At 65.5% G+C, this 56,529-nt stretch carries 52 protein-coding genes and 1 pseudogene (1 of these 53 only partly in view); 19 read left to right on the forward strand and 34 right to left on the reverse strand.

All coding sequences use genetic code 11. The annotated features are described in order from the left end of the window. The 10 genes and pseudogenes from WG921_RS17425 to WG921_RS17470 form a co-directional block, all read right to left on the reverse strand. Positions 1-268: pseudogene (locus tag WG921_RS17425) on the reverse strand (MotA/TolQ/ExbB proton channel family protein); the annotation flags it as partial. 24 nt (positions 269-292) lie between these two features. Further along, positions 293-601 carry an antibiotic biosynthesis monooxygenase family protein gene (locus WG921_RS17430; protein ID WP_340110539.1) on the reverse strand — a complete coding sequence of 103 codons (309 nt, stop codon included), beginning with the start codon at positions 599-601 and terminating at the stop codon, positions 293-295. Continuing rightward, positions 586-1,392 carry an ATP-binding cassette domain-containing protein gene (locus tag WG921_RS17435; protein ID WP_340110540.1) on the reverse strand — a complete coding sequence of 269 codons (807 nt, stop codon included), beginning with the start codon at positions 1,390-1,392 and terminating at the stop codon, positions 586-588. The genes WG921_RS17430 and WG921_RS17435 overlap by 16 nt, the downstream gene beginning before the upstream one ends. Continuing rightward, positions 1,385-2,431: a FecCD family ABC transporter permease gene (locus WG921_RS17440; protein ID WP_340110541.1), complete on the reverse strand. Its 1,047-nt coding sequence runs from the start codon at positions 2,429-2,431 to the stop codon at positions 1,385-1,387. Before WG921_RS17440 ends, WG921_RS17435 begins: the two co-directional genes overlap by 8 nt. A gap of 3 nt (positions 2,432-2,434) precedes the next feature. Further along, positions 2,435-3,280 carry a heme/hemin ABC transporter substrate-binding protein gene (locus WG921_RS17445; protein ID WP_340110542.1) on the reverse strand — a complete coding sequence of 282 codons (846 nt, stop codon included), beginning with the start codon at positions 3,278-3,280 and terminating at the stop codon, positions 2,435-2,437. Further along, positions 3,277-4,335 carry a hemin-degrading factor gene (locus WG921_RS17450; protein ID WP_340110543.1) on the reverse strand — a complete coding sequence of 353 codons (1,059 nt, stop codon included), beginning with the start codon at positions 4,333-4,335 and terminating at the stop codon, positions 3,277-3,279. The genes WG921_RS17445 and WG921_RS17450 overlap by 4 nt, the downstream gene beginning before the upstream one ends. Positions 4,336-4,346: 11 nt before the next feature. Continuing rightward, complete coding sequence (locus tag WG921_RS17455) at positions 4,347-6,437, reverse strand: TonB-dependent receptor domain-containing protein (protein ID WP_340110544.1); 2,091 nt, start codon at positions 6,435-6,437, stop codon at positions 4,347-4,349. A 706-nt stretch (positions 6,438-7,143) separates the two neighbouring features. Beyond that, the gene (locus tag WG921_RS17460; protein ID WP_340110545.1) at positions 7,144-9,000 is read right to left on the reverse strand and encodes a TniQ family protein; all 1,857 of its coding nucleotides are present in this window, start codon (positions 8,998-9,000) and stop codon (positions 7,144-7,146) included. Between the two features lie 31 nt (positions 9,001-9,031). Further along, entirely contained in the window at positions 9,032-9,172 is a 141-nt protein-coding gene (locus WG921_RS17465) for a hypothetical protein (protein WP_340110546.1), read from the reverse strand. 33 nt (positions 9,173-9,205) lie between these two features. Beyond that, positions 9,206-9,985, reverse strand: a complete 780-nt coding sequence (locus WG921_RS17470; RefSeq protein ID WP_340110547.1) for a TniB family NTP-binding protein — start codon at positions 9,983-9,985, stop codon at positions 9,206-9,208. 588 nt (positions 9,986-10,573) lie between these two features. Between WG921_RS17470 and WG921_RS17475 the strand changes: the two genes are divergently transcribed. Beyond that, complete coding sequence (locus WG921_RS17475; RefSeq protein ID WP_340110548.1) at positions 10,574-10,732, forward strand: hypothetical protein; 159 nt, start codon at positions 10,574-10,576, stop codon at positions 10,730-10,732. Between the two features lie 469 nt (positions 10,733-11,201). On the opposite strand, the gene WG921_RS17480 is transcribed toward WG921_RS17475, so the two are convergent. The 6 genes from WG921_RS17480 to WG921_RS17505 form a co-directional block, all read right to left on the reverse strand. After that, positions 11,202-11,456: a hypothetical protein gene (locus WG921_RS17480; protein ID WP_413788606.1), complete on the reverse strand. Its 255-nt coding sequence runs from the start codon at positions 11,454-11,456 to the stop codon at positions 11,202-11,204. A 236-nt stretch (positions 11,457-11,692) separates the two neighbouring features. Further along, the gene (locus WG921_RS17485; RefSeq protein ID WP_340110549.1) at positions 11,693-13,015 is read right to left on the reverse strand and encodes an APC family permease; all 1,323 of its coding nucleotides are present in this window, start codon (positions 13,013-13,015) and stop codon (positions 11,693-11,695) included. Between the two features lie 327 nt (positions 13,016-13,342). Continuing rightward, positions 13,343-14,050 carry a TVP38/TMEM64 family protein gene (locus WG921_RS17490; protein WP_340110550.1) on the reverse strand — a complete coding sequence of 236 codons (708 nt, stop codon included), beginning with the start codon at positions 14,048-14,050 and terminating at the stop codon, positions 13,343-13,345. 232 nt (positions 14,051-14,282) lie between these two features. After that, complete coding sequence (locus tag WG921_RS17495; RefSeq protein ID WP_340110551.1) at positions 14,283-15,809, reverse strand: multicopper oxidase domain-containing protein; 1,527 nt, start codon at positions 15,807-15,809, stop codon at positions 14,283-14,285. Between the two features lie 11 nt (positions 15,810-15,820). Then, positions 15,821-16,207, reverse strand: coding sequence for a DUF302 domain-containing protein (locus tag WG921_RS17500; RefSeq protein WP_340110552.1), 387 nt, complete (start codon positions 16,205-16,207; stop codon positions 15,821-15,823). 172 nt (positions 16,208-16,379) lie between these two features. Further along, positions 16,380-16,853 (reverse strand): EF-hand domain-containing protein, encoded by a 474-nt coding sequence (locus WG921_RS17505; RefSeq protein WP_340110553.1) that lies wholly within the window; start codon positions 16,851-16,853, stop codon positions 16,380-16,382. 297 nt (positions 16,854-17,150) lie between these two features. Between WG921_RS17505 and WG921_RS17510 the strand changes: the two genes are divergently transcribed. The 3 genes from WG921_RS17510 to WG921_RS17520 are packed head-to-tail and all read left to right on the forward strand — an operon-like array spanning position 17,151 to position 20,082. Then, positions 17,151-17,873 (forward strand): response regulator, encoded by a 723-nt coding sequence (locus tag WG921_RS17510; protein ID WP_340110554.1) that lies wholly within the window; start codon positions 17,151-17,153, stop codon positions 17,871-17,873. Continuing rightward, the gene (locus WG921_RS17515; protein WP_340110555.1) at positions 17,873-19,285 is read left to right on the forward strand and encodes an ATP-binding protein; all 1,413 of its coding nucleotides are present in this window, start codon (positions 17,873-17,875) and stop codon (positions 19,283-19,285) included. The genes WG921_RS17510 and WG921_RS17515 overlap by 1 nt, the downstream gene beginning before the upstream one ends. After that, positions 19,282-20,082, forward strand: coding sequence for a hypothetical protein (locus WG921_RS17520; RefSeq protein WP_340110556.1), 801 nt, complete (start codon positions 19,282-19,284; stop codon positions 20,080-20,082). The genes WG921_RS17515 and WG921_RS17520 overlap by 4 nt, the downstream gene beginning before the upstream one ends. 157 nt (positions 20,083-20,239) lie before the next feature. Here WG921_RS17520 and WG921_RS17525 read toward each other — a convergent pair whose 3' ends face one another. Further along, entirely contained in the window at positions 20,240-21,178 is a 939-nt protein-coding gene (locus WG921_RS17525) for an IS1595 family transposase (RefSeq protein WP_340110557.1), read from the reverse strand. Between the two features lie 345 nt (positions 21,179-21,523). Here WG921_RS17525 and WG921_RS17530 point away from each other — a divergent pair, with 345 nt between their 5' ends. Beyond that, a complete protein-coding gene (locus tag WG921_RS17530; RefSeq protein WP_340110558.1) occupies positions 21,524-21,847 on the forward strand; it encodes an SHOCT domain-containing protein in 324 nt (107 codons plus the stop codon). Positions 21,848-22,167: 320 nt separating this feature from the next. Here the strand turns inward: WG921_RS17530 and WG921_RS17535 are convergent, their stop codons facing one another. The 3 genes from WG921_RS17535 to WG921_RS17545 all read right to left on the reverse strand — a co-directional run bounded on the left by WG921_RS17535 (position 22,168) and on the right by WG921_RS17545 (position 25,399). Then, entirely contained in the window at positions 22,168-24,306 is a 2,139-nt protein-coding gene (locus tag WG921_RS17535) for a protein-disulfide reductase DsbD family protein (protein WP_340110559.1), read from the reverse strand. Further along, positions 24,303-25,031, reverse strand: a complete 729-nt coding sequence (locus WG921_RS17540; protein ID WP_340110560.1) for a DsbA family protein — start codon at positions 25,029-25,031, stop codon at positions 24,303-24,305. The genes WG921_RS17535 and WG921_RS17540 overlap by 4 nt, the downstream gene beginning before the upstream one ends. A gap of 98 nt (positions 25,032-25,129) precedes the next feature. Further along, positions 25,130-25,399: a hypothetical protein gene (locus tag WG921_RS17545; RefSeq protein ID WP_340110561.1), complete on the reverse strand. Its 270-nt coding sequence runs from the start codon at positions 25,397-25,399 to the stop codon at positions 25,130-25,132. 379 nt (positions 25,400-25,778) lie between these two features. Here WG921_RS17545 and WG921_RS17550 point away from each other — a divergent pair, with 379 nt between their 5' ends. The 4 genes from WG921_RS17550 to WG921_RS17565 all read left to right on the forward strand — a co-directional run bounded on the left by WG921_RS17550 (position 25,779) and on the right by WG921_RS17565 (position 27,929). Continuing rightward, entirely contained in the window at positions 25,779-26,171 is a 393-nt protein-coding gene (locus tag WG921_RS17550; protein ID WP_461786848.1) for a c-type cytochrome, read from the forward strand. A 167-nt stretch (positions 26,172-26,338) separates the two neighbouring features. Continuing rightward, positions 26,339-26,740: a multicopper oxidase domain-containing protein gene (locus WG921_RS17555; protein WP_340110595.1), complete on the forward strand. Its 402-nt coding sequence runs from the start codon at positions 26,339-26,341 to the stop codon at positions 26,738-26,740. Continuing rightward, positions 26,737-27,216 (forward strand): c-type cytochrome, encoded by a 480-nt coding sequence (locus tag WG921_RS17560; RefSeq protein WP_340110563.1) that lies wholly within the window; start codon positions 26,737-26,739, stop codon positions 27,214-27,216. The genes WG921_RS17555 and WG921_RS17560 overlap by 4 nt, the downstream gene beginning before the upstream one ends. Before the next feature lie 137 nt (positions 27,217-27,353). Beyond that, positions 27,354-27,929, forward strand: coding sequence for a DsbA family protein (locus WG921_RS17565; protein ID WP_461786849.1), 576 nt, complete (start codon positions 27,354-27,356; stop codon positions 27,927-27,929). A gap of 79 nt (positions 27,930-28,008) precedes the next feature. Here WG921_RS17565 and WG921_RS17570 read toward each other — a convergent pair whose 3' ends face one another. Beyond that, positions 28,009-28,215 carry a heavy-metal-associated domain-containing protein gene (locus WG921_RS17570; protein ID WP_340110564.1) on the reverse strand — a complete coding sequence of 69 codons (207 nt, stop codon included), beginning with the start codon at positions 28,213-28,215 and terminating at the stop codon, positions 28,009-28,011. A 267-nt stretch (positions 28,216-28,482) separates the two neighbouring features. On the opposite strand from WG921_RS17570, the gene WG921_RS17575 reads away from it, so the two are divergent. The 6 genes from WG921_RS17575 (at position 28,483) to WG921_RS17600 (ending at position 33,735) form a co-directional block, all read left to right on the forward strand. Further along, positions 28,483-29,373 carry a cation diffusion facilitator family transporter gene (locus tag WG921_RS17575; protein WP_340110565.1) on the forward strand — a complete coding sequence of 297 codons (891 nt, stop codon included), beginning with the start codon at positions 28,483-28,485 and terminating at the stop codon, positions 29,371-29,373. Between the two features lie 364 nt (positions 29,374-29,737). Continuing rightward, positions 29,738-30,070: a hypothetical protein gene (locus WG921_RS17580; RefSeq protein WP_340110566.1), complete on the forward strand. Its 333-nt coding sequence runs from the start codon at positions 29,738-29,740 to the stop codon at positions 30,068-30,070. A gap of 140 nt (positions 30,071-30,210) precedes the next feature. Beyond that, positions 30,211-30,573, forward strand: coding sequence for a hypothetical protein (locus tag WG921_RS17585; RefSeq protein WP_340110567.1), 363 nt, complete (start codon positions 30,211-30,213; stop codon positions 30,571-30,573). 84 nt (positions 30,574-30,657) lie between these two features. After that, positions 30,658-31,203 carry a cupredoxin domain-containing protein gene (locus WG921_RS17590; protein WP_340110568.1) on the forward strand — a complete coding sequence of 182 codons (546 nt, stop codon included), beginning with the start codon at positions 30,658-30,660 and terminating at the stop codon, positions 31,201-31,203. 62 nt (positions 31,204-31,265) lie between these two features. Next, the gene (locus tag WG921_RS17595) at positions 31,266-33,017 is read left to right on the forward strand and encodes a copper resistance system multicopper oxidase (RefSeq protein WP_340110569.1); all 1,752 of its coding nucleotides are present in this window, start codon (positions 31,266-31,268) and stop codon (positions 33,015-33,017) included. A 4-nt stretch (positions 33,018-33,021) separates the two neighbouring features. Continuing rightward, a complete protein-coding gene (locus WG921_RS17600) occupies positions 33,022-33,735 on the forward strand; it encodes a copper resistance protein B (RefSeq protein ID WP_340110570.1) in 714 nt (237 codons plus the stop codon). A 758-nt stretch (positions 33,736-34,493) separates the two neighbouring features. Here WG921_RS17600 and WG921_RS17605 read toward each other — a convergent pair. Next, on the reverse strand, positions 34,494-35,960 hold the full coding sequence (locus WG921_RS17605; RefSeq protein ID WP_340110571.1) for a Mu transposase C-terminal domain-containing protein: 1,467 nt from the start codon (positions 35,958-35,960) through the stop codon (positions 34,494-34,496). Positions 35,961-36,015: 55 nt separating this feature from the next. Here WG921_RS17605 and WG921_RS17610 point away from each other — a divergent pair, with 55 nt between their 5' ends. Further along, the gene (locus WG921_RS17610; protein ID WP_340110572.1) at positions 36,016-36,366 is read left to right on the forward strand and encodes a hypothetical protein; all 351 of its coding nucleotides are present in this window, start codon (positions 36,016-36,018) and stop codon (positions 36,364-36,366) included. Between the two features lie 767 nt (positions 36,367-37,133). Here WG921_RS17610 and WG921_RS17615 read toward each other — a convergent pair. Further along, positions 37,134-39,425 carry an adenosylcobalamin-dependent ribonucleoside-diphosphate reductase gene (locus WG921_RS17615; RefSeq protein ID WP_340110573.1) on the reverse strand — a complete coding sequence of 764 codons (2,292 nt, stop codon included), beginning with the start codon at positions 39,423-39,425 and terminating at the stop codon, positions 37,134-37,136. Positions 39,426-39,506: 81 nt separating this feature from the next. Here WG921_RS17615 and WG921_RS17620 point away from each other — a divergent pair, with 81 nt between their 5' ends. Further along, entirely contained in the window at positions 39,507-39,926 is a 420-nt protein-coding gene (locus WG921_RS17620; protein ID WP_340110574.1) for a DUF1489 family protein, read from the forward strand. Positions 39,927-39,938: 12 nt separating this feature from the next. On the opposite strand, the gene WG921_RS17625 is transcribed toward WG921_RS17620, so the two are convergent. Both WG921_RS17625 and hemB read right to left on the reverse strand, forming a co-directional pair. Next, a complete protein-coding gene (locus WG921_RS17625) occupies positions 39,939-40,703 on the reverse strand; it encodes a 2-keto-4-pentenoate hydratase (protein WP_340110575.1) in 765 nt (254 codons plus the stop codon). A gap of 140 nt (positions 40,704-40,843) precedes the next feature. Continuing rightward, a complete protein-coding gene (gene hemB / locus WG921_RS17630; protein WP_340110576.1) occupies positions 40,844-41,857 on the reverse strand; it encodes a porphobilinogen synthase in 1,014 nt (337 codons plus the stop codon). 204 nt (positions 41,858-42,061) lie between these two features. Between hemB and mfd the strand changes: the two genes are divergently transcribed. Next, on the forward strand, positions 42,062-45,535 hold the full coding sequence (gene mfd, locus WG921_RS17635; RefSeq protein ID WP_340110577.1) for a transcription-repair coupling factor: 3,474 nt from the start codon (positions 42,062-42,064) through the stop codon (positions 45,533-45,535). 46 nt (positions 45,536-45,581) lie between these two features. On the opposite strand, the gene hutU is transcribed toward mfd, so the two are convergent. The 4 genes from hutU to hutI are packed head-to-tail and all read right to left on the reverse strand — an operon-like array spanning position 45,582 to position 50,784. Beyond that, positions 45,582-47,261, reverse strand: coding sequence for a urocanate hydratase (gene hutU, locus WG921_RS17640; protein WP_340110578.1), 1,680 nt, complete (start codon positions 47,259-47,261; stop codon positions 45,582-45,584). Then, a complete protein-coding gene (hutG, locus tag WG921_RS17645; RefSeq protein ID WP_340110579.1) occupies positions 47,258-48,064 on the reverse strand; it encodes an N-formylglutamate deformylase in 807 nt (268 codons plus the stop codon). Before hutG ends, hutU begins: the two co-directional genes overlap by 4 nt. After that, positions 48,061-49,593, reverse strand: a complete 1,533-nt coding sequence (gene hutH, locus WG921_RS17650; RefSeq protein WP_340110580.1) for a histidine ammonia-lyase — start codon at positions 49,591-49,593, stop codon at positions 48,061-48,063. The genes hutG and hutH overlap by 4 nt, the downstream gene beginning before the upstream one ends. A gap of 3 nt (positions 49,594-49,596) precedes the next feature. Beyond that, positions 49,597-50,784, reverse strand: a complete 1,188-nt coding sequence (gene hutI, locus WG921_RS17655; protein ID WP_340110581.1) for an imidazolonepropionase — start codon at positions 50,782-50,784, stop codon at positions 49,597-49,599. Between the two features lie 77 nt (positions 50,785-50,861). On the opposite strand from hutI, the gene WG921_RS17660 reads away from it, so the two are divergent. Beyond that, positions 50,862-52,226, forward strand: a complete 1,365-nt coding sequence (locus WG921_RS17660) for a formimidoylglutamate deiminase (RefSeq protein ID WP_340110582.1) — start codon at positions 50,862-50,864, stop codon at positions 52,224-52,226. A 7-nt stretch (positions 52,227-52,233) separates the two neighbouring features. On the opposite strand, the gene WG921_RS17665 is transcribed toward WG921_RS17660, so the two are convergent. From WG921_RS17665 to WG921_RS17685, 5 genes are all read right to left on the reverse strand, one after another. Further along, positions 52,234-52,971, reverse strand: a complete 738-nt coding sequence (locus WG921_RS17665) for a UTRA domain-containing protein (RefSeq protein WP_340110583.1) — start codon at positions 52,969-52,971, stop codon at positions 52,234-52,236. A gap of 125 nt (positions 52,972-53,096) precedes the next feature. Then, positions 53,097-53,996 (reverse strand): F0F1 ATP synthase subunit gamma, encoded by a 900-nt coding sequence (locus tag WG921_RS17670; protein WP_340110584.1) that lies wholly within the window; start codon positions 53,994-53,996, stop codon positions 53,097-53,099. Continuing rightward, on the reverse strand, positions 53,980-55,515 hold the full coding sequence (locus WG921_RS17675) for a F0F1 ATP synthase subunit alpha (RefSeq protein ID WP_340110585.1): 1,536 nt from the start codon (positions 55,513-55,515) through the stop codon (positions 53,980-53,982). The genes WG921_RS17670 and WG921_RS17675 overlap by 17 nt, the downstream gene beginning before the upstream one ends. Further along, a complete protein-coding gene (locus tag WG921_RS17680; protein ID WP_340110586.1) occupies positions 55,505-56,275 on the reverse strand; it encodes a F0F1 ATP synthase subunit B family protein in 771 nt (256 codons plus the stop codon). The genes WG921_RS17675 and WG921_RS17680 overlap by 11 nt, the downstream gene beginning before the upstream one ends. Positions 56,276-56,277: 2 nt before the next feature. Next, positions 56,278-56,529 carry the 3' portion of a F0F1 ATP synthase subunit C gene (locus tag WG921_RS17685; protein ID WP_340110587.1) on the reverse strand. The gene runs 39 nt beyond the window's last position, so 252 of the gene's 291 nt are visible here — the last part of the coding sequence; the start codon falls outside the window, past its right edge — the gene reads right to left on this strand; it ends in the stop codon at positions 56,278-56,280.

Consider the following 56,529-nt stretch of genomic DNA (forward strand, 5'->3'; position numbering starts at 1 on the left):
CGCCGTCCCCCGCCAGCGCCGCGTCCACCGCGAGGCGCGCCCAGCGCCGCGACCACGCCCCCATCAGAAAAAGACGCCACGCCTTCCAGAGCGCAAGAGCCGCCGTCGCGACCGAAAGAGCCCCGATCGCCCAGATCGCGGGGCCGCCAAGATGGAGAAAATCCACCGTCCGCGTGAGAAGATCGCCGCCCTGGGCGACGATCGACGGATCCGCGCCAAGCGGATCCGGCATCCGCCCCGGCGGCGAAGTGTCGATTGTTTCATCCATCGGCGGATCTCCGGCGCTTCAGGCTCACGCGCCCGGCACGGCTTCGAAACCTTCGAATTTCGGATGCCCGCGACAGAGAGAGCCGGCGTCGCCCGCCTTCGCATGCGCGAGGCGGAATTGCTCGGAGTCCCGCCACGCGATGAAGTCCGCCTCGTTCGCCCACACCGTGTGCGACGCGTAGAGCGTTTCATCCTCGGTCTCGGCGCCGCGGAGAAGATGAAAGGTCCTGAAGCCGGGCATTTCATTCAGCCGGCCCTTGCGGTTCCGCCAGACCTCCTCGAACGCGGCCTCGCGGCCCTTGACGACGCGGAAGCGATTCATCGCGATATACATGAGCAGTCTCCTTCTTTTCCTGCATGGAGCGGGGTGATTGAAAGCGCGCCCATGACGGGCGCGACGTGAACGGGAAGGCCGTAAACCGCGGAAAGCCGCTCCGCGGTCAGCGTCTCGGCGGTCGGCCCGATGAAGAGAAGGCGCCCCTGGACCATCAGGGCCACCCTGTCGGCGAGGGCGGCGGCGAGGTTGAGGTCGTGAAGAACCGCGAGCACGCCGGCGCCGCCGCGCGCCGCCGCGCGGGCGGCCCTGAGGACCGCGCCCTGATGCGCGAGATCGAGGCTCGCCGTCGGCTCGTCGAGGAGGAGCCAGCCGCCGGCGCCGAGGGCGCGCCCGGCGTGATGCTGCGCGAGCGCCCGCGCCATGTGGCCGCGATGGCGCTCGCCGCCGGAAAGCCGGTCGAGAGGCCGGGAGCCGAGCGCGGCGAGCCCGACCGCGCCGAGCGCCTCCTCGACGATCCTGCGCTTCGCCGCCTCGTCGATCTCCGGCGGGATGGCCAGCGCCACGAGATCCGCGAGCGGGAATGGCGCGGCGCTTTCCGGCGCCTGCTCCAGAACCGCGCGGCGCCGGGCGAGCGCGCCCGGGGTCAGGCGGGCGGGATCGACGCCATCGATCTCGACAAAGCCGGAGGTCGGGCGGAGCGCGCCGGACAGGCAGGCGAGAAGGCTGGACTTTCCGGCCCCGTTCGGCCCGATCAGCGCCAGGACCTCCCCCGGCCTGACCGAGAGATCGACAGCGTCAAGCGCCTGCGCGCCGCCGAGGGTCAATGAGAGAGACCGCGCTTCAAGCAAGGATCCGTCTCCGCGCCCTGAGCAACAGCCAGAGGAAAAACGGCCCGCCGATCAGGCTGGTCGCAAGGCCGATCGGCGGCTCCGCCGGCGGCGCGACGAGGCGAACGCCAAGATCGGCGACAAGCACCAGCGCCACGCCGTAAAGCGCCGCCACAGGAAGCATCGCGCGATGCGACGGGCCGACGGTGAGCCGCGCGAGATGCGGCGCGACAAGACCGACGAACCCGATCGGGCCGGCCGCCGCCGTCGCCGCGCCGACGCCGAGCGCGGTGGCGAGCGCGGCGCGGCGCTTCAGCCGCTCGACATCCACGCCGACATGGAACGCGGCGCGCTCCCCGAGCTGCATCAGGTCGAGAGAGCGCGCCATCTGAAAGAACAGGGGCGCGGCGGCGAGCGCGAGAATGAGCGTCACTCCGGCGACGGTCCAGTCCGCGGCGCCCAACCCGCCCATGCTCCAGAACGTCAGCTCGCGCAATTGGCGGTCGTCGGAGACATAGATCAGGAGCCCGATCACGGCGCCGGCGATCGCGTTGATCGCGACGCCGGCGAGGATCAACGTCGCGACGGAGGTCTCGCCCGCGCGCCGGGCCAGCGCGAAGAGCAGCGCGATGACCAGACCCGCGCCAAGGAAAGCCGCCGCCGGCAGGAGATAGGGGCGAAGCGCCTCGGGCGTCTGCAGGGAAAGCGCGCCGCCAAGCACGATGACCGACACCGCGCCGACGGCGCCGCCCGCCGTGACGCCGATCAGCCCCGGATCGGCGAGCGGATTCCGCAATATTCCCTGCAACGCGGCGCCGGAAAGCGCCAACGCCCCGCCGACCACGACGCCAAGCGCGAGACGGGGCGCCCGGATCTGCTGAACGATCGCCGCATCCATCGGCGCGCCGCCGCCAAAAGCCGCCGCGACCACCCGGTCGGGCGCGATCGTCACCGGGCCGAGCGCGAGCGCCGCCAGAGCCAGCGCGCCGACCAGCGCGATCAGCAACGCCGTCGCGGACGGGCGCGCGACGCATGTGCGAAAAAGGACGCCGGCGGACATGCCTCAAAGCCCTCCGAGGGCCGCGCCGGGATGCAGCGCGCGCGCCAGCGCCGCGATCGCCGCCGGGGTGCGGGGGCCGAAGCCGAGCAGCAGCATGTCGTCCATCTCGACGCCGCGTCCCGCGCGGCCGGCGGGGGTGAGGGCGAGATCCGGCCGCGCCAGCACCGCATCGAGCCCGCCTGACGCCTCCGCCCGCCCGGCCATCATCAGAACCACATCCGGCGCGGCTGCGATCAGCGCCTCCCGGCTCATCGGCTTGTAACCGCTGAAGGCGGCGGCGGCGTTGCGCCCCCCCGCGAGACGGATCATCTCGTCCGCGCTGGTCTCCGCGCCGCCGACAAGGGGCGCGCCGCCCTGAAGCTGCAGGATGAAAAGCACGCGCGGGCGCGCGCTCAGCCCGGCGATCTCGGCCGCGACGGCCGCGATCTTCGCCTCCACCTCGGCGGCGAGCGCCTCGGCCCGGGCGCTCTGGCCGAGCGCCCGGCCCATGAACCGGATCTTCTCCGGGACGCCAGGGGCGCCTGGCGTGTCGGGCGCATGGGCGATGTCGACGCCCGCCGCCTCGATCTGCTTCAGCGCGACGGCCGGGCCCGCATCGGCGGCGACAAGAAGGAGATCGGGCGAAAGCGACAGCACCCCTTCCGCCGAAAGGCTGCGGAGATAGCCGATCTGGGGCAGGTCGGTCGCCGCCTCCGGATAGGTGGATGTCGTGTCGACGCCGACGATGCGGTCGCCCGCGCCGAGCGTGAAGGCGATCTCGGTCAGATCGCCGCCGGCGACGACCACGCGGCTCTCCGCCGCGGCTGACGACGCAAGAAGCGCCAGCGCAAGAGCGAGCGCGCGCCTCACGCCCGCCCCTCCGCGGCCCGGTGCGCGAGGGCGCGCCACTCCTCCCGCTCGGTCGCCCCCGGCGCGCGGGCGCCGAAGAACTGGCAAACCATCTCGCCGTCGGCGTCGAACAGCTCAAGCGAGGTGATCGGCCCGCGGAGCTTCGTCGGCTTCGTCACCAGCCAGGTGGAGGCGACCCGATCGCGCCGCAGATGCAGGTTGAAATCAGGGTCCAACACATTGAGCCACGGCCCCATCTCGACGATGCGGCGGACCGGACCGGAAAAGATCTGGACGCAGCCCCGGTTGCCGACGAAGCACATGATCGCGAGCTCCGCCGCCGCCGCCTCTTCCAGCATCGTCTGCGCCGCGCCCTCATCGGCGCGGCGCGCGAATTCCGGGCCGGCGAGACGGAGCGCCTGTTCCCGCGCCGCGCCCGTCTTCGACAGCAGTTTGTGAAAATCATGGGAATGTTCGAGCGCGGACCATCCCGCGCGGAGCGCGGCGAGGTCGATCTCGTCATCCGCGCGCGCCTTGGCAGGAGCGCGGGAGGAAAAGACGGCGGGCGGCGCGGCGCGGCCGGCGCCCATCTCCGCCGCGAGCCGCGCCCAGGCCGACATGTCGGTCTCGTCCATCGCATAGATTTTCAGGACGGCGCCGCCCGCGTCATCGAAGATCTGGAAGGACCGGCGCAGACCCGAGCGGGTCTCCTCCTCAAGGAGGTAGCCGGCGCGCCAATTGCGATAGAACAGCCGGAGATCCAGCGGCCCCGTGACTTGCCCGATCGCGCCCGCGCCCGCGACTTCCCCCGCGGTCCCCTTGGTCTCGTGCACCGCGGCGTCATTCCGCGTCAGGGTCATCACCCGCCCCAGATCGGGGAGCGCCGCCATCAGGCGCGCGAAGTCCGGGCCCGATGGGGCGAGCCGATGGACGCCGGCCCCGACACGCGCGTCGACCAGCGCCCCTTCGGAGACGCCGAGCTCTTCGGCCACATCGCGCGCGCGCGCGGCCGGGTTTTCGGATTTTATGGCCCGCCACGTTTCCGCGAGCGTTGAGTGGGCGTCGGTTCGGGTCATGATGCTCCCTCTCAGAATCGCAGGGTCGCGGACAGTTTCGCGGCGATCCCGAGGCTGTTCAGGCCGGAGGGATGCACGCGATACTTCTTGTCGGTGACGTTATCGACGCCGGCGTGGAACACCGCTCCCTTGAACGGGCCTTCGGCCGGCGCGTAGGTCGCGAAGACGTCGAACACCGCCGCGCCGTCCACCGGCGCCACGCCGACGGGAAGATCGCCGGGACCGAGCTTTCGCAGGAGGGTCGCGCGGGCGCCGATCTCGAGCCCGTCCATCGGCCGGAATCCGCCGGTCGCCACCAGCCGGTCCTGCGGCAGGGAGGCGAGCTCGCCGCCATTCCGGTCGGACCCGCGCGGAAGGGTCAGGCCGAGGCCGAGGAACCAGTCGCCCGCGTCATAGGCGGCTTGCGCCTCGAGCCCGAAAAGCTCCGCATCCACATTTCGGCTCGTCGTCGTCCCGCCGACCTCGAACTGGCCGGAGACCGGATTGAAGACGCCGGCGCCGAAATCCATGAAGGTGACGGTCTGCTCGATGAAGTCGTCAACCCGCGCGTAATACGCGTTCGCGGAAAACGTCAGCCGGTCGGAAGGTTGAGCGACGCCGAATGTCTCGTAGCGGCCGCCAAATTCGAAGGCGAGAGACTTTTCCGGCTTCAGGTCCGGGTTCGCCACGAACTGGTTGACCCCGGTGAATGTCGCCCCCGGCCCGAGGGGGAAACCCGGCTGCGAAAAATGAACGCCCTGCGGATAGAGCTCCGTGAGCGAGGGCGACCGGAATGAGCGGGAGGCCGAGGCGAAAAATTGCATTCCCTCCGCCGGCCGCCACGAGAGCGCCAGCTTCGGCGAAGCCTGAAGATCGCTGGAGCCGGACTGAGGGCCGTCCGGGTCGGTCCGCACATGATCGAGCCGCATCCCCGGAATCAGCGTCAACTCCGGCGTGAGCCCGATTTCCGCCTGAGCGAAGGCCGCGAGGAAGGTCTGATCCGCGTCCGGCGTCTGCGCCCGCGTCGCCCCGTCCCGCGTCGCCTCCTGCCGATCCCTGTAGGCTTCGACGCCATAGGAGAGCGAAACCGGAAGGCCAAGGTCGAACCGGCTGATATTGGTCGCCTCGAACCCGATCGTCTCGAAATCCGACTCGTCGAACCGGCCGTCGAAAAGCCGGTCCTCCTCGACATCTGTCTTGTTATAATAAAACAGGGTCTTGAGATTGATCATCCCGTCGCCCGCGTCCCAGTCCCAGCCGAGCCGGAACGTCTGGTTCGTGAGATCGCGGTCCACCGTGGAGGTGGGGGAGCCCTGAACATTGGTGTTCGGCGGCGTGTCGCCGCGATCCTGATAGCGCTGATACGCGGCCTCGATCCGATGGCCCGGCGCCAGGTTCCAGCCGAGTTTCAGGAGCCCGCTGAAGGAATCGATATCGCTGTCGATGATCGCATCGCCGGCGCCGTCTTTCTGGTCGGAAAAACGTGGGCGCGCCGAGATGAAGCCGAGAATGTCGAGATCGCCCTCGCGCGCCGCCACCGTCGTCGCGCCGAGAAGCTCGTCCCCTTGAGAATTGTATCCGAGCGTGAACTCGCCGGCGCGCGTCTCGTCGGGGCCGAGCACGTCGTCCGCGTCCTTCGTATCGAGAAAGATGACGCCGCCGAGCGCGCCCGAACCGAACAGTGTCGAGGCGCCGCCCTTCAGCACCTCCACATTTTTCAGAATCAGCGGATCCGTGAAAAAGCGCCCGCGATGCGCGAGGTTGAACGTCTGGCGCGCCCCGTCGACCCTGAGCACGACCTGCTCATCCTGAAACCCCCGTATGTTCGGCTCCTGGCTCGCCCCGCGGGGGCCGCCGTCGATGGTGACGCCGGGCAGATCGCCGATCAGCTCCTCGTAGGTCGACGCCTGACGGCGCTCGATCTCGTCTACGCCGAGCACGCTCACGGCGTTCGGCGTGTCGAGCAGCGCCCGCTCGTCCCGCGCGCCGCCAAAGACGGTGATTTCCGGCATCACGATCGCGCCGGCCTCATCCGCTTGCTGCGCGGCGGCCGGAATGGGGGCGCCGGGAATCGACCCCGCCGCCAACACGCATCCAGCCAAACCCATTCTCGTGAAAGACATTTCGCCCACCCTCCAGAATCCAGACTTCATCGCGACTGGAAGGCTTCCTGGCGCCGAACGGCGAGCCGTCGGGCTTGGTGGCGTCGTGCGATGACGGGCGATCGCTATTAAAGTTTACTAAATCAGTCAAGTTAAATGATGGGAGATTTCCGGCTTCAGAACCGCCGTCGCTCCCGGCCGTGGAGAGGCGCGCGCCAAGGGTCGGTTCCGGGGCCGGCGGCCCGCCAAAGAGCCCCTTTCGGCGACGCCAGGACGACCACGGCCTCGTCGGACCGCCGCACGCATCGCGGCGATGACGCGGAGACCGGCGCGCGAACGCCGGCGCTTCAAGACCTGCGCCCGGGCGCGGCGAATCCGACCGCGGACCGGCCCGACGCGCCGGAGCCTTCAAGGGGGCGCAAGCGCGTCAGGCCCGTCTCGCCCCGCCGTCAGAGCGGACCCTTTCCCACGCCGATACCCCCAAAAAGCGCAATTGACGCGTGGCGTCACACCTGGCTGTGATGCCAAGCATCAATTGAACATTTGATCTCACAAAAACCCTTGTTTTTAAGGCGATAAGCTTGCGGTCGGCGGCCGACTTGCACTTTTTGCGGCCAAAATATGCACGTTGAATCTTATGCTGATCGGCGATCGTTGGCGGGCAAAGAAAAAGGCCGCCCGAATGGACGGCCTTTGTGAAGGTTGTCGAATGTGACGGGAGCTACATTTATGCCGCCATCGCGGATGATTTTGGCGCGAACTTCGGCGGCAGACGATCCGGCAGATAGAGATCGACTCCTATCGTCGCGGCGGGAAACGTCGGAACGACACGGGCGCGTTTTAATGATTTGCTGACTGACGCGATATCGACTTCCATGGCGTTGGCTATTCGCCGGGCGGTCACATAGGTCGCGCGAAAGCGCTCAGCCGCTTCCGGCGCGATCCGCCGGAATTCATGTCGGCCATTCACACCCTGAACGCGCGTCGACGGCAAGGCGGCGCGATATTCGTCGTCGTCGAGGATCGCCCAGACGGTGCGCGCCGGAAGGCGCATCATTGATGCGGCGGCCGATGGCGACAGTCCGATCATGACCCGCCCGATCTTCCGGCCGACCTCCCTTGCATCGACCCGCAATGCCGCGATCCCGCTTTCGGATCGCAGCATGAAGATGTGCGACAGATACCCGCCAAGGATCAGATGGAGGATGTCCACGCATGGGGCCTTCACCTTTTCCGCCGCCTTGCCGATCGGGACCATTCCGGGTGGAGTCTCGTTCACCGGGCGCGCCGTCGCCGCGAGATCGGAGAGGAGCTTCTCCACGTTTTCGGCGGCGACCGCCTTATGCCTATGCCCGGGAGCGCCAGGCCGCGCCGCGATCGGCGTCAGAATGCGCTCGCCGAGCAACCCGTCGGCTTGCGGCCGGGAGCAATTCAGCGCCTTCGGCAGGGCGATCACGTGCACGATGTTGCGCGCCGAGGCCGCCACTTCCCGCCCGCGCCCGGCGTCGAACACCTGGTGGGGGCTCTCGAGGGAGATCATGTTCCGTGCGACCAGTATGTGGCGCAACGTCTTCGGATGGAGACCGCTTTCCTTCGCGAGCGACGCCACGCTGTGCAGGCGTCGCGCGGGCAGCTTCCCGCCGAGGAGAGCGGCGCCATCGGCCAGCTCGATGGTGTCGAACATGTGCTCGCGAAGGATCCGCCGGATGTCTCCGGCGTCTGTCGCCGTTTCCGGCGACGCCAGCCATTCGTAAAGCCGCCCGAACACATTCCGATACTGCGGCAGGCGGCCGGTCCCGCGGAACGCTGATTGAATCTCGTGAAGAGCGTCCCGAACACCGGATTCGCCGCGTGACGAAAACCCGAAACCGGTCCGACCGGCTCGATCCCATTCATCCGCCGTCAGGTCGCTCACACCCCGCGACGCGCCGAACTCCACCAGGACGCCGAGCAACTCGGAGACCCGCACCGTCTGTTCGAGGGTCTGGCTGTCGAGCCATTCCGGGCCGGCCGCGCCCTCAAGGCGGGAGACAGCGTAGGCCTGCATGGGAGAGACGGGGCGGGGAGACGCCTGATCGGCCAGCTTCCGCAGTTCCGCCCCGGTTTCCGGAACCCGGACGGCCAGCTCGTGAAACTGGTCGTCCCAGCATTCCCGCCGCCTGACGATCAGGGGAAGCCCATGCTTCGGGCATGTCCGCGCCACCCGCAGGGTCCATTCCAGGGGCATGTGGCGCGCGAGCGCGGGGTCGCCATTCCCAGCGTCATCCGCGAGAAGACAGGCCGGGTAAAAACACGTGTGGGGGTTCGCGAGAAAGTCGGCGGTGATGCTCTCCTTGCGGAGCGTGTAGCGCGCCTTGTCCACGGAGATCGGCGTGTTTCGGACGACTTGATCGAGATCGACGCCCGTGCGCGCGCAGAACGCCGTGATCGCGTCCAGCTTCCCGGCCGCGAATTCATGCGCCGGCACGCCCAGATACGCGAGGAACGGTTTGACCCGCCCCTTGGTATGAAACGCGGCGAGGCGCGCGGCGATGGAAAGGTGGGTTTCCTCGGGATTGAACGGCAGGTGCGGAAACAGGGTCATTGGGTTTGCTCCTATGCTGTGGAGAGAGGTCTCAGGCGGGCGTCGCCGCGGTGAGATCGATCTGAGACCAGTTCGGCGCCAGGAAGACATTCTCGTGAAAGCCGCGCTCTTCCTGCATGATCCAGGCTTCCGCGAAATGCTGGAGGTCCAGCTGGTCGGCGTCGTCCTTCAACGCGAGTTCGATCGCATGGATGATGTTCTCGATTCAGCGGCCGAACCGTTCGCGACTGGCGAAGATCAGGCGCGGGATCGGATCGGGTTCGGTCGGCGGGGCCAGGCCGGTGCGGGCGCAGAAGGTCGCGATCTGCTTGGCCAGCGCCTTGCCGTCCTTCACGTTCGAGATCGGCGGGAGTTCGATCTTGCTGTAGCGGCGCTTCACCTGGTCGTCATAGGACGCGATCCGCCACAAGGCGTCGACGCCGGTCAGGATGACGATCACGGCGCCGTCGCCCTGCATGAGCGACTTCAGCATCCGCAGCATGTCTTCGACTTCGGAGGCCGAGCGTTTTCGAAACAGATCGTGAGCCTCGTCGATCCAGAGCACCACGGCGCCGCAGCATTGGAGCCGGACCCGGACCAGTCTCCAGAGCTCCCAGGCCGATGTCCGGGAGGAGGGCGCCGGGAACCCGGTCTCGCGGATGATCTCGAGAGCGAGACTCTTCAGTGTCGCCGGGCTCGGAACCGAGGCGGCGACGATCGGCGCCGTGTTCGCACGCGGGCTGGCGAAGGCGGGGTGATGTCGCAGGTTGTGCTTCACCAGCGAGGTCTTTCCGCCTCCCGGCCCGTCGACCAGTGCGATCCCGCGGGTCTCGCCCGTTTCGGTGAAGGTGACGGGGCGGGGCAGGAGGGCGCCATGCTCATCGCATTTGAGCAGGCGGTCGAGGTGGCTGAGGAACAACTGATCCCTCGGCGTTCCCACATAGGTGTTGCGCAGATCATCCAGGATGGTCTGGATCTCGAATTTGGTTTTTCGCGGCCTGGTCATTGTTCCGGTCTCGTTTGCTCTCGTATCGGCCCCGTCATCACTCGGCTCATCCGCAGTTCTGATCGGCGCCCAAGAGAGACGTGCTGCTGTCCCGCCGGCGACGGAAATATTATTCTCGAAGTTTCTTTCGGCGGGACCCGAGGCCGAAGGCGCGGCCTGAGCGCCGGTGACGAACTCGGCCCCGCATCCGGCGCTCGGACTGATCGCTTCGGTGGGATCAGCGGCGCGCATGGCGAGGCGGATCTTCAGACAATCTTTCATTCTGCGGAGAACCTGTTTCGACCAGTGCTGCGCGATCGAACCCTGGCGCTTCATCGCCTCGCCGACGCCGTTCCCAGCGCCGCGGCGGTCCGAAAACCGTCCCATGCTTCTGGGTGAGATCCGACGCGCCGCGTTTGGTGCGAAAGGCGACGTGACGCCCTCGGTCATGTCTCTTTGCATCGCCGATCCGTCCTTCTGGTCAGGCCTGTCGGTTGTCGGGCGGCTCTCCGTGTCGTCCGCCCATGACCCCGAGGCTCTGGCTCCTCGCGGACCGCATCAAATCCGCTTGATCAGGAGGTTGGCCCTTTTCGGAAAGGACGAAGGGAAGTGTTCAGAAATATTTTTATGGCGCTATTTTGCCTGAGAGATCTGAAAAGGCTGGTCGCCATCGGGTCAATTCAAAATGCTGATGTGAACGCTCTGCGTTGCTGGCGCGCTGCCGCCGGCAGGCTGCCCGACGACTTCCAAACAGCGGCGGATGCATGATTAACGCGAGCGGATGTTCTTGGAGCCTTGGTGCAAATGCCTTTTTCAGATCGCGCTATCACCAATCATGATCCTGACGACATCTGATGGTTCGGATGCGGGCGAGACCCTGCTGGAAGGGCTGGTGGTGGCGGAGGGGCTCCACCCTCGTTTTGCATGAGAGTCTCTGGCGGCATGGAAGGGTGGGCTGGTGGCCGAGACGGAGGCCGCCAGATTCCTATCAGTTCAGATTGTCGGGCTGATCCGAAACAACGATGTCACCTTGCCCTTCGATCCCATGCCCACATTTGGCATGATTGAGATCGACACCGCATGCGCTCGTCGTCTTTGGGTCGCCGACCCGCAACTGGGAGCGGCGCTCACGAGATCCGCAATCCGAAGGTCGCGCGGTCACCGGTCGTTTTTGCGACGAAGGCGAGCTGCGCGCCATCCCAGTAGTATCGGAAATGATCGCCCTGGATCGGCGGCGTCACCCCGAGACACCATGTCGGTGATGTCGTCGGTAGATCGTCCACTCAGTCTTGATCATCCGTGCTTCCTTCAACCGGTGCAGGGTCGCGAACTCGGACGGCGGCCCCCGTCCGTCCAGTGGCGCGACCTGATCGAACGAGTTGATCTTCCTTTCGATCAGCGGAAGGCACTGGAAGGGATCGAAGATCATGTCCTCGCGCTCGTAGCTGCGCGGATGACGGGTAATGACCTCGCTACCGCAGCCGATGGTCACCGAGTCTGAGTCCATGAGCCGCAGTACGACGACAATCGCCAAGCAGGTCCGCGGAAAACATGGCGACAAAGCCGTCGGCCTCCGCCTTCAGCGCCGCCATCCGTATGCGCCGAGCTCCGGCGCGGGTGATCTTGGTCAGCGGGTCGATGATGGAACCACGCTGGCGGAATGTGGTGACCGTCGTATCGTCTGAAACAGGCGGATTGCCCTGGCGGTGGTCAACCTTGCTTGCATTCCTACAGGTGCGAATGAGATTGAGGCTTGACCTTGTCGCTTGGGCGATGACGCAGGAATAACCATTCAAAGGCAAAGACGACCGCCATCATTCCGAGCGAGACAAGCACAATGAGTGGGTCGCTTTGCCATTTCAACCCGGCAAAGACCGACAGCACGACGACATCCAACGCGATCGCACTGAGTATTATCCATCCAGTCGCTTTGATATCTTGCCTCAGATGGCGAAACACCCCCCATTGGATGATGATATCCATCACCAGATAGAAGAACGCGCCGAGCGAGGCGATCCGGCTGAGATCGAAAAACACCGTCAGAAAGCTGGCGATCACCACGGTGTAGACCAGCGTATGATCGCGGATCATCCCCGGCATGCCGAAATGGCTGTGGGGGATCAGCTTCATATCGGTCAGCATGGCGAGCATGCGGGAAACCGCAAAGATGCTCGCGATCAGGCCCGAGGAGGTGGCGACGATGGCTAACAGGACAGTCAGATAGAAGCCGGTCTGGCCGAGGGTCGGACCCGCAGCTTCCGCCAGGGCATAGTCCTTGGCGGCGATGATCTGCTCCAGTGTCAGATTGGATCCCACGGCGAATGCAACCAGCAGATAGACGATGACGCAGAGACCGATGGATACGATGATCGCCCGTCCGACATTGCGATGCGGCTCGGTGACTTCGGCGCCGCTGTTGGTGATCGTCGTGAATCCCTTGAACGCGAGGATTGACAGCGCTACGGACGCAATGAAGCCGGTGATTTGCGTTGATTGTTGGTCGGAAGCAGCCTCGAACGAGATGTCGCCGGCCCAGAGCGCCGCCGCCCCGAACAGCGCGATGCCGCCGACCTTGATGATGGCCATGATGATCGAAAACAGCCCGACGGATTTGTTGCCTGCGGCATTGACGAGATAGGCAAAGACGATGAGGCCCACGCCGAGTGCGGGAACCAACCAGCCGGATTGGTCAATGCCCAGACCGCGTAAGAGATACGTGGCAAAGGTTCTCGCGACGAGGCTTTCGTTGATGACCATCGAAAGCGCCATGAGGAGCGCGGCCGCCGCGGCGATGGTTGTCGGTCCATAGGCCTTTTGCAGGATCATCGCGATCCCGCCCGCCGATGGATAGGCATTGGACATCTTGATGTAGGTATAGGCGCTGAAGGCGGTCACGATCGCGCCGACTACGAAAGACAGCGGAAAGAGCGGCCCGGCGAGCTGTGCGATCTGCCCTGTCAGGGCGAAGATACCGGCGCCGATCATCACCCCGGTGCCCATTGCGATGGCGCCAGACAATGTAATGCTGTTCGCCTTATATTCGGAAGCCATCAAGCTTGATCCCTCGCCGGATCGGCATTTGTCGCTGTTTCAATCGCCTGCCCGGTCGAGCGCGCGACCCAACACATGTTACAAACCGGATCTCCCGCGGAAAGCATGTGCGGTCGGCGATAGTATCCACGATCGTCGTTCGCAGGCGTGATGTCTGCGCCGCGCCAATCCTGCCGATACCCAGTCTGCTGAAACACCGCCGGCGATTCAGGCGCATGACGGTATATGGGCGGCAAAACGACGGCGACAGAAGCACCAGCCGTTTCGCCAGAACGTCCGATGGTGTGCTTTGCGACCCAAGAACGGCCGCATCCGGGCGCGCGCCGTTCAATCATGTTGCCCACGTTTTTTACGCCAGTCGACGACTGCCACGATGACAAGAGGCGTCAATGTCAGAACGCCCAGCCCGACGGCCGCCCAGATGGCGCGCGTCGGCTCCCTGCTGACAGCTTCATTGCCGAAATGCGCCAGAACAAAACTTGCCGGAATGACGCCAGCAAGCGTCGCCACGGAAAATCTCCAGAAATGCAGACAACTCAGCCCGGCTGCATAGCTGACGATATCGAAAGAGATGAAAGGCATCAACCGACTGGCAAGAACCGTGACCGTCAGCGCGTTCTGTGATCCAAGCCAGCCTGTGTCCACCTTGTCACCCAACCACCGGGTCAGGACGTCGCGACCCAAAAACCTTGCCAGGCCGAAGGCGACAAGAGCGCCAAGCTCTGCTCCGATGACGATATAGATGGTTCCAAGTGTATGTCCGTATGCTGCGCCGGCAGCCAGCGCGATCGGCGCACTTGGAATCGGCGTGGCGACGATCGCGATCGTCATCAACGCAATGATGATGAGTGGACCCCATACTCCGGCCGCCTCGACCCAACCGGATATTCTGTCCCCGGTGAGATTTTCCAGAAACTCGGAAAGAGGACCGAAAAACCACATCGCCAGGATGATGATCAGAAGCATGCCCACGGCGATTTTCACCACCAGGCCTTTTGAAACGCCACGCGGAAAGGACAAGGTGTCAGACGACATACAGGTTGCTGAAATATGCTGGCGCGAGTCTATCGACACCAGCAAGCGCTGCGCTCGTGAACAAGCGTCCGCCCAAGACGTTCGGCCTCATTGGCATACCGTAATGCATGTGCCGGTCCTTATTCCTGGCGCAAGGCGTAATTTCATTGAGAGGCAAGGTTCACCATGACGTCATTTGCAATGTGGCGATTCCCTCAAATGGGAAGTCCAAACCCTCCTCTTCCCTGCCTGCTCAAGTCACGGCAAACTGGCCCATCATGCCGCCATCCTCGTGTTCGAGTATGTGGCGATGGAACATGAACGGCGTGTCCGTGGTTGCCGACTGATCAAACCGCACCGCGATCTCGACGCGTCCGTCCACCAGCACCGTGTCTTTCCAGACCCGATTTCGGGGCGATACCGGGCCACCATTCTCGCTCAAAACCTGGAACATCACACCATGGATGTGCAGCGGATGCGCCATCATCTGACCTTCGATTTTCCAGATTTCGGTGGCGCCCTTTCGCACGCTGAAATTCAGTCTGTCCATATCGAACGGCTGACCGTTGATGGAATGCCGGTTGCCGCTCCGTCGCATCATCCCGCCCATGCCGGTCTGGAGTGTAATGTCGCGCCGGGGCGCGTTCCGTGTATCCAAATCGGGCATTGCGCCGCCAAGATTCTCGGGCAGGCGATCGACCCGGGTGGCGCGTGTGCTGTCCACCTCGGTTGGCAGGATATCGAAGCCGGCCTCCTCCGCGCGGCCCATCATGCCACGCCCCCGCATCATGCCGCCCATCATTCCACGCTGCCCCATCATCCCACCCATCATGCCGCCATTGGGGTTCGGGCCGCTAACCAGGACATCATCGGCGCCATCGGTGAAATCAATCAGCACCTCCGCCCGCTCTCCGGGCGCCAAACGCAGTGTTTTCAGAGCCGTGGGTCGATCCAGAAAGCCCGTGTCTGTGGCGATAAGGTGCAATGACCGCCCCGCGCGTGAAGCAAGATCGTAGATTCGCGCGTTCGAGCCGTTGGGCAGCCGCAGGCGCACGATACCCCGCGGCGCCACGGCCCGTGCGTTCACCTGGCCGTTGACCAGGATCATATCGCCGGTAAGGCCCATCATCTCGTCGCGCATGCCGGGGTCGTAGATCATTCGTCCACGCCCGTCGAAACGCCGGTCCTGGATCACCAGGGTCAGGTCATCGATCCCGTATTCCGCTGGCAAACCACGCTCGTCGTCGCGTCCATCCGTCAGCTGGATGACACCGGCAAGACCCTTCTGAACATGATCCGCGGTGCGCGAGTGGGTGTGCGAATGATACCAGATTGTTGCTGGCGGCTGATTGATATCCAGTTCGATCGACCATTTCCCGTCAGGTGTGATCGGCAGGTGCGGTCCGCCATCCGCATGGCCGGGCGCCAGAAGGCCATGCCAATGCAGGGCGAATGGCTCAGTCAAAAGGTTGGTGACAGAGGCCGCAACAGCCCCGTCCGCGGCAAGTCTCAGTGTCGGTCCCAGAAACGTCTGGTCGTTAAAGCCCCAGGTTGACGAAGCGGCGCGCCCCATGAAGGCCGTCTCTCCAGCCCGCGCGATAAGGTCGAAGGCGCTGGAATAGGTCACGTCGAGCAAAGGCGGCATCTGCAGGACGCCGCCTCCGGCCCGAGCCTGGATCGGTCGCGGCAGCCCGGCGGCGAAACCGGCCGCGCTGACAGCCATCATGAGATCGCGCCGCGTCATTGTCATCGGTCGGGTCTTTTCCTCGCCGCAGCACATGTCGACTCGCCTCAGGCGGCGTCGACAGCCGCACGCATCATGTCCCGCACCTCGCCCGCGATCTTGTGCAGTTGGTCGTTGTCGATGGCCTGCATGGACGCCACCGGATCGATGGCGCTGATTTCTGTGCCGCCGTCCACCTGGCGTAAGATGACATTGCAGGGCAGCATCGCGCCAACCCGCGGCTCGATCCCGATGGCTTTGTGGGCCATCTCCGGGTTGCAGGCCCCGAGGATGCGGTAGGGCTCCATCTCAGCGTCAAGCTTCTTTTTCATCGTCGCCTTGACGTCGATCTCGGTCAGGATGCCGAAGCCCCTTTTCGCCAGCGCGTCGCGGACGCGCAATTCGGCGTCGTCGATGCCGACGTCTTTCAGGGTGCGGTCATAGGTGTAGCTCATTTCGATCTCCTTTTCGGTCACTTGGACAGATATTTGACCAGCGCCAGGATCCCGAGGACGACGAATATGATGGCGAGCAGCATCCAGACGCCGCCCATGCCGAAACCCATCATGACAACCTCCATTCACGCCCGGCGGTTCCGGCGTCGGCGTTTCGCCGACGCCGAAGGCCTCACTTATCTTTCATCCTGGCGCCGTCGCCCATTCCCGGACCACCGCCGGGCTGACCCTGCATCCGCTCCTGACTGGCGCGCATCTTCTGCATGCGTTCCATCTTGTCCGCCGGCGCGGTCAGTTCTTCGGCGGTGACGGAGCCGTCGCCGTCGGTATCGAGATGCTGGAACCGGCGCACCATCATTTTACGGATCATCGCGCTATGCAGCGGCTCGAACTCGGCGATGGAGAGAGACCCGTCGCCGTCGGTGTCGTATTCGATCAGTTTGGCCTGCAATCCTGCGCGCAGTTCTTCGGGCGTTACGACGCCGTCGCCATCGGCGTCGAACATCATCATCATTCCGCCCATCGGACCCATTCCGCCCCCCATCATGCCATCGCCCATCATGTCGCCATGCATGCGCTGCATCATGGCCATCATGCCGGACATCCCAGCCATGCCGTCCATCATGCCGGGGCCGCCATCATCCATCGCCATGCCGGCGCTGGCGTTCGGCCCGGGTTGACCTTTATGACCGTGATGGGAATCCGCGAAAGCGGTCCCGCCGACGGCGGTTGCCGCCAGCACAGTCGCCGCCAGAAGAGTTCTGCGGTTCATGATGATTGCCTCGTGAGTTGGTTGCGATGGATCACATATGGCGATGTCAGGCCGTAATATAACGCCCGGCGAGCAGCGGATTTGTATCGCTCGGTCGCAATCGCCGTCTCTGTTACATTCCGTGACAAATCTCTTCGGGAAAGCGGCTCTGTATCCCCTAAAAGAGACATCATGACTGAACTGCCCCATATCCTTGTCGTGGACGACCACCGCGAGATCCGCGACTCGGTCACGCGCTACTTGGAAAGAAACGGAATGCGCGCGACGGCGGCGCGCGACGCCGCCGATATGGACGCGAAACTCGCGACCGGGCGGTTCGACCTGATCGTGCTGGATGTCATGATGCCGGGCGAGGACGGGCTTTCGGTCTGCCGGCGGCTTTCGGCGAAAGGTTCGGCCCCTATCCTGATGCTGACCGCTCTTGGCGAAGACACCGACCGGATCGTCGGGCTCGAGATCGGCGCCGATGACTACCTCGGCAAGCCCTTCAACCCGCGCGAACTGCTGGCCCGGATCAAGGCCATCCTGCGCCGCGCCGCTCAGCCCGAACCCTATGCGGGCGAGCTTTCGGGTCGACGCATCGCATTTGCGCATTGGATCCTGGATGCTGACAGTCGGTTACTCACGGGGGAAGACGGTGAGAAGGTCGATCTGACCGGAGCCGAATTCAGGCTGCTCACGGTGATGCTGGAGCGTCCTCGGCTCGTGCTCACCCGCGATCAGCTGCTCGACCTCACGGCGGGCCGGTCGGCCTCGATCTTCGATCGGACCATCGACAATCAGATCAGCCGGTTGCGCCGCAAGATCGAGCCCGATCCGGCGCGGCCGCGTCTTATCACCACGGTGCGCGGCGGCGGCTATTGTCTGGTCGCCGATGTCGAAGAGGCGCGCTGATGCCCCGGCTGCTCGACAGCTTGCGTATGCAGTTGATCCTGCTGATCATTGCGGCCCTGGCCGTGGCCCAGGCGGTCAGCCTGTGGCTTTTCGTGGACGAACGCAGCCTCGCCGTGCGCGCCGCGCTCGGTTTCGAGGCGGCGGGTCGCGCCGCCAATGTGGCGCGTCTGATCGAAGAAGCGCCCGAAGGCTTGCGCCCGGCCATTCTGCGCGCCGCGAATTCGCCGCTGGTGCGCTTCGATCTGTCGGATGCGCCGATTGTCGATCATGATGACCATGCGGACGACGGCGCCGTCGAGGCCCGGATCCGCGGCCTTCTCGGCGGCGGGGATAAGCGCGAGATCCGGGTCGAGTTGCACGAGGTCGACCATGGTATAATGCCGATGATGCATCTCGCGCCGGAAATGGCGAAGATGCATCTCGCGATGATGCGCGGAGAGTTGTCTGCGGTCGAGATGCAGGTCTCGATCGCGCTGACGGATGGCGGATGGCTGAATGTCGGCACCCGCTTTGAGCGGCCGCCGCTGCAATGGCCGTGGGTGTCCTTCGTAAGCTTCGGGATGACGGCCGCCATCATTCTGGTGACGGCTTTCTGGTTTCTGCTCGCGCGCCTGACCGGGCCGCTGCTTCGCGTCTCGCGCGCCGCCGACCACCTCGGGCGCGGCGAGGATTTGAAACCATTGCCGCTGATCGGCCCTGGGGAAGTGCGCGACCTGACCCGCGCGTTCAACCGGATGCAGGACAGGCTGACCCGCTTCATCGCGGATCGCACGCAGCTCCTGGCGGCTCTGGGCCACGACCTGCGGTCACCCCTGACTGCTCTGCGGGTGCGCGCCGAAATGGTCGAGGAAGATGAAACGCGCGACAGCCTGATCGTCTCGATCGAAGAAATGCAGGAGATGGTCGATGCGACGCTGGCCTTCGCGCGAGGGATGGCCAGCGCGGAAAGCTATGAGACGGTGGACCTCGGCGCATATCTTGCGCGCCTCCGGTCGGACATGATGGACAGCTTCACTCTGGAGGAGAACGGCGCAGTTCCTCTGCGCCTGCGGCCGCAGGCGCTGCGCCGGGCCCTGCGCAACATCATCGAGAACGCGCAGCGTTACGGCGGCGCGGCTCATGTCGCCTTCGGGCGCGATTCCGATCACGCGTTCATCACGATTTCCGACGACGGCCCCGGTATTCCGGAAACCGATCTGGAACAGGTGTTCGAGCCGTTCGTCAGACTTGAAAAATCTCGATCGCGCGAAACGGGAGGCACCGGCCTCGGCCTGTCGATCGCCCGGACGATCGTTCGGGCGCATGGCGGCGAGGTCAGCCTGGCGAACCGGAGTGAAAATGGCCTCGTCGCGACGGTGACGCTGCCACTCGAATCGAGCCCCCAAACAAAAGAAAGGCGACTATATACTTGAGAAAGCAGATCCTACCGAAAATGATTAATTTCCGCCAGCATCACGATTCTCTCGACCTCCTTGAAAAGCCAGTGGACCGTCTTGCCGATATTTTTGCCAGCGGCGGGGGATTCATTGGAGAAGACTACAGAAAGACTGCACTTTGTGTGGACTTCTGTTGGAGATGGCGCCCTGAAGGATGCAGTGTAGTCAAGTATTGTGTCGCCGTCGCCTATGCTATCGAGGGAAACGCGGACCGGCTCAGTCGTGCGAGAAAGATCAACCGCCCCATAGAACCCTTGGTCAGCGTCGATGGTAAGATTGGTGCTCACGCATATTGGCGCGAGCACTTGGTGTTTATCGAGAATGTCGAGGTGGTGGAGAGTGTGGATTGCCTCGTTCCCTCCGCCATATGGGTGCAAACCTGCCACGAAAGACCGGAAAACATCTGGACACTTCCTGAGTTTGTCGGCGCTGGCGGACGGGAAGCTGGCCTCGTTTGGGGCAACGGGGAAATAGACGCCTTTCGTCGATCTTCCGTTTCTGGTCGCCGCGACTCCGGCGAGGTGATCCAGGGCGGATCGAAGATTGTGCAGGGCGTCGCCGACAACGAGTCCGGCTTCGGCGGGAATGGGAGAGTGGATTCTGAAGACGAGGCGCTTTGGTCTTCCCTCTGCATTACATTCAGTCTCGACAGACCAAGGCTGTGTTTTGATCCATCTTTCGAAGATGAGGTCGAGGTCTTGTATGTGATGCCACGCCCGGTGCATCTTTGCGAACACGCCAGTCAAATAGGGGTTTTGGGGATTGAAACCTGAAGATGAGGCATTTGAGGACACCGTAAAAAACCTCCTGCGGATGAAGCCGAAGCCCCACAAGGAGGCTTCGGCATCTGAGAAGGATCAATCGGAATCTGACGGTGAGTCCAGCAAGGAGCGCAGCAAGCGCTGAAACCCCTTTCGACTCCAGCGCTGTTTAGGCGCTCGGCCGCGGGTCAGGCCGTCGATAGGTGAGCCGCTTGCCTTCAGCGCCCTTGAGGATGAGAGCGGCGCGTTCCGTGTCGGTGACATGGTGAGCGGTGCGGTTGTTGTAGCGGAACTCGAACTCAGCGGCGTAGCGATGCAGATGCTGGCGTCCGCAGTGCTGGTAGGTGCCTTTCATCCCGCGCTTGAAGATGGAGAAGTAGCCTTCAATCGTGTTCGTGTGGACTCCGCCGCGAACGTATTCGCCGCGCCCGTGAGTGGTGAAGTCATGCGTTGCGAAATCGCGCTTCAGGTTCACATATTGCTTGGCCTCGTCGGTGTAGACGACGGCCTCCTTGGCGATGTTCTCGCGCAGGATGGGCAGAAGCGTGGTCTGTTTGAGATCGTCCACGACGACTGACTTCACCTTGCCGGTGGAGCGGTCAACGAGAGACAGGATTTTGTATTTGTGGTGATGACCGCGGCCCTTCTTCATGCCGAGGGGTTTCTTGGACTTGTCGCGCCCGATGAAGGTTTCATCGACCTCCACGACGCCGCCGCCCCCGCCGAACATGCTCACATCATCGTCTGAACGCATGGCCTCGCGGATGCGGTGGAACATGAACCACGCGGTCTTGTAAGTGACGCCGATGGAGCGGTGAAGCTGGTGGGCGCTGATGCCCTTCTTGCTGGACGCCATCAGGTGCGCCGCGAGAAGCCACTTGTTGAGCGGAACCTTGGAGCGCTCGAAGACGGTGCCGACAGTCACGGTGAACTGTTTGCGGCAGTCTCCGCACTGGTAGAGGCCGGGGCGATGCTTCGCGCCTTCCATCTTTGTGCATTTCTCGGTGCCGCCGCAGTGCGGGCAGGTAACGCCATGGGGCCAGCGCTGCGCCTCAAGATACGCGCGAGCGTCGTCAGGGTCGGTGAAGATAGGATCGGAGAGTTTCATGGCGGAATGCCTTGCTGAATATGCGAGAGAACTTGACCTTAGTTGTCTTCGAAGTGGGGAATTTGTTCGTCTATTGCGCGTCGCAGAGTCCGAAGGGCGACTAGCTGCAATTCTGCAAGCGGCGGGGATCCAACTCGTCCAGAGTCAACATCAAGACGGAACTGAAAATAGCGTTCCGGACTATCTTCCGTCGCGTCGTCTGGATGCGCAAAGGACATCTCCACGCGATATCCCGTAGGAACGTCCGTGATCGTGGTTTTCAATAGTTTCATATCGTATCTCCCTGATATCTGTATGCGAATCAAGGACTGCTTTGTCAAGTATATAATCGCCAAAAGAAAGGAGATGATCATGATGAAACGCATGGTTATCGCCGGCGCCTTCTCCGTGATTTCCCTCGCCAGTCCTGCATTGGCCGCTCCCGCAGATAGTTGGCCGGACGGCTTCGGTCACATGTGGGGAGGTGGTCACTGGATATTTGGCGGCCTGATGATGGTGGTGTTCTGGGGGCTGATCATCGGCCTGATCGTATTGGCCGTCCGGAGATTTTCGAGTCGGTCCGACAGCGCGGGCCCGCCCAACCCGCTCGATATTCTGCGGGAGCGTTACGCCCGGGGCGAGATCGACGACGACGAATATGAGCGGCGCAAGGCGAAACTGGAACGCTGACATCGGATGCCGTCCTGACAGGAATGGTCCAACGCGGCCGCATGCGCCTGATAAGCATCAACTGTAAGAACAAGCCTGAAAATGCCCGCGCCCGGCTGGAAGGCCCGGGCGGCGCGCGGGAGCGGATCGGGCCGGTCGCGCCCATTCCAGGCGCCGCAGTCGAATCTCCGATCCAGCGAGCGATCGTCGCAGCGGGAATCTCATTTCAACCGCACAGCAAGACAGGTTGGGAATTATCCTCAACGAGAAATGTGGCGAGACGCTCCCGGACATCGCCCCGCCCGCCCGGACGCCAGGCCGCTTTTGGAGCGGTCAACGGGTCATCGTTTCGCCACCATCCGCGTTTTCGCTGCGTTCCGCAGGGTGTCCATCACCCCCTCTGTCGTCAGCAGCTCGGGCAGGACGACGCCTTCGGGCGCGCCCGGGCCATAGACGACGTTGAATGGTATCCCGTAACGACCGAAGCTCTCCAGGTAGCGCGATACGGACTCGTCCGGCCGCGTCCAGTCCGCCTGCATCGCAACCACACCGGGAGCGCGCAGCGCCGAGGCGACAGGTTCGCGGTCCAGCACCAGCGCCTTGTTGGCCTTGCAGGTGAGACACCAGTCGGCGGTTATGTCGACGAACACGACCTCGCCGCGCGAGACGCGCCCGGCGATGAGAGACCGGTCGAAGGAAGTCCAGTCGGCGGCGACGCGGTTCGCTGGAATATCGCCTTCAGAAAGCCAGCCGGAAAGCGCCAGAGCGGTTCCGGCGATGACGACCGCCGCGACGCCGCGCCAAACCGCGGGCCCGCGACGCGACAACAGGACTGCGACAAGCAGCGCGCTCGCCACCGCGACCGACAGGGCCGCCCATGCGCCGCCGACGCCGATCAGGACCCAAAAAAGCCACGCCGCGGTCGCGGCGAGGGCGAGCCCGAGGCCGGCCTTCAGCCAAAGCATCCATCGCCCCGGCTTCGGCAGCCGCCGGATCACGCCGGGGAACGCCGCCACAACAAGATACGGCAGGGCCAGCCCAAGTCCGAGCGCTGTGAAGATCACCGCGATATCGACAGGCCGCCCGGCGAGCGCAAAGGCCACCGCCGTGCCGAGAAACGGTGCAGAACAGGGCGTGGCGAGAACAGCGGCGAAAGCCCCCGTGGCCAGGTCTCCGCCGTAGCTGCGGCTCCCGCTCGCCCGGGCGAGGCGGGTCTGCATCGATGACGGCAGCGCAATCCCGAATGCGCCGAAGAGGTTCGCCGCAAACACAATGAGGATGATCAGCATCAGCGCGAGAAAGACGGGGTTCTGGAATTGGAGGCCCCAGCCAACCGTCATGCCCAACCCGCGCGCAGTGAGCGTTCCGGCCGCGAGCACCCACATGAAAGCCAGCACGCCAAGCGCCGAGACCGCAAAGCCGGCGCGGATCCGGCCGGGCGAGTAATCGCGCGCCGCCACCGCCGACGAAAGCTTGATCGACAGCACCGGCAGGACGCACGGCATGGCGTTCAGGATGACGCCGCCAAAGAACGCGATGACGGCGATCCAGGCCAGATCGCTCAATCCCGTCAGCACCCGGTCCAACGCATAGGGCGGCGCGGCGGCGGCGGTCCATTCCGGCGTCAGCGTCGCCGCGCGGGCGCCATCGGTCACGGTGATCCGCACCGCTGGCGGATCCTCGGGCGCGGCAAGCATCGGCAGACGCGCCCAGAGCAGGCGCCCGCCCTCTCCCAGCCGGATATCGGGCCGTCCAAAGGCTGCGCCGTCCCCGAGTTCGACAAAAACATCCGGATCGGTGAAGGGGCGTTCGCTGCGGGCGGTCATTGTCAGCGCGGTTCCGGCGCTGTCCATGTGGGCTGTTTCGATCGAGATGTCGCTCGCGCTCCCCTCGTCGGGCGCCCTGGCGGCATAGGCGGAGATCAGCGCCGCGGCGTCCGCGTCGATCCCACTGGCCCGCGGCAGATCGAGCGTCAGTTCGAAATCTTGCGGAACGCAGATGGTGGAGCAGACGAGCAGTTTGACGCGCGCCATGAGCCGCACCGGCTCTCCCCACTCCGAAAGCGAGACGCGGAGTGGAAACACGACCTGGTCATGATAGCCGAAGTTCTCGATCCCGAATGCGGTGAAACGCTCCGGCGCGGGCCAGAGAAAATCAACCTCGGCCACGTTTTCCGATCCGGCCCAGTCGATCGACGGCGGAAAGCCGACCTCGCCTGGCGAGCGCCAGTAGGTCTTCCAATCCTCGCCCAACCGGAGGTGCAACCCGGCCGACAAGGTCGCCGCATCCGGCTCAACGCCGTTTTCGACGGAAATCAGCCGGGCCTCGATCGCGGGGTTTGCAAAACTCTTCGATGAGGCGGCGCTCACCGCTTCCGCCGTGCCGACCACGGCGGCGGCGATCATGATGAGCGGAGCGATACAGGCGCCCGCCGTTTTCAGGATCCTGGCGATCAAACCCTGGCGCATCCGATGTTTCACCCTCGCTCCTTCTCCAAAGCAACGATCTTCATCAGCGTTTTGTCGTCGACCAGGCCCTGAATAACGGTATGGCCGATCACGATCGCCGGCGTTCCGATGAACGCGAGAATGCGTGCGATGGCCGCGCTGCTTTCCAGTTCCCTGGCGATTTCTGTGCTTTGCATGTCCGAAACCAGTCGGGCGTGATCCACCCCGATGCTCTCGGCCAACATCTCGATATATCCCGGCGTCACCTGAAAAGACGACTTCATGAGGCGCTCGTGAAAGGCGGCGTAGGCGCCCTGACGTTTCGCCGCCAGGGCCGCCTTGGCCGCCAGGATGGACGGCTCGCCCAGTTCCGGCAACTCGCGCCAAACGATCTTCAGATTGTCTGGATGCCGCGCTTCGAGAGCGGTCAAGGTTCTGGTCTGAATGCGACAGGGCGCGCAATAATAGTCTGAAAAGAATGCGATGGGGACAATGTCGCTCGAAGTGGCCGGGTCGCCGTAAAGCGCGTGGCGGAAATCTGCGCGGACCTCAGCTTCCGCATCCGCGAGATGGGCGACGTCGCGTTTCTCCAGGCCGACGAACAGGTCAAACCCGGCGGTGCTTTCGCCCGCTGCAAGCCTGCGAAAGCCCGGCGGGTCGTCCATGGGCTCGAATGACAGATCCCCGTCGCCCCAGCCCCAGTCAGGAAGATAGCTCCATCCTGAGTAGGCCACCGCCAGACCGGACAGGGCCAGCAATGTTCTTCGCCGTGGATTCATGTCTGATGACCCCCTTCAACGGCGCCTCGTGCGCCCGGCGCCGTACTGATCATGAGACCCTCGCGTCCGATTTGGCGTTAAAGGAAGATCAGGCGGCTCTCTCCCTTGCGCCCCTCGCGCGGCAACGCAAGAGTTGGCGATCCAGTGGTCGAAATCACCAGATGAACACCGGCGGAGACAAGCAATGGCGCGGACAGGATGGCGCTGTCGACCACGTCACCGGAATCACCACCCATCGCGAAACAGGCGGCGACTGAACTCAGCATCGCACCGCACCAGGCCCACATGCCGTATCTCATCACCTCTTCAGATATTCGAGCGTTCTTCGAACTCTCGACTTCATCCATCTTTTCAAGTCTTTGTCACGTTGACCTGAGGATAGAGGCTTCCTGCGCAGGAAGGTCAACGTTACAAACTGATACAGAGTTCACTATATTGTCAGCCCCTCACGCTTGACCCTCCAGCGCGGGAAGGTTGTTTACGTCCTGCCGACAGACGAGGCGAATGCAGGAGGCGGCCTATGGGGGAACAAATTCTCAACAGGACCGACCGCAGGCTCTCGAACGGCTGCGTAAGCATTCGCAAAGAAACAGATCCTGAAGATAAGTCAGGCGAACGCCTGTCGGAACGCAAGTAAAAACGATCTGATACAGAGAGTATATGAACAAAGTTGTTCTGGCGATCATCGCCTTCCTCATTCTGGGCGGAATTGGCGTCTATTGGATCATGGCGAAACAGGCCCCGCAACGCACAAACCATTCCATGACGCCGCCGGGCAACGGCGATCTTGCCGAGCGCGCGCCCATTGTGGCGGTTTCGTTGCCTGCGGACCTGTCGCCTGACGCGCAGACCGGCAAGCGGGTGTTCGACGCGAAATGCGCTGTATGTCACGGGACCGACGCGGCTGGCCAGAACGGTGTCGCGCCGCCGCTTGTCCATAAGATCTACGAGCCGAACCATCACTCCGACATGGCCTTTATAGCGGCCGCCAGGAACGGCGTCAGAGCGCATCACTGGAATTTCGGCGACATGCCGCCCGTCAAAGGACTGACCAACGCCAACATGAAATCGATCGCGCGCTACGTCCGCGAACTTCAGCGAGAGAACGGCATCTTTTGACCGGCGGACGATGCGCCAGCCGTCGCCGCCAATGAGCTGGACCAGAAAGTGACTGACCGGACGGTGATTTGCCGCCCTGCTTCCTACAGGAGCCAACAACAATGACGACACGCGGAACAATCCTGACGCAGGGCGCGGCCACAGTTCTCGGATCGCCCTGAATGCCCATGGCCGCAACACCGCATTCGCCCTGGCCGAGAGTGAATGAGGCGAATGTTCGGTTGGCGCCGACCCCTTACCCCGAAACTGAGATCTGGGGCGACGGTGGAACGACGCCCGACCCCGAACTGCGACTCCGCCAAGGCGCCCGGATGCGGCGCGCGTCCCTGACCGGATTGTCGCTGGCAAGCTTCATCCACTGGCGCGAAGTTCGGACAGACAATGTGACGGGCGGCGTGGCCGGACTGGCGCAACCGGCCGTGGAGTCGGACCGTAGCTTCGACGACGATTTCGTCTTGTCGAACGCCGAGACCTGCTGGTCTCAGGCGCATGATCGGTCCGCCGGAAGGGTGGCGCAGAGTCTCTGTGGCGCGGCTCCCGGGATGGCGACCTGGTTGATGACGACATGACGCGAAAGTCCGTGATCCTCCCCGCGGCGCTGTTCGCGGCGGCCGGCATCGGCGTCTGGGTGGTGGCGCAAGATCCGGCCCGGACCACCGCGGCGCCGCAAGCTGTCGATCTCGCCGGAGGTGAACGACTGTATGGAGAGTATTGCGCGTCCTGTCATGGGGCGAACCTCGAAGGTCAGCCTGATTGGCGCTCGCCTGGCCCGGATGGCGTCTTGCCGGCGCCGCCACACGACGAGACCGGGCATACCTGGCATCATCCGGATGGCACGCTGTTCGACTACACCAAACTGGGCGGCGAGGCCGCCCTCACTCAGCTTGGTGTAGAGTTCCAAAGCGGCATGCCCGGCTTCGGCGATCAGCTGACCGACGCGCAGATCTGGGACATCCTCGCCTACATCAAATCCACATGGCCCGACCGGCAGCGTGAAGGTCAGGCCGCCCGCAGCGACGCCGCGCGCCAACACCAGGGAAACTGACCATGCGATAGTTTCGTCCGACCGTGCTCATGCTCGGCATTCTTCTCGCCCCTCCGCCCGCAATCGCTCAGGAACTGGGATAAAAGCGTATCAAGGAACTGGCGCTCGAGGCTATCCGGGAGAACCCGCGTATCGTCATGGAGGCGGTGCAGCTCCTCGAGCAAGAGCAGGCGGCCATGCAGGCCGAGGCGCAAGCAGATGTGCTCGAGAACCAGCGTCAGTTGCTGGAGCAAAACCCGAATGCGCCGGTGCTGGGCAACCCCGATGGCGATGTCACCGTGGTGGAAGTCTTCGACTACAACTGCCCCTATTGTCGACGCGCGATGTCGGAGGTGCAGGGACTGCTCAAAGCGGATCCGGATGTCCGGCTCGTTTATCGGGAATGGCCAATTCTCAACGAAGGGTCGGTCTTCGTCGCCAAGGCGGCGCTGGCCGGGCGCGAACAGGGTAAGTACGAAGACTTCCATTGGGCCCTGATGAGGTTGGAGGAGCCCGCCATCGAGGCGTCCGTTCTGCGGGTGGCCATGGAGATCGGGCTCGACCTCGACAAGCTTCGCGCCGACATGGATGCGCCGGAAGTGCAGCGACATATTGATCAATCGATGAGGCTGACGCAGGCGCTCGGGTTCAATGGCACACCGTCATTCGTGATCGGGGACAACCTTGTTCCCGGTTGCGTCGAACAGAAACAGCTGGAAGGGCATCATGGATGAAGCTCGGCGGAGCGACTGAACGGATCCAGCGCGTCAGATCCGCGACGGGCGCCGCAATGCGCCGGCGCCCGTCTTCCTGTCAGATCGTTGCGGCTGTCTTGACGTCATAGCCCGCGCTGCGGATCGCCTCCGCAAGCGCCCGCTCACTCAGGAAGCTCTCAACCTGCACACTGCTTGACGCCAGGTCGCAAGCCACCTTCGCGGTCGGGTCGATCGACTTGATCGCTTTCTCGATTGCGGCGGTGCAATGTCCGCAAACCATCTCGGGAACACAGAATCTGATCATGGGTTTCTCCTTTGATCTGCTGACAGGTGGGACGTTCCCCCGCGGGAAGGTCAAGGGACTGAAAAGCTCTCCCTGTTATCCACCAAACGAAGCTTAGGCCGAACGCTACGTATAGCTGCGGCGCGTAGCCGACCCGCCATCGGGCGGCGATCAGCGTTCATGGCTGATCCGGCTGATGTTGAGTTTGATTTTCATTCGCGGAACCAATTATTTACAGCTATCTCCCGAGTCGCTTTTCTGATGTGGTAGGCGACAAGAAGGACCGCCATGACGACCACCATCAAGCTTGCGATCGGCAGCATTTTCGTCGGCTTCGTTGTCATGGGCTTGAAAGCTCTCGCCTATTGGATGACGGGCTCGGTCGCACTTTTATCGGACGCGCTCGAAAGCACGGTCAATGTAGCGACTGCGTTCGCCGCTCTCATCGCCATTCACATCGCGGCCAAGCCCGCCGACGCCGGCCATCCTTACGGCCACCATAAGGCTGAATTTTTCAGTGCGGTCCTTGAAGGCGTGATGATCATCATGGCCGCGCTTCTGATCCTTCGGGAGGCCTATTTCGGGTTCATGCTGCCTGTCGCGCTCGACGCGCCGTTCGAAGGGCTCGCCGTGAATCTCGGCGCCACAGCAATCAACGGGTTTTGGGCTTGGATTCTGGTCACTCATGGAAGAAAACGAAGGTCTCCGGCCTTGGTGGCTGACGGAAAACATCTGTTTACGGATGTTCTGACCTCCGTCGGCGTGGCCGCTGGCATTCTTCTCGCAATTGCAACCGGGTGGTGGATCCTTGACCCGGCTCTGGCCGCCCTCGTGGCTGTCCACATCCTCTGGTCGGGCTCGAAGATTGTCAAAGAATCTCTGAGCGGCCTCATGGATGAGGCTGTGTCAGAAGAAATGCTTATCAGCATCCGTGAAATCATCGCGTCGAAGGCGGATGGCGCGGTCGAGGCTCACGATCTTCGGACTCGCCATGCAGGATCGGCGATCTTTATAGATTTTCATCTCGTCATGCTCGGAGAGACGACGGTTTTCGAAGCGCATGAAATCTGCGATCGGATCGAGAGCGCCTTGAAGGCCGCATTGGAGGATGCTCGGATTACAATCCATGTCGAACCTGAGCACGAATCCAAACAGGTCGGAATCATAGTTATTGATTGAAGAAGGGAGCTATTCGTTGCGGCGCCATGCGAATTCCATTTGGGTTCGAAACGAGCAACCGCGAAGGAGTCCGAGCAGACTCAGCACCTTGCTATCTCTTGCGGCCAGCGCTGACCCCTTCCGGCGTTCGGCGCATCTCGCGGCTGATCGCGCTGCGTAACAAACCCCGCATCTGTTCAACCACGAGAATCGGATTCCAGATGGTCGTTGTTTCGCTCGACGAGGGACGACCGGGGAGCAGATCACTATGCATGAGTTTCCGGTCGAAAGGGGGGCCAGTTCAAAATTCTATTTCGGTGCCTCGGAAACATCGAGCTTGATTTAGATCGGCTCGCTGCATATTTGCAAAAACTTGGACAGCCAATTGGGTCTCTCAGAGCAGCCTTATGACATGGCATTGGCGTCGAATATTCGCGGACAGAAGCCATGGCGCCGCCTCTTGGCGGCGGCGCTACGGGGCGCCTTACTGTTTGCCGTTGTTCTGGCGCTTGGCGGCCTGGTTGTTGGTGGTATTGCAGCAACCGCGCCAGGATCGGCGAATGAGCAGCAAGCTGCGGCGGTGACGGGGCATCCGGAAATCAAGCCGCTCTGGTGTCCCATTTCATATGACGACGGACATGCCAAGAACCCAATGTATCCGGTCGCCATCGGTCTGGTCACCCGTCGCGCCTGTGGGCGGCTGAAACGCGAGGGATGACCAATCGTTCCTGACTGCGCGCTTCAAACTGCCTCGCGCCGCGCAAGGCGGCCGCCCGGCGCCAACATTTTTCGTGCAGATCGCCGGCGAAAGCACTCATTGATTTGACTCCGCGCCGAGGATGCTCACATACCCTCGACATGCTCAGGCTGGTCCTCGCCCTCGCGCTCTGCATTGCAACGATGGGGTCTCCCGTCGCGGCGCACGGCGTCGGCGCGGGGATGGATCAGGAGCGATTGATCGCTTCGAACGCGAGCCACGCCATTCACGCGCACACGCACGTTGGCGCCGATATGGCGATGGCGCCCGATACCGGCGCGCCGGGGGAATCCGCTCAACCTTGCCATTGCGCGACGGCGATTTGCGCGCCGGCGATCGCTCCGGCGGATTGCGCGCCCGGGTTCACCGAACTGGATTACACGACGGTGCGCCAACTCGGCGCGCCGGATGTGACCGCCGGCGGCCGCGACTTCGCGGCGGACCCGCCCCCGCCCCGACTCTGAAAATCACGCAGGACTGACCTTTCGTCGGGCGAATTGCGCCTGACGCAATGCGATTGATTCTCGGATTCAGGACATCGAACCAACATGAATACGTTCAAGATTCTCGCGGCGATCGCCGTGACCCTCTCCCCGTTCGCACTCACCGGCGCGGCGTTCGCCGCCGGTGGTCATCCCGGAGGGCATGGCGCAGCCGCCTATGGCGAGCCCGGCTCGAAAGCAAAAGTGACGCGCACCGTCGAAGTCGTGATGCGCGACAATCGCTACGAGCCGGAAACGATTTCCGTGAAGGCGGGCGAGACCGTCCGCTTCGTGGTGAAGAACGAAGGCGGGCTCGTGCATGAGTTCCAGATCGGCACGCCCGACTCCATCGAGGAACATGCGTCGATGATGCTGATGATGGTCGAACACGGTGTCCTGGAGGCGGACCGGATCAACTACGATGTCGGGAAATCCATGCAGGAATCGATGGGCCACGGCACGCATGACGAGCCAAATTCGGTCCTGCTGGAGCCGGGGAAGAGTGGGGAGGTTGTTTGGACCTTTCCCGAGCAGGGCGAGATCGAATTCGCCTGCACGGTGCCCGGCCACTACGAGAGCGGCATGGTCGGCGAATTCAACCTCAACCGCTGAGCGGCGCGGCGCGGCGCGCGCCAGAGTGCGCGCGTCCATCCTCAAATGACAGGAGACTGGACATGACGTCTGGACCCATGCGTCGAGCGGTTGCTTTTGGCATCGCCACAGGCCTCGCTTTCACGGGCGCAGCCTCGGCCGGAACCTACGACATCACCGTCGACCGCGTGACGATCGACACCGGCGACTTCACCAAAACCGGCATCGGCTACAACGGCTCGGCCGAGCCGAAAGTCCTCCGCTTCAAGGAGGGTGAGGACGTGGTGATCAACGTCACCAACAACCTCTCGGAATCGACATCGATCCACTGGCACGGGATCATCCTGCCGTTCGAGCAGGATGGCGTGCCGGGCATTTCCTTCAACGGAATCGCGCCGGGCGAGACCTTCACCTATCGCATTCCGATCAGGCAGAGCGGCACCTACTGGTTCCACAGCCACACCGGGCTTCAGGAGCCGGACGGCGCCTACGGCGCCCTCATCCTGGAGCCGAGCGCCCGCGAGCCGTACCGCTACGATCGAGAATACGTGGTGCAGTTGACCGATACCCACCCGCATTCGGGCGAGCGGGTTATGCGCAACCTGAAGCAGATGCCCGATTACTACAATCGCAAGCAGCGCACCCTGATCGACTTCTTCGCCGACGCTGGGGAGAACGGCGTCGCGGAAACGCTGGCGGATCGCGCGCAATGGGGCGAGATGCGGATGATGCCGACCGATATCGAGGATGTGCAGGGCGTCTCTCCGCTGATCAACGGGCGGGGCGCGTCGACCCCCTGGACCGGCCGGTTCGATCCCGGCGAGCGCATCCGGCTGCGTTTCATCAACTCCTCCGCGATGACCTATTTCGACATCCGGATTCCGGGAATGGACATGACCGTGGTTCAGGCCGACGGCAACGACGTGGCTCCGGTGAAGGTGGAGGAGTTCCGCATCGCGGTGGCGGAGACTTATGACGTCATCGTTCGCCCGCGCGAGGAAGGCGCGTTCAACATCATCGCCGAAAGCATGGGGAGGACGACGATGGCGCGGGGCGTTCTCGCCTCCGCCGCCGGATTGACCCCGCCCGCTCCGCCTCCGCTCCGCGCGGACCCGTTGCTGACGATGGCCGACATGGCGTTGGATCCGATGATGGCCGGGATGCATGACGGCATGGAGATGCCCGGCGAGACGCCCGCCGAAATGTCCGACGGAGGAATGGCCGGAATGGACCATTCCGCCATGGGCGCGATGAAGGACGATGAATTGCCGCCCGGCGCCCACCGGATGCCGGACGGCTCGATCATGGGCGGGCCGAGCGACGACCCGTTCTACGCCAATGGAAGCGGTCTCACGCCGACGGCGGCGGAGGGCGGGAAATTCCTCTCCTACATGGACCTCAAGGCGCAGTCTCCGCTCTTTCCGGACCGGGAGGCGACGCGCGAGATCGAAATTCGGCTCACCGGAAACATGGAGCGCTATATCTGGTCGATCAACGGCGTGAAATACGAGGACGCGGACCCGATCGTGCTCCAGTACGGCGAGCGGGTCCGGTTCAAGTTCGTCAACGAGACGATGATGGCGCACCCGATGCACCTTCACGGCATGTGGTCGATCGTCGACACCGGCTCCGGCGTCCGCGACCCGATCAAGCACACGATCAGCGTCGCCCCGGGGACCATCGTCTATACCGAAACGGAGGTGGACGCGCCGGGCCAGTGGGCCTTCCATTGCCACCTCTCCTATCACATGGCCGGCGGCATGTTCCGCAAGGTGATCGTCGAGGGCGGGCCCGAAGCGAAACCGGCGCCCGCGCCCGCCGCTCTGCGAGGATGATCCGATGAGAAACGCAATCCTTCTCTTCGCCGGGGCCTTGGCTCCGGCGTTCATCGGCTCAGCCGCCGAAGCGGTGGAGCCGGTCTCGGCGGTCTACTGGGGGTTCCGGGCGGAACGCGCGGAGGTCCGGCTCGACGATGGCGTGAAGCTGCTGGCCCTGGACGCGGACGCCTATGTCGGCACGGACGAATTGAAGCTCTTCCTGCGCAACGAGTCGGAATACGATCTCGACGAAAACGCGTTCGAAACCTTCGAAAACCAGCTGAGACTCCAGACGCCGATCACCCCGTTCTTCGACTTGGCGGCCGGCGTGCGGATCGACGCGCCGAAAGGCCCGAACCGCATCGACGGCGTGATCGGGCTTCATGGCCTCGCGCCGCAATGGTTCGAGGTCGATCTTGATCTCTTCGTCTCCGACGATCCCGTGGTCCGCCTCGAAGTCGACTACGAAGGACTGATCACCAACCGGCTGATCCTGACTCCGAGCATCACGGTCAACCTGCCGCTGACCGACGACGCCCGGCACGATTTCGGCGCGTTCGCGCCCACGGTCGAGATTGGCGCAAGGCTCAGCTATGACGTGATCGACCGGCTCTTCTCGCCCTATGTCGGCGTGCATTACGAAGCGGCCTTCGGCGAGACCGCCGATCTGATCCAGGCTGGCGGCGGCAAGCGCGACGAGCTGTTCCTCGTCGCGGGCGCGAAAGTTCTGTTCTGAGAATGCGGCCCGGCGTGCGGGAGCGCGCCGGGCTCGAACCGCGAGGATGCCGCCGACGAAGGCGTAGAACGCCCCCATGGCGTAAAACGGCATGTGTTGTCGCCGGCCTTGTGCGAACGAGGCCACGATGTAGCGCGTCAACCATGATGTCCGCTTGCGACAGCCAAGTTGGCCGGTTTTGGCCGCTTTGTCCGATGAATAAGTGAGGGGTTTCCCTGTGAGCCGCCGGTAGGTGAAAAGCTGTTCGTATTCCGTCCTGCCACAGAATGCATTCGTGGGATCGCCCCAGCACGGCAATGATTCTGTATCAGCTATGCCTCCTCGAGGAAGGCCGATCCAGAACACCACCGCTCCTCAGTATTGGAGCCGAACCCGGACCAGTCTCCAGAGCTCCCAGGCTGACGTCCGGGAGGAGGGCGCCGGAAAACCGACCGCCGAATTGAGGATGGATGGCGGCGTCTCGAGCATGTCGTTGGCGACGCGCCCACGCGCCGATTCTTGAAATTCTTCGCCGTCGCGACCCGCAACCGCAATACACGCGCCGCTCATGCCGGGACGATGGCCACGAGTTACGAGACGCTGACGGTGAAGCAGCAGCGCAAGCACCGGGCAAAGCAGGGAAACGTCATGGTCGACGTACTCGATCAGACGATGAAGGCGCCCCCGAAACACCCAGTCCCTCAAGGTTTCACTTGGGCGCCCCGGGGGTCGCCCCGGATCGCCTCAGTTTCGAATTCGGTTTTTATCCGCCGCGCCATTCACTTGGTCTCGTTCGTCCACGCATCGTCTTCGTCATCGTCCGGCTCATGGGGGCCACTGATCGACGCCCAACCGGTGCGTGCGGCCTCCCGGCCGCGGGCGGTGATATCGATTTCGCCATCGGCCGCCGCGGATTCCGAGGCCGGGCAGGCGGCCTGACCGCCGGTGGCGTACTCGGTCCCCCAGCCAGCTCTCGGACCGATCTCGTCGATGGAATCGGCGGCGGACATGTCAAAGCCGATCATCAGCCGTTCCTCCATTCTCTGGAGGTTCGCCTCCGACCAATCCTGGACCACCAGGCCCTGGCGCCGCATGGCCTCGCCATTTCTCGCCTCGATGTCGCGGATCGCCTGGAGGACGATCGGCCGCGAGAACTCGGCCTCGCGGCGGAAAGACGCCCGCAGCAGCTTGACCGCGCCATACCACACCTCCGCCCGGACCTCCTTCAATTCACCGACCACCGCCGGAACTTCGACCCATTCACCATCCAGAAAGACCTCGATCGCGCCGATATCCTCGCGGTGCCACCGGAGCGCGAGGTCGCGCTCGGTGTTGCGGAGCATCCAGCCCGCGAGCGCGTCGCTGTGATAGTAGACGCCGAAGACGCGGAGCCCCTTCTTGCCGAGCGTGCGGATGGTGCGGATCCCGAACACGAGCCGGCGCCGCCGCATGTCCGGGGCGGGCTGGACGCCGTAGATGTCGACAAGGCGGCTCCAGCAGTTCGCCGGGGTCTCGCCGTTCAGCCCCTCATGCGGGCGGTTGTGGTAGACGTCCACGATCCAGCGCACCAAAGCCTCGGAGAGATCCTCGGGCGTCAGGGCGGCGCGCGCCTCGGGATCGCTATCGCCCTTGGAGACGACGTCGGAAAAGGTGCGCCCCGTGAGCAAGGGCAGCAGGCCCACCGAAATCGTGCGGAACAGCCGCTCGATCCGCGCCCGCATCTCGGGAAGACCGGCCGGAGCGCGCTCGGCGCGAATGCCGAGATCCTGCATCGCCGCCCGCGTCTCGAAGGAGACGAAGGCGCTGCCGCAATCGGTCACGATCAGCTCCGGCACGCCACACATGTTCCACGGGGAGATCGCGCCGAAGAGGTCTCCCCAGACGCCCTTGTCCTGGGTGATCATCTCGATCGCCTGCATCGCGCTGTTGGCGGAGGGGGCGTGCGAGAGGCGCATGGCGACGATGCATCTCGTGGCGGCGCAGATCGCGACCGTCACCGACCAGCGGATCTTCTTTCTGTTGAGACCGAGCTTGTCCTTCTCCTCCTCGGTGAGATGATCGAGAATGCCGGTCTGGGCCATGAGGGCCTGCAGATCGATGGTCCATTCGTCCATCTCGACGCGCTCCAGCGGCCGGGTGACCTGCAAGCCGCGCCCGACAGGCGCGAACTTCTTTCGCGCCTCGTCCGCGTGCGACCTCCATGAAGGGAGTGTCGGCCCCGGGCCGGCGCCCGTCCGAGCGCCCATCCAGAGAGCTCCGCTTCAAGAGCTCCTCCAGGCTCTCTGCGAGTAGGCAAAGGTGATGGACCTCCGGCGAGTAGGGATCGAGGTCCATGAACAACGCGGTCTCGATCCGATCCGGATCTCCGACATGCTCGAGCGTCAGCAGCTTGTGCAGATCGACAAGCTGACGACGATGCGGGCGAGTGAGGCGACGCGCGTCGCGCAGCGCCTCGATCAGCGAAAGCACGCGGCTACTCGCTGCTTGGCCTCCAAGTCTGCGCGCGGCCTCGGTCAGGGCGGAGCCCCGCTCGGCGAGATAGACGCGCACAGTGCGCAGATCCGCGTCGGACGCTCGCATCGCGGCGACGGGTGTGGTCTGCAGATTGGTCATGAGGGAAAATCCTTCATATTTTGCCGACGACGGAATTGACGGCGGTCAAGAGCCCCCTCCTTCCTTTGATCTCGGGGCGATGCTGGAGTGCTGTCGGCGGCGATGTCCGGTCATCCCGCGGCGCCTTCTCTTCTTCTCCTCCTTTCTTCTCTTCAAAGAGCGGCTCGTCCTTTCGAGCGCGCCTCCACACGGAGAGGCGCGCACGAAAGGACGACCGCTGACCTCAGCTCTAAAATTTGGAGAACACTGTGCGTGCGGAAAACGAGCGTCCCGATAGGCGGATCATCCGCGCGACGCAGGGCGGTGGGAGCAGTCCGGAGAAGCTCACTACGGTGCAGACCGCCTGCGCGGCGGAGGTTGCCGATCTCGGGATCTTCACGAGGCTGCCTACGCCGAACGACGTTGGCTCGGCACCCTATCGTCGAGAAAGATTACGGAGAGAAATGGTTGGTCCGGCCAGTCGCGATACTGCCATACTGGCGAGGGACCGTTCGATGCGGGTTGCGTGATGGATTGCGCGTTGATCCTGGAGGGAAGGAGAGAGGTCTCCAGGCACCCGATCGCCAATGGCTTCAACGCTGATCTGATGCCTGCTTTCATCTCCTAAGTCGTAGACATAGCGGATCGGGGCTATCCCGGCGGCGTCTAATGGCGTCAGCGAGGCTGTCGGTCTCGCTGAGCACCTGGATCCGTATAGATTGGCGTAATTCTGACCAATGGGTGCCTTATCCTTGCAAAAATGGGCGAAATGAACGGCCAATGGGTGAGTTATGCTTGCGGGTTCAACAACTGGCCGATCTCCATGGCTACTGGCATTTCGAATGGCCGCAGGCGGGGCAGGTCATGCAGCCCTCGATCATCCGCATCCCCCGTTGCCCGCAAGCTGGGCAGGCCGGGCCGGTGGGCGGCTCGCCGACCGCGAGGCGCTCCGCCTTCGGGTCGGATTTCAGGCCCAGTCCCTCGCCGGCGATGAAGTCGGTCTCGATCAGGTGCCGCTCGATCACCTCGCCGATGGCGGCGAGGATCGACGGGACGTAGCGGCCTTGCATCCATGCCCCGCCGCGCGGGTCGAACACCGCCTTCAGCTCCTCGACGACGAAACTGACGTCGCCGCCGCGCCGGAAGACGGCGGAAATCATCCGCGTCAGCGCCACGGTCCAGGCGAAATGCTCCATGTTCTTCGAGTTGATGAAGACTTCGAAGGGTCGGCGGCGCCCGCCGATCACCACGTCGTTGATGGTGATGTAGATGGCGTGCTCGCTCTCCGGCCATTTCAGCTTGTAGGTCTCCCCGTCGAGACTCTCCGGACGGTCGAGCGGCTTCGACATGTAGACGACCTCGCCGCCGGCGACGGCGCCGCGCGCCTCGTCCTCCGGCGCGGTCTCCACCCGCGCGGCGGTCGGCGTCTCCACGCTCAGCACCGACCCGGTCACCTCGTTCGGCCGATAGGTCGTGCAGCCCTTGCAGCCGGTCTCGTAGGCCAGCTCGTAGACCTGCTTGAACCGCTCGAACGAGATGTCGGCCGGGCAGTTGATGGTTTTCGAGATCGAGCTTTCGACATGGGCCTGCGCCGCCGCCTGCATCCGCACATGGTCCTCAGGCGCGAGGTCCTGCGCGGTGACGAACCAGTCGGGGAGGGGGGCGCCGCCCCGTTTTTCGCGCCAGAGGCGGACGGCGTAATCCTCCACCTCCTCCTCGGTGTGGCCGCCGTCGCGCTGAAGGACCTTGCGGGTGTAGGAATGCGCGAAAACCGGCTCTATGCCGGACGAGACATTGCCGGCGAGAAGCGAGATGGTGCCGGTCGGGGCGATCGAGGTGAGAAGCGCGTTCCTGACGCCATGCGCGGCGATCTCGGCGCGCACGTCCTCGTCCAGCGCGGCGACGGTTTCGGTGGCGAGATAGGCGTCGCGGTCGAAAAGCGGGAATGGAGCTTTCTCCGCCGCCAGCCGGGTCGAGGCGAGATAGGCTTCGCGTTGCACCAGCTTCAGCCAGCGCCCGGTCGTCTCCGCCGCCTCCGTCGAGCCATAGCGCAGGCCGGTCATCGCCAGCGCGTCGGCGAGCCCGGTGACGCCGAGCCCGATGCGCCGTTTCGCCTGCGCCTCGCGCGCCTGCGCGGCGAGCGGAAAGCGGGAGACGTCGACGACATTGTCCATCATCCGCACCGCGGTCTCGACCAGCCGGGCCAGCGCCGCCTCGTCGAGCGCGGCGCCGCCTTCGAACGGGCGCGCGACCAGCGACGCGAGATTGATCGAGCCGAGAAGACAGGCGCCGTAGGGCGGCAGCGGTTGCTCTCCGCAAGGATTGGTGGCGGCGATGGTCTCGACGTAATTCAGTGGGTTCAGGCGGTTGATGCGGTCGATGAAGATCACCCCCGGCTCGGCCACGTCATAGGTGGCGCGCATGATCCGGTCCCAGAGCGCGCGGGCGGAGATCGTCTTGCTGATCTCGCCGTCGAAAACGAGATCCCACCCGGCGTCCGCCTTCACCGCCTCCATGAACGGGTCTGTCGCCAGCACCGAAAGATTGAACATTCGAAGCCGGGCGGCGTCGCGCTTGGCGTCGACGAAGGCTTCGATATCCGGATGATCGCAGCGCATCACCGCCATCATCGCCCCGCGCCGCGAGCCGGCGGACATGATCGTCCGGCACATCGAATCCCACACATCCATGAAGGAGAGCGGGCCGGACGCGTCCGCGCCCACGCCTTTCACCGGCGCGCCCTTCGGCCGGATGGTGGAGAAATCATAGCCGATGCCGCCGCCCTGCTGCATCGTCAGCGCCGCTTCCTTCAGCGCCTCGAAGATGCCCTCCATGGTGTCGGGGATGGCGCCCATCACGAAGCAGTTGAAGAGCGTGACCTCCCGCGCCGCGCCCGCCCCGGCGAGGATCCGGCCGGCGGGCAGAAACCGGAACCCCTCCAGCGCCTCGTAAAACGGCTGCTCCCATGCGGCCGGGTCGGCCTCCGCCGCGGCGAGCGCCCGCGCGACCCGGCGCCAGGTTTCCTCGATGGTCCCGTCCACTGGCGTTCCATCGGGGGATTTGAGGCGGTATTTCATATCCCAGATTTGTTCGGCGATGGGGGCGGCGAAGGCGCTCATCCGTGGTATCTCCTGTCGCGGGGTCGGCTGGACTCGGATTGAACATTATATGAACACGAGCGGAGGCGGACAAGCGCGGGCATGACATTGCATCTTCTGAAACTCTGCGTCGGCGCCGAAGGGCCGGAGGATCTCGCCGGCTGGCAGGCGGGGCGGCCGGACCGGTGGGGCGGCGTCATCCATGTCACGCGGATGCGCCCGAGGCGGGAGGCGGAGCTTCTGGCGGGCGGATCGCTCTACTGGGTGATGAAGGGAGCGATCGTCTGCCGGCAGAAGCTCATTTCATTGCAGGAGGTGATCGGCGACGACGGAATCCGCCGCTGCGCGATCGTCATGAACCGGGAGATCATCCGCACCCGCCCGTCGCCCCGCCGCCCATTCCAGGGCTGGCGGTATCTGGAGCCGGCGGACGCGCCGGCCGATGAAGGTCCGCTCGGGGCCGACGCGGAAGATCTGCCGGAGGAGCTCCGCCGCGCGCTGGCGGAGATCGGCGTGCTCTGACGCCGCGGTGCCTCAGCTGAGCCGGAAGGAGACCTCGCCGACGCCGTCGACGCGCATCCGGAACCGCCCCGGATGCTCCACCGGATAAAGCGGCATATGCGCGCCGCAGAGCAGAACCTCGCCGGCCTTGGGCGTGACGCCGTGCGCGTTGAAGTGATTGGCGAGGAAGGCGACCGCGTCCAGCGGGTGCTGCGGCGCGGCCCCGGTCTTGCGCAGGATCTCCTGCTCGTCATGCTCGACGACGGTGACGAGGCTCGACGGGTCGAGGTCGCGCGGCTTCACGCCGTTCTCGGTGTCGTAGCAGAGCCCGGCGTTGAAGATGTTGTTCGCGATGAGCGAGGCGGCGTGATTGCTGCTGGCCTCGCGCCGGTCCAGCAGCTCGAAGGCGACGGTGATGTGGGAGACCGCGTCGGCCGCGCTTTCCCGGTCCCAGCCGCCGGCCCGCGGCGCCAGATCGACCGCGAGCACCGCGGCCAGTTCCGGCTCCATCATGAAATCGCTGTAATCGTCCAGCCTGAGATTGGCGTCGCCGCGGCAGAGATCGTCGCTGAAGACATGGCCGGCGGCGGGCGTCTTGACGCCGAATTTCTCCATCGCCTCCGCGGTGTTCCAGGCGATCTTCCGACCGGCGACGCCGCCCTTGGCCGTTGCGAGAATCGCCGCGACGTCGAATTGCGCGGCGTAGCCGATTTCGGGCCGCGCATCGGGATCGTCGAGCGGGCGAAACGGTCGGCCCTCGATTATGTCGGTGGCGATCAGTTCAGCGATCGAAGCCATGTCGCAGCTCCCCTGTTTCCCTCGGAATGTTCGCCGATAACACGTCGCGGCGGGAGGGGGAAGCCGGGGCGCGCCGCGCGGCCGGAGAGTGCGCGAAACCGCCGGTCCGACAGGGCGCGCCCGAGGGGCGGGGCGGGGGGTTAGCCGCGCGCTTCCGCCGCCAGCATCTCCGCCATCTCAACCGCGAAATAGGTGAGCACTCCGTCGCAGCCCGCGCGCTTGAACGCCATCAGGCTCTCCCGGACGACGCGCTTGCGGTCGAGCCAGCCCTGCTCGCAGGCCCCGGCCAGCATCGCGTATTCGCCCGAGACCTGGTAGGCGTAGGTCGGCGCGCCGAAGCGGTCCTTCACCCGCCGGCAGATATCGAGATACGGCATGCCGGGCTTCACCATCACCATGTCGGCGCCTTCGGAGAGGTCGGCCGCGACCTCGCGCAGCGCCTCGTCGGAATTGGCCGGGTCCATCTGATAGGTTTTCTTGTCGCCGTTCAGTTGCCCGGCCGCGCCGACCGCGTCGCGGAACGGGCCGTAGAAGGCCGAGGCGTATTTCGCCGCGTAGGACATGATGATCGTGTTCGGAAAATCATGCGCCTCGAGCGCCCGGCGGATCACGCCGATGCGCCCGTCCATCATGTCCGAGGGGCCGAGAATGTCCGCCCCGGCCTCCGCTTGCGCCAGCGCCTGTTTTTCAAGCGCGATCAGCGTCTCGTCGTTCACGATCTCCTCGCCGCGCAGGATGCCGTCATGGCCGTGGCTGGAGTAGGGATCGAGCGCCACATCGAGCATGATTCCGATCTCCGGCGCCGCCTGCTTGATCGCCCGTGTCGCCGTCATGACCTGATTTTCGGGGTTCCACGCCTCTTCGCAGGTCTCGGTCCTCTTCTCCGCCGGGGTGTTGGGGAAGAGCGCGATGCAGGGAATCCCGAGATCGGCGGCGCGCTCCGCCGCCGCCACCGCCCGATCGACCGAGAGCCGGTTCACGCCCGGCATCGAGGCGATCGGCTCCTCCACATCCACGCCGTCGCGCACGAAGATCGGCCAGATCAGATCGCCCACGGTCAGCGTCGTCTCCCGCGCCAGATCGCGGATCCAGGGCGCTTGCCGCGTCCGGCGCGGACGGGAGAGCGGGAAGGGGGCGAGGATGCTCTCGGTCATGTCTGTTTCCTGGGTTATGATCCTGGGGCGTGGTTTCCGGATACGCCATCGCATGACGGAATGGGCCGGGCAAGTCGCGGAATTGTCGCCGTCCTGGCGCCGGAGGCTTGAGGCGCGCGCCCCGGCGCGTTAGGGGACGGCGGTTGACGCCGATAATCCGGGCCCAAGGTCCGGGCGCCGTTTCACCTGCCGGAGCCATTTCCGATGAAAGACGCCGCGCTTTCCGTCACCGATCTCCGCGTCGGCGGCGCGCCGGAAGGCTTCGACGGCAAGATCGTCGCGGAGCTTGCGCGCGCTCATGGCGCGCCGGTCATCCATCTCGCGCGGGACGACAGGCGCGCGGCGGCGCTGGCGGACGCGCTCGGGTTTTTCGCGCCGGATCTGCCGCTGCTGCGGTTTCCGGCGTGGGATTGCACGCCCTATGACCGGATTTCCCCGAACGCCGAGATCACCGCGCAGCGCATGGCGACTCTGGCGGCGCTGGCGGACGGGCTGGAGGCGCCGGCGGTCATCCTCGCCACGGTGAACGCCGCGACCCTCCGCACGCCGCCGGCCGCCACGGTGAAGGATGGAAGCTGGACCGCCGTGATCGGCCAGAGCGTCGATCTGGACGGGCTGATCGCCCATCTCGGCCGGACCGGGTTCAACCGCGCCTCGACGGTGAGCGAGCCGGGCGATTTCGCGCTCAGGGGCGGGATCGTGGATATCTTCCCGCCGGGCGCGCCGACCCCGGTCCGGCTGGATTTCTTCGGCGACGTTCTGGACGGCGCCCGCCGCTTCGACGTGGAAAGCCAGCGAACGCTGGAGCGGATCACGCGCGTGGAGCTTGCGCCGGCGACGGAGACGCCGCTCGATCCGGAATCGATTTCCCGATTCCGGCGCAAATACCGCGAGATGTTCGGCGCCGCCGGGCTCGACGATCCGCTTTATGACGCGGTGAGCGCGGGGCGGAAGCATCAGGGCATGGAGCATTGGGCGGCGCTCTTCCATGAGGGCATGGAGACCCTGTTCGATTACCTGCCGGGCGCGCCGGTCACGCTCGATCATCTGGCGGAGGATGCGGCGGCGGCGCGCTGGACCCAGGTGAACGAGCATTACGAGGCCCGCGCCTCGGCGGCGAAAGATCGGGCGCTCAGGCAGGCGGTCTACAAGGCGCCGCCGCCGGCCGCGCTCTATCTTTCGCCGGATGAGCTTGAATCGCGGCTTGAGGGGCGGCCCGTGCGCCGGTTTTCGCCCCATGCGCAACCGCCCGGACCAGGCGTGGTCGACCTCGGCGCGCGGATGGGGCGAAATTTCGCGCCGGAGCGCCAGCGCGAGGATGCGCATCTTTTCGACGCTCTCGCCGATCATGTGCGCGACCGCCGCGCGAAGGGGCGCGTCGTCATCGCGGCCTATTCCGAAGGCGCGCGGGAGCGGATGGGCGTGATGCTGGCCGATCACGAACTGGAGGGCGCCGCCGTCGCCCATCGCTGGTCCGAGGTCGAATCGGCGGCCAAGGGCGCGCTGAGGCTGGTCGCCTGGCCGCTGGAGGCGGGGTTCGTCGCCGGCGATCTGACGGTGATCTCCGAGCAGGACATTCTCGGCGAGCGGCTGATCCGCAAGACCTCGAGGCGCAAGACCGCGAATTTCATCGCCGAGGCCGGCGCGCTGGCGCAGGGCGACCTGGTCGTGCATGTCGAGCACGGCGTCGGCCGGTACACGGGGATGAAGACCGTCACCGCGCTCGGCGCGCCGCATGAATGCCTGGAGCTGAAATACGCGGGCGGCGACCGGCTCTACCTGCCGGTCGAAAATATCGAGCTGCTCTCCCGCTATGGCCATGCCGAGGGGTTGCTGGACCGGCTCGGCGGCGGCGCCTGGCAGGCGAAGAAGGCCAAGCTGAAAGAGCGCATCCGCGACATGGCGGAGAAACTGATCCGCGTCGCGGCGGAGCGGGCGCTGCGCGAAGCGCCGCGGCTGACGCCCCCCGACATGCTCTGGGACGAATTCTGCGCGCGCTTTCCCTATACGGAGACCGACGACCAGCTTCACGCGATCGAGGATGTGCTCGAGGATCTGGCCTCCGGGCGGCCGATGGACCGGCTGATCTGCGGCGATGTCGGATTCGGCAAGACCGAGGTCGCGCTTCGCGCCGCTTTCGTCGCGGCGATGTCGGGCGCGCAGGTGGCGCTCATTTGCCCGACGACGCTCCTCGCGCGCCAGCATGCGAAAGGATTCCGCGAGCGGTTCGCGGGCGCGCCGCTGAAGGTGCGCCAGCTTTCCCGTTTCGTCTCCGCGAAGGAGGCGGAGGCGACGCGTGAAGGGCTCGCGGATGGCACGGTGGATATCGTCGTCGGCACGCATGCGTTGCTGGCCAAGAGCGTGAAGTTCCGCAATCTCGGCCTTCTGATCATCGACGAGGAGCAGCATTTCGGCGTTGGCCACAAAGAGCGGCTGAAACGGCTTCGCTCCGATGTTCATGTGCTGACCATGACGGCGACCCCGATCCCGCGGACGCTCCAGATGTCGATGTCGGGGGTGCGGGAGCTGTCGCTGATCGCGACCCCGCCGGTGGACCGGCTGGCGGTCCGGACCTATGTCGCGCCGTTCGATCCGGTGACGGTGCGCGAGGCGCTTCTTCGCGAACGCTATCGCGGCGGGCAGTCCTTCTTCGTGGTGCCGCGGATCTCCGACATCGCCGCGCAGGAGGAGTTCCTGCGGAGCGAAGTCCCCGAGATCAGCTTCGTCACCTGCCACGGTCAGATGGCGGGGGGCGATCTCGACAAGCGGATGAACGCTTTCTACGACGGCGAATACGATGTGCTCCTGTCCACCACCATCATCGAATCCGGGCTGGACATCCCGGCGGCGAACACGCTGATCGTGCACCGGGCCGACATGTTCGGCCTTGCGCAGCTCTATCAGATCCGGGGCAGGGTGGGGCGCTCCAAGGTCCGCGCCTACGCCTATTTCACGACCGAGCCGCGAAAGCCGCTGACCCCGGCGGCGGACAAGCGGCTGAAGGTGCTCTCCTCGCTCGACAGTCTCGGCGCCGGGTTCACTCTGGCGAGCCACGACATGGACATCCGCGGCGCGGGCAATCTTCTCGGCGAGGAGCAATCCGGCCATATCCGCGAGGTTGGCTACGAGCTTTACCAGGACATGCTGGAGGAGACGATCGCGAAGCTGCGCTCCGGCGCCGCCGAGGGGCTGACCGACCTCGACGAGACCTGGTCGCCGAAGATCAGCCTCGGCGTCGCGGTTCTGATCCCCGACGATTACATCGAGGATCTGGATCTCCGGCTCGGGCTGTATCGGCGCCTCTCCGGCCTTGAGACCCGGACCGATCTCGAAGGGTTCGCGGCGGAGCTGCATGACCGCTTCGGCAAGCCGCCGCCCGAGGTGGAGACGCTGCTGAGGATCGTCCGCATCAAGACCATGTGCCGCCGCGCCGGCGTGGAGAAACTGGACGCGGGCGAGCGCGGCTGCGTGATCCAGTTCCGCGGCGGCCGTTGCGATTACCCCGCCGGGCTGGTCGCGTTCATCGAAGGTGAGCGCGGCCGGGCGAAGATCCGCGACAACAAGCTTGTCGTTCGCCGCGACTGGCGGGACGAGGACGCAAGGGTCAAGGGCGCGTTTGCGGTCGCGCGCGATCTCGCGAAGGCCGCCGCCGACTCGAAAGCGGCCGCGAAAACCTGAGCTCCGCGGCGCCGGGCCGAACGGGCGGCGGCCCGGCGCGCGCGTCTCAGCGAAGGATGCCGGGCAGGTTCAGCTCATGGTCGCGGGCGCAGGCGAGCGCGGTCTCATAGCCCGCATCGGCGTGGCGCATGACGCCGGTCGCCGGGTCGTTCCAGAGCACCCGCGCGATGCGCCGGTCGGCCGCTTCGGTGCCGTCGCAGCAGATCACCATTCCGGAATGTTGCGAGAAGCCCATGCCGACGCCGCCGCCGTGATGCAGGCTGACCCAGGTCGCGCCGCTGGCGGTGTTGAGAAGCGCGTTGAGGAGCGGCCAGTCGCTCACCGCGTCGGAGCCGTCCTTCATCGCCTCGGTCTCGCGGTTGGGGCTGGCGACGCTCCCTGAATCGAGATGGTCGCGGCCGATCACGATCGGCGCCTTCAGCTCCCCGTTCCGGACCATCTCGTTGAAGGCGAGGCCGAGCTTGTCGCGCTGGCCGAGCCCGACCCAGCAGATCCGCGCCGGAAGCCCCTGAAAGGAGATCCGCTCCCGCGCCATGTCGAGCCAGTTGTGAAGATGCGGGTCGTCGATCAGCTCCTTCACCTTGGCGTCGGTCTTGTAGATGTCCTCCGGATCGCCTGAAAGCGCGCACCAGCGGAACGGCCCGACACCGCGGCAGAAAAGCGGGCGGATATAGGCCGGCACGAATCCGGGGAAGGCGAAGGCGTTCTCGAGCCCCTCTTCGAGCGCGACCTGGCGGATGTTGTTGCCGTAGTCGAGCGTGGGAACGCCCGCGTTCCAGAAATCCACCATCGCCGCCACATGGGCCTTCATCGACGCCCGCGCGGCGGTCTCCACCGCCTTTGGCGCGCTCTCCTGCTTCGCGCGCCACTCGCCGACGGTCCAGCCCTGCGGCAGATAGCCGTGGATCGGGTCATGCGCGCTGGTCTGGTCGGTGACGATGTCGGGGCGCGGGCCGCCGTTCTTCATGCGTTTGGCGAGTTCGGGGAAGATATCGGCGGCGTTGCCGATGAGCGCGACCGATTTCGCGTCGCCCGCCTTCGTCCAGCGCGCGATCATCGCCAGCGCCTCGTCGAGATCGCTTGTCTTCTCGTCGATGTAGCCGGTGCGGAGGCGGAAATCGGCGCGCGTCTCATCGCATTCGACGGCGAGGCAGCAGGCGCCGGCCATCACCGCGGCCAGCGGCTGCGCGCCGCCCATGCCGCCCAGGCCCGCGGTCAGGATCCACTTGCCGGCGAGATCGCCGTCATAATGCTGGCGCCCCGCCTCGACGAAGGTCTCGTAGGTGCCCTGCACGATGCCCTGGCTGCCGATATAGATCCACGAGCCCGCGGTCATCTGCCCGTACATCGCGAGCCCTTTTTTATCGAGCTCGTTGAAATGGTCCCAGGTCGCCCAGCGCGGCACGAGATTGGAGTTGGCGATCAGCACGCGGGGCGCGTCGGCGTGGGTGCGAAAGACGCCGACCGGCTTGCCGGACTGCACCAGCAGCGTCTCGTCGTCTTCGAGAGATTTCAGGCTGGCGACGATGCTGTCGAAATCGGCCCAGGTGCGGGCGGCGCGGCCGATGCCGCCATAGACGACCAGCTCATGCGGGTTTTCCGCCACATCCGGATGAAGATTGTTCATCAGCATCCGCATCGGCGCTTCGGTGAGCCAGCTTTTCGCGGTGATCTCCGGGCCGGTGGGGGGATAGACGTCGCGGGTGTTGTGGCGCGGATCGGTCATCTTTCGCCTCTGAGAGTGGGGGCCAGCGCGGCCAGGTTTCGCATGATGTCGCCGAGGTGGCGGCGAAGGCGCCCGACCTTGGCTTCGGAACAGGTCCAGGGCGGCGCCTCCGCCGCGAGATAGGTCGATTGCGCCAGCTCCATCTGGATCGCGTGCACACCCGTCTCCGGGCGGCCGTAATGGCGTGTGGTCCAGCCGCCCTTGAAGCGGCCGTTCGCCACCATCGTGTAGCCCTCGGCGGCGCCGCAGACGCTCACGACCGCCGCTTCGACTTCGGGCGCGCAGGATGCGCCGGAATTGGTTCCGATGTTGAAGTCGGGCAGCCGCCCCTCGAAGAGGAACGGGATCCATGAGCGGATCGAGTGGCAGTCATAGAGGATCGCGGCGCCGTGGCGGGCGCGCACGCGGTCAAGCTCGGCCTGGAGCGCGGCGTGATAGGGCGCGTGCCAGGTCTCGCGCCGGCGGGCGATCTCGGCCGCATCCGGCTCGGCGCCGTCCTGGTAGATCGGCTCGCCGTCGAAATCCGTGGTCGGGCAGAGCCCGGTGGTGTTCTGGCCGGGATAGAGGCTGGCCCCGCCGGGGTCGCGGTTGGCGTCGATCAGGTAGCGGTGGAACGTCGCGCGGACCGTGGTCAGGCCCGGCGCGAGGGCGGCGTAAAGCTCGTCGATGCGCCAGTCGGCGTCGGCGAGCGCCCGGCCCCTGTCGTTCAGCCGTTCGAGCGCGTCATCCGGCAGCCAGAGGCCGGTATGCGGCAGGCCGAGAACGATCGGCCCATCGCCCCGCGTGACCTCGACCGGGCTCATGACGCCGCCAGTTCGGGAAGCGGAAGCCCCCGGGTCAGGGTTTCGTTGGCGATCATCGCAGCGGCCGCGGCGATGTCGGGCGCGAGCAGACGATCCGCCTTGATGGTCGGGATCTCGGCCCTGAGGCGCGCGAGGACGTCCTGCAAGGCTTCGCTGGTCTTCAACGGCGCCCGAAACTCGATCCCCTGCGCGGCGCACATCGCCTCCACCCCGAGGATGACGTTGAGATTGGCGTTCATCCGCATGAGCCGGCGCGCGGCGTGCGCGGCCATGGAGACGTGATCCTCCTGATTGGCGGAGGTGGGAGTCGAATCCGTGGAGCAGGGATTGGCGAGATGCTTGTTTTCGCTCATCAGCGCCGCCGTCGTCACCTCGGCGATCATCAGCCCCGAATTCAACCCCGGATCCGGGGTGAGGAACGGCGGGAGATCGAAGCTCAGCGTCGGGTCGACCATCAGCGCGACGCGCCGTTGCGCGATGGCGCCGATCTCGCTGATGGCGATGGCGATCTGATCGGCGGCGAAGGCGACGGGTTCGGCGTGAAAATTGCCGCCCGAGACGATCAATCCCTCCTCGACCAGCACCAGCGGATTGTCGGTCACCGCGTTGGCCTCGACCTCGAGCGTGCTCCCCGCGAAGCGCAGGAGGTCGATGGCGGCGCCCGAGACCTGGGGCTGGCATCGGATGCAGTAGGGATCCTGCACGCGCGCGTCGCCGATCCGGTGGCTTTCCCGAATGGCGCTCCCCTCCATCAGCGCGGCCTGGGCGCGGGCGGCTTCAATCTGGCCTCGATGGCCGCGAAGCGTGTGAATCCTATCGACGAGAGGCGCGGTCGAGCCCATGATCGCGTCCGTCGAGAGCGCCGAGGTCACGATGCAGGCGCGCGCGCTCGCCCATGCGTTGAAAAGCCCGACAAGAGCGCAGGCGGTGGAGAACTGCGTCCCGTTGATGAGCGCCAGCCCCTCCTTCGGGCCAAGCACGATGGGGGCGAGCCCGGCGCGGGCCAGCGCCTCCCGCGCCGGCATCTCTTCTCCGTTGAGGCGCGCGCGCCCTTCGCCGATCATCGCCGCAGCCATATGCGCGAGCGGCGCGAGATCGCCCGAGGCGCCGACCGAACCCTGATCGGGGATCACCGGCGTCACGCCGGCCGTCAGCATGCCCTCGATCAGCGCCACCGTCTCCCACGCCACGCCGGAGGCGCCGCGGCCGAGCGAGAGGAGCTTCAGCGCCATCATCAGGCGGGTCGCCTCCGGCTCGAGCGGCGCGCCGACCCCGCAGCAATGGCTGAGGATCAGGTTGCGCTGCAGGGCCTCGGTGTCCTTCGCCGCGATCTTCACGCTGGCGAGTTTTCCGAATCCGGTGTTGACGCCATAGACCGCCGTGTCGCCCGCCGCCGCGTCGCGGACCAGCGCCGCCGCCGCTTCGACCCCGGCGCGCGCGCTCTCAACGAGCCGCACCGGGCCGTGGCTCCGCCATATCTTCTCCAGCGTCTTCAGCGTGGCGGCGCCGGGCGTGAGCGTGATGGTCATGGATCAGCCTCCGAAAATTCGGGAATGGAGTGGATTGAAGCCAAACCGATAGGCGAGCTCGGCCGGCGCGCGCACGTCCCAGATCGCGAGATCGGCGCGCCGGCCCGGCTCGATCACGCCGGCGTCGGCGAGGCCGAGCGCCTGCGCCGCGTTGCGGGTGACGCCCGCCAGCGCCTCCTCGGGCGTCATCCGGAAAAGGGAGCACCCCATGTTCATGGCCAGCAGCAGCGAGCTCATCGGCGAGGAGCCGGGGTTGCAATCGGTGGCCAGCGCCATCGGCACGCCGTGTTTGCGAAACGCGGAGACTGGCGGCGCCTGGGTCTCGCGGAGGGTGTAGAAAGCGCCGGGCAGCACCACCGCGACGACGCCTGCGGCGGCCATCTCCGCCGCGTCGGCCTCGGTCGCATATTCGAGATGATCGGCCGAGAGCGCGCCATAGCGCGCGGCGAGCCGGACGCCGCCCATATGCGACAGCTGCTCGGCGTGGAGCTTCACCGGCAGACCGAGCGCGCGGGCCCGGTCGAACACCCGCGCGATCTGCGCGGCGTCGAAGGCGATGCCCTCGCAGAACCCGTCCACGGCGTCGACCAGCCCCTCGGCGTGCGCGGCGTCTAGGGTGGGGACGACCACATCGTCGATATAGGCGTCCGCCCGGCCGGCGTATTCCGGCGGGATCGCGTGCGCGCCGAGAAAGCTGGTCTTCACCCGGATCGGGCGGCGCGCCGCCACCATCCGCGCGGCGCGCAGCATCTTGATCTCGGTGTCGCGGTCGAGGCCGTAGCCCGATTTGATCTCGATCGTCGCGACGCCCTCCGCGATCAGCGCGTCGACATGGCGGAGCGCCGCGGAAAGCAGCGCCTCTTCGCTGGAGCCCCGCGTCGCGGCCACGGTGGAGACGATGCCGCCGCCGGCGCGGGCGATCTCCTCATAGCTGGCGCCTTCGAGCCGCATCTCGAATTCCCGCGCGCGGTCGCCGCCGTGAACCACGTGCGTGTGGCAGTCGATCAGGGCGGGGGTGACGAGCCTGCCTTCGAGGTCGCGCCGGTCGGCTTTCGCCCGCGGGCCGGGCGCCTCGGCGGCGGCGCCGACCCAGGCGATCCGGCCGGAGTCGAGCGCGATCGCGCCATTTTCGATCAGGCCGTAACGGCCCGGCCCGGTCATCGTCGCGATCGTCGCATTGGTCAGCAGCATTGCGAAAACAGTTCTTGAATATGGTGCGGTTAAATGTTCTTATGTCTGGACATAATATCCTTGTCAAGGTGAAAAACATGACACGTATCTGGGCCGCGCGCGCGCTCCTGCCGACGGGATGGGCGGAGGATGTCTCGTTGAGGATCGGCGCGGACGGCCGGATCGCCGAGATTGGCGCGGGGCGGCCTGAGGGCGCCGTCAGGGCGGCTTTTCTCGCGCCCGCGCCGGCCAACAGCCACTCTCACGCCTTCCAGCGGGCGCTGGCGGGGCTGACCGAGCGCCGGGGGCCGAACCCGACCGACAGTTTCTGGACCTGGCGCGACCTGATGTTCAGATTTCTCGACCGGATCGACCCCGACCAGGTGGAGGCGATCGCGGCTTTCGTGCAGATGGAGATGCTGGAGGCCGGCTTCGGCGCCAGCGTCGAATTCCACTACCTGCATCATCAGCCGGGCGGGGCGCCCTACGCGCGGCTCGGCGAGATGGCGGAGCGGATCGCCGCCGCCGCCGCGACCAGCGGAATCGGCCTTACGCTGCTTCCGGTGCATTACCGTTTCGGCGGCTGCGACCGCCGGCCGCTCGGGCCGGGGCAGATCCGCTTCGGCAATGAACCCGAACAGTTCGCGCGGCTGATGGAGGAGGCGCGGCGCGCGCTGGCGGACCTTCCCGCCGACAGCGCGCTGGGCGTCGCGCCACACTCGCTGCGGGCCGTGGCCGCCGAAGACATCGCGGGGGCGGCGGCGCTGGCCCAGGGCGGCCCGATCCACATGCATCTCGCGGAGCAGATCGCGGAGGTTGACGAAGTCGTCGCGGCGTTGGGCGCGCGCCCGGTGGAGTGGATGCTGGAGAACGCTGATCTCGGTCCCGCGTGGTGCCTGATCCATTGCACGCAGATGCTGCCGCGCGAGACCGAGGCGCTGGCGCGGACCGGCGCGGTGGCCGGGCTCTGCCCTTTGACCGAGGCGAGCCTCGGCGACGGGATCTTCGACGGCGTGCGCTGGATGGGGGCGGGCGGCGCCGTCTCCATCGGCTCCGACAGCAATATCCGCATTTCGCTGGCGGAGGAGCTGCGCCAGCTCGACACCAGCCAGCGGCTCCGGGATCATTCGCGGGCGGCGCTGGCGACTCCGGACCTCTCCACCGGCCGCCGCCTTTTCGAATCCGTCGCCGCCGGCGGCGCATGCGCGGCGGCGAGAGGGCGGGGGGTGATCGCGGTCGGCGAATGGGCCGATCTTCTCGCGCTCGATGGGGAGCACCCCGACCTCGCCGGTTTGCAGGGCGACACGGCGCTGGACGCGTTCGTCTTCGCGGGCGGGTCCGACATGGTCTCCGACGTCTGGTCGGCCGGGCGCCATCTGGTGCGAAACGGGCGCCACCGAAGCCGGGATGCGATCGTCGCGGCCTATCGCGCGGCCGTCACGCCGCTGCGCGCGGGGCTTTGAGCCGCGCTCAGTAGCGCGTCGTCATCCGGTAGCCGCGCGCGTAGCTGAGCCGGACATGCGTGACCGCCTGTCCCTCCCACCAGGTCGAACGCTCGACCTGGAACAGCGGCTCGCCGGCGGCGCAGCCGAAATGCTCGGCCAGCGCCGGCCCGGCGGCGGCGGCGGAAAAGCTGATCTCGACATCCGAGAACGGAACCGTCTCCACCAGCCATTCGTTCGGCCCGCTTCGCGTGAAGTCGACGTCCCGCGCCTGCGGAAGAAGCGCGAGATTGATCCAGCGGTCCTCATACTGAAAGGGCGCCCCATCCGCGAAGTGGAGGCAGATCAGGTGCAGCGCCAGATCCTCCGGGGCGAGGTCCATGCGCGCCCGCAGCCAGTCCGGGGCGGTGACGGTCTCGCTCTGGATCAGCGCGTAACGGTAAACCGCGCCCTGATCTTCGATCTCCCGCCGGACGACAGGAATTTCGAACCGCGCAGAGCGCACCGGAGCCATGCGGACGCGGGTGCCGGCCTTGCGCTTCCGCTCGATGATCCCGTCCTCGGCCAGCTCGCGCATGGCGCGGTTCACCGTGGCGCGGGCGCACCCGTAACTCGCCGCCAGCTCGACTTCGTTGGGAAGGAGAGCGCCCGGTCTCCAGACGCCCGTCGTGATCTTGCGCAGGATGTCCGCCTTGATGCTGTAATAGGTCGCGCCCACGTCTCGATCCTCGGTTTCCCGGCCGCCGCGCCGGACAGGCGCCGCCATCCCATGCGGTCCCGTCAAATTTGCGGTTTATTATAAATAGACATATGTGATTAATGTCCAGTTTATTGGTGCGGCGGCGCGGGCGTATGCTTGGCGGTCCAAGCGCGGTTCACGTCCGCCCCGCGTCATTTCTTGCGTTTCTCGCGCTTGTTGCGATCCTTCAGCGCCTCGAATCCGGTGATCACGTCCAACAGTTCGGTGGTGATCTCGCTCTGACGGACCGACCGCGCCTCGGCCGTCAGTTCTTCAAGTTGATCATCGACGGATTGCTCGGCCTGCTGCATCCGCGCAAGCCGTGCGGCGTTCTCCGTCACCAGCGCCTCGGCGGCGGCGCGAAAAAGGTCGGCGAAGAGATAACTCCGGATCAACGCCGCGAGAATCTGCTCCGGCGGCTGCCTGAAAAGCGGCAGGCTGCGCGAGGTCCAGGGGCGCTTGGAAAGCGTCTCGATCATGGCCGGATCGAGCGGCAGCAGACATTTCGCCTCCGGCGTCTGCCGACCATGAGCGGCGCGCCGCATGAACACCAGAGTCACGATGATCCCGCCCGATCTGGCGGAGCGCCGGAACCCGTCGAGCCGGGTGATCAGCGCGCTCGCCAGACGCGCGAGCCCGTCCGCAGTGGCGGGCGGCAACAACGTCGCCTCGGGCGGGGCGCCGGCTCCGGTCAACGCGTCCTCCATCTGCGCGCCGACGCAGATCAACCGGGTGGTTTTCGGAGCATCCATGATCCGCAGGGCTTCGGCGGCGAGCATCTCGTTGTAATTGCCGCAAAGCCCATGGTCGGAGCCGAAGGCGATGACGACCGGCGTCGCGCCGGCCTCCGCCTCGACCGGCAGCGGGCCGTGGCGATGCAGGAACGCGTGAAACCCGTCGAGCACGGTTTCCCGATACGCCTCGATGGCGTGGGCGGCCTGTTCATAGGGGCGGGCGTTGATCGCCGACATGGTTTTCATCGTGCGCACGATGCCGCGGATGCTGCGCATCGTCTCGGTGCGATGGGTCAGAAGCTCAAGCGTCTGCGCCATTTGTCCCGGCCTCTTCCGCAATCGCCTGGCGCGCGGCGGCGATGATCCGCTCACGGTCCTCGTCGCTGATCTCCGCGTCTCCCGCGATCAACGCGGCGAGCCCGTGATCGTCGGCCCGGATCGCGGCGCGGATGGCCTCCATCGCTGCGCCGGCTCGCGCCTCGTCGAGATCGTCGAGCAGCCCCTCCATCGCGGCGACCAGAACCGCGAGTTGCTCCGCGCCCGGCATCGGATCGCGCTCGGGCTGGCGGAGAGCCGCGCGGACGGCGGCGCCGCGCGCCAATCTGGTTCGCGTCGCCTGGTCCAGCCGGGTGCCGAACCGGGCGAATTCCTCCAGCTCCTCGAATTGCGACAGCGTCACCCTCAGGTTCCCCGCGACCTCGCGGAAGGCCCGCGCCTGCGCCTTGCCGCCGACGCGGCTGACCGACACGCCGAGATCGACGGCGGGAAACTGGTTCCGCCGCACGAGGCGCGGAGAGAGATAGATCTGGCCGTCGGTGATCGAGATCAGGTTGGTCGGGATATAGGCGGAGAGATTCTCGGCCTGGGTCTCGACCACCGGCAGCGCCGTGATCGAGCCGCCGCCCGCGGCGGCGGTGAACTGGCCGGCGCGCTCCAGAAGCCGCGCGTGCACATAAAAGATGTCGCCCGGAAACGCCTCGCGCCCGGGCGGCCGGCGCAAGAGAAGCGAAAGCTCGCGATACGAGTGCGCATGATGGGTGAGATCGTCCATCACCACCAGCACATCGCGCCCCTTGGCGGCGAAGCTCTCGGCCACCGACATGGCGGCGTAGGGCGCGATATAGCAGAGGCCCGGCGCGTCCTCGTCGCCTGCGGCGATGATCACGCTCCGATCCGTCATGCCGCCGTCGCGGATTGCGCCGATCACCTTGGCCACCGCGTCGCCGCGCTGGCCGATGGCGCAATAGATGCAGATGACACCGGTCTCGCGCTGGTTGAGGATCGTATCGACCGCGATCGAGGTCTTGCCGGTCTGCCGGTCGCCGATGATCAACTCGCGCTGACCGAGGCCCACCGGCACCGCGGCGTCGATCGCCTTCAGCCCGGTCGCCAGCGGCCGCTTGATGGCGGAGCGGCGCAGGATGCCCGGCGCCTCGGCCTCGATCGGGCGCGGGGTGGCCGCGTTCACCGGTCCGCGCTCGTCAAGCGGCCGGCCCAGCGCATCGACGACCCGGCCGAGCAGCGCCGGGCCGACGGGGACGCTGACCACCTGGCCGGTTCGGCGCACATCCTCGCCCTGAGCGACCTTTTCCGAAGGGCCGAGCAGCACCACGCCCAACCGGTCCGGCTCCAGATCGAAGACGATTCCGCGGACCCCGGACGCGAACTCCAGAAGCTCGTCCGACAGCGCCCGCGCCAGACCGGTGACGATGGCGACGCCGTCGCCCACCTCGGCGACGCGGCCGATCTCGCTGACCTGCGGCGCGGGAGGCGGGCTGTCCAGCAACGCCTGCACCAGATCGCTTGTGGTGCGGGCCGCCTCGGCGTCATGCGGCATCGGTCAGTCCTTTCTTCGCCACGGGCCGCCCGGTCTGTTCCTCCAGCACCGCGTCGAGGCCGTCGAGATAACTGTCCACCGTCCAGGCGACCTGCGCGCCGCCGAGCCTGAGGGTGAGGCCGGGCGGAAGCGAGGGATCGGACTCGAAACGCAGGGTGAAGCCGGGAAGCGCCGCGGCGACCCCTTTCTCAAGGCGCGCGCATGCTTCGGCCGGCAGCGGAGCGCTGGTCAGGACGACCGCTTCGCGGCTGTCGCCGGCCGCGGCGCGGAGCTCTTCTGCGACCTCGCCGAGCCGGGCGATGGTGTGGGCGACGATCTGGCGCTCCAGCGTCTCGTCGGCAAGATCCGACAGCGCCTTGCGGGTGAGGGAGAGCAACGCCTTGGCGCCGCTCCGATGCAGATCGGCGGTGTATTTGCGCGCCTCCTCGGCGCGCTGCGCCTCGCGCTCGGCCTGTTCTCTGGCGAGACGCGCGCGCGCTTCCGCCAAAAGGGCGCTGCGTTCGGCCTCGGCCGCGGCGCGGGCCTCCTCCAGCGCCCCGGCGCGGCTGGCGCGGAGCGCGGCGATCTCGGCCTCATGCTTCGCCGCCGCGGCTTCGGCGGTCTCGCGGATCGTCGCGGCTTCGGCCATCCGCTCGGCGATCTCGCTCTCTCGCGCGTCGATCCCGTCGAGGATCGGGCGATAGAGGAACCGCTTCAGCAGCCAGATCAGCGCCAGAAAGTTGACGATCTGCGCGCCGACCGTGATCCAGTCGATCGACATCTCTAGCCGCCCGGGTTCTGCGCCACCGCTTCAAGCGCCGCGTTCCAGAACGGATTGGCGAAGAGCAGGATCATGGCGACGACGAAACAGTAGATCGCGGTGGATTCGATCATCGCGAGGCTGACGAAGAGCGTGCGCGACAGGGTGGGGGCCGCATCGGGCTGCTGCGCGATGGCGTTGAGCGCCGTCGCCGCCGCGCGGCCCTCGCCGAGCGCCGGGCCGAGCGCGCCGAAGGATACGGTGAGCCCCGCCGT

The organism is Paludibacillus litoralis, from assembly GCF_037646705.1.
In the GTDB taxonomy this organism is placed as follows: domain Bacteria; phylum Pseudomonadota; class Alphaproteobacteria; order Rhodobacterales; family Rhodobacteraceae; genus Pikeienuella; species Pikeienuella litoralis.

Bases quoted from the DNA above. Each gene is read 5' to 3' on its own strand.
- WG921_RS17660 (WP_340110582.1), top strand. From the start codon at position 50,862: ATGACACGTATCTGGGCCGCGCGCGCGCTCCTGCCGACGGGATGGGCG.
- WG921_RS17485 (WP_340110549.1), bottom strand. From the start codon at position 13,015: ATGGCTTCCGAATATAAGGCGAACAGCATTACATTGTCTGGCGCCATC.
- WG921_RS17500 (WP_340110552.1), bottom strand. From the start codon at position 16,207: ATGAGCTACACCTATGACCGCACCCTGAAAGACGTCGGCATCGACGAC.
- WG921_RS17555 (WP_340110595.1), top strand. From the start codon at position 26,339: ATGGCCGCAACACCGCATTCGCCCTGGCCGAGAGTGAATGAGGCGAAT.
- WG921_RS17565 (WP_461786849.1), top strand. From the start codon at position 27,354: ATGGAGGCGGTGCAGCTCCTCGAGCAAGAGCAGGCGGCCATGCAGGCC.
- hutU (WP_340110578.1), bottom strand. From the start codon at position 47,261: ATGACCGATCCGCGCCACAACACCCGCGACGTCTATCCCCCCACCGGC.
- WG921_RS17625 (WP_340110575.1), bottom strand. From the start codon at position 40,703: ATGGCTTCGATCGCTGAACTGATCGCCACCGACATAATCGAGGGCCGA.
- WG921_RS17545 (WP_340110561.1), bottom strand. From the start codon at position 25,399: ATGGATGAAGTCGAGAGTTCGAAGAACGCTCGAATATCTGAAGAGGTG.
- WG921_RS17510 (WP_340110554.1), top strand. From the start codon at position 17,151: ATGACTGAACTGCCCCATATCCTTGTCGTGGACGACCACCGCGAGATC.
- WG921_RS17575 (WP_340110565.1), top strand. From the start codon at position 28,483: ATGACGACCACCATCAAGCTTGCGATCGGCAGCATTTTCGTCGGCTTC.
- WG921_RS17670 (WP_340110584.1), bottom strand. From the start codon at position 53,996: ATGGCGCAGACGCTTGAGCTTCTGACCCATCGCACCGAGACGATGCGC.
- WG921_RS17610 (WP_340110572.1), top strand. From the start codon at position 36,016: ATGGACCTCCGGCGAGTAGGGATCGAGGTCCATGAACAACGCGGTCTC.
- WG921_RS17590 (WP_340110568.1), top strand. From the start codon at position 30,658: ATGAATACGTTCAAGATTCTCGCGGCGATCGCCGTGACCCTCTCCCCG.
- WG921_RS17450 (WP_340110543.1), bottom strand. From the start codon at position 4,335: ATGACCCGAACCGACGCCCACTCAACGCTCGCGGAAACGTGGCGGGCC.
- WG921_RS17515 (WP_340110555.1), top strand. From the start codon at position 17,873: ATGCCCCGGCTGCTCGACAGCTTGCGTATGCAGTTGATCCTGCTGATC.
- WG921_RS17605 (WP_340110571.1), bottom strand. From the start codon at position 35,960: ATGGGCGCTCGGACGGGCGCCGGCCCGGGGCCGACACTCCCTTCATGG.
- hutI (WP_340110581.1), bottom strand. From the start codon at position 50,784: ATGCTGCTGACCAATGCGACGATCGCGACGATGACCGGGCCGGGCCGT.
- WG921_RS17440 (WP_340110541.1), bottom strand. From the start codon at position 2,431: ATGTCCGCCGGCGTCCTTTTTCGCACATGCGTCGCGCGCCCGTCCGCG.
- WG921_RS17680 (WP_340110586.1), bottom strand. From the start codon at position 56,275: ATGTCGATCGACTGGATCACGGTCGGCGCGCAGATCGTCAACTTTCTG.
- WG921_RS17490 (WP_340110550.1), bottom strand. From the start codon at position 14,050: ATGTCGTCTGACACCTTGTCCTTTCCGCGTGGCGTTTCAAAAGGCCTG.
- hutH (WP_340110580.1), bottom strand. From the start codon at position 49,593: ATGACCATCACGCTCACGCCCGGCGCCGCCACGCTGAAGACGCTGGAG.
- WG921_RS17665 (WP_340110583.1), bottom strand. From the start codon at position 52,971: ATGGCGGCGCCTGTCCGGCGCGGCGGCCGGGAAACCGAGGATCGAGAC.
- WG921_RS17570 (WP_340110564.1), bottom strand. From the start codon at position 28,215: ATGATCAGATTCTGTGTTCCCGAGATGGTTTGCGGACATTGCACCGCC.
- WG921_RS17455 (WP_340110544.1), bottom strand. From the start codon at position 6,437: ATGTCTTTCACGAGAATGGGTTTGGCTGGATGCGTGTTGGCGGCGGGG.
- WG921_RS17530 (WP_340110558.1), top strand. From the start codon at position 21,524: ATGATCATGATGAAACGCATGGTTATCGCCGGCGCCTTCTCCGTGATT.
- hemB (WP_340110576.1), bottom strand. From the start codon at position 41,857: ATGACCGAGAGCATCCTCGCCCCCTTCCCGCTCTCCCGTCCGCGCCGG.
- WG921_RS17560 (WP_340110563.1), top strand. From the start codon at position 26,737: ATGACGCGAAAGTCCGTGATCCTCCCCGCGGCGCTGTTCGCGGCGGCC.
- WG921_RS17600 (WP_340110570.1), top strand. From the start codon at position 33,022: ATGAGAAACGCAATCCTTCTCTTCGCCGGGGCCTTGGCTCCGGCGTTC.
- WG921_RS17495 (WP_340110551.1), bottom strand. From the start codon at position 15,809: ATGTGCTGCGGCGAGGAAAAGACCCGACCGATGACAATGACGCGGCGC.
- WG921_RS17595 (WP_340110569.1), top strand. From the start codon at position 31,266: ATGACGTCTGGACCCATGCGTCGAGCGGTTGCTTTTGGCATCGCCACA.
- WG921_RS17525 (WP_340110557.1), bottom strand. From the start codon at position 21,178: ATGAAACTCTCCGATCCTATCTTCACCGACCCTGACGACGCTCGCGCG.
- WG921_RS17550 (WP_461786848.1), top strand. From the start codon at position 25,779: ATGGCGAAACAGGCCCCGCAACGCACAAACCATTCCATGACGCCGCCG.
- WG921_RS17585 (WP_340110567.1), top strand. From the start codon at position 30,211: ATGCTCAGGCTGGTCCTCGCCCTCGCGCTCTGCATTGCAACGATGGGG.
- WG921_RS17460 (WP_340110545.1), bottom strand. From the start codon at position 9,000: ATGACCCTGTTTCCGCACCTGCCGTTCAATCCCGAGGAAACCCACCTT.
- mfd (WP_340110577.1), top strand. From the start codon at position 42,062: ATGAAAGACGCCGCGCTTTCCGTCACCGATCTCCGCGTCGGCGGCGCG.
- WG921_RS17430 (WP_340110539.1), bottom strand. From the start codon at position 601: ATGTATATCGCGATGAATCGCTTCCGCGTCGTCAAGGGCCGCGAGGCC.
- WG921_RS17505 (WP_340110553.1), bottom strand. From the start codon at position 16,853: ATGGATGATGGCGGCCCCGGCATGATGGACGGCATGGCTGGGATGTCC.
- WG921_RS17620 (WP_340110574.1), top strand. From the start codon at position 39,507: ATGACATTGCATCTTCTGAAACTCTGCGTCGGCGCCGAAGGGCCGGAG.
- hutG (WP_340110579.1), bottom strand. From the start codon at position 48,064: ATGAGCCCGGTCGAGGTCACGCGGGGCGATGGGCCGATCGTTCTCGGC.
- WG921_RS17675 (WP_340110585.1), bottom strand. From the start codon at position 55,515: ATGCCGCATGACGCCGAGGCGGCCCGCACCACAAGCGATCTGGTGCAG.
- WG921_RS17615 (WP_340110573.1), bottom strand. From the start codon at position 39,425: ATGAGCGCCTTCGCCGCCCCCATCGCCGAACAAATCTGGGATATGAAA.
- WG921_RS17470 (WP_340110547.1), bottom strand. From the start codon at position 9,985: ATGACCAGGCCGCGAAAAACCAAATTCGAGATCCAGACCATCCTGGAT.